Genomic DNA, 54,498 nt, shown 5'->3' on the forward strand with positions numbered 1-54,498 from the left:
ACCCCAACCACCCGGCACACGACTACACCCGCGCCGGCGGGCCAAGCGACAACCCCCCCCCCCCCCCCCCCCCCCCCCCCCCCCCCCCCCCCCCGCCGCTTTCAATCTTCGAGCAGATCTTCGATGGTGATCGGGATGTGCCGGACCCGGGTGCCGGTGGCGTTGTACACGGCGTTGGCGACGGCCGCGGCCATGCCGACCGTGCCGATCTCGCCGAGACCCCGCGCGCCGACCGCGTTGTGGAGCGTGTCCGGGTACTCGACGAAGTGGACGTCGACCGCCGGGATGTCCGCGTTCACCGGGAGCAGGTAGCTCGCGAAGTCACCGTTGGCGAGCCGGCCGTTCCCCTCGATCTCCAGGCCCTCGTGCAGCGCGGCCGAGACACCCCAGATCATGCCGCCCATGATCTGGCTGCGGGCCGCCTTGTCGTTGATGATCCGGCCCGCGTCGAACACGCCGAGCATCCGCGACACCCGCGCCTCGCGGGTCAGCCGGTGCACCCGCACCTCGCAGAACTGGGCGCCCCACGAGCTGAACGAGTGCTTGGTCAGCTCTTCGCCGGGCGCCGACGAGCCGGTCACCTCGAGCGTCTCCCGGCCCAGCGTCCGCAGCAGCTCGCCGAAGGTCATCGTGCGTCCGTCGGCGAAGACGCGTCCGTCGGCGTAGGTGACTTCGGCGCCTTCGAACGGCGCGCCGGGGTCCGACGCCAGGGCCACCAGCTCGTCGATCGCTTTGGTGGCCGCGATCATGATGGCCGTGCCGGCGCTCGCCGTCGCCGTCGAGCCGCCGGAGAGGCCACCCGGCGGGAGGGACGAGTCGCCGAGCCGGGGGGTGATCCGGTCGGCCGGGATGTCCAGCGACTCGGCGCCCACCAGGGACAGCACGGTGAGCAGGCCGGTGCCGGGGTCCGCGCCGCTCGTCGCGACCTCGGCGGTGTCGTCCGCCTTCAGCGTGATGCCGACCGTGGCCGGGAACCGCAGGGCGGGGAACATCGCCGTGGCCACGCCCATGCCGACGAGCCAGTCGCCGTCGGTGCGCGAGCCGGCCGGGCGGTGCGCCCAGCCGAACCGGCCCGCGCCGACGCGGAAGCACTCGTCGAGGTGCTTGCTCGACCACTGCAGGTCCTTGCCGGGCGGGGCGGTCGAGCTGTTCTTGATCCGCAGCTCGATCGGGTCCATGCCCAGCGCGACGGCCAGCTCGTCGATCGCGCTCTCCAGCGCGAACGAGCCGGGCGCCTCGCCCGGGGCCCGCATGAACGTCGTCGGCGGGATGTTGAGTGGCACCACCTTCTGGCTGATGGCCAGGTTCTGCGTGGCGTACCACTCGCGCGACGTGCCGTGCGACGTCGGTTCGACGAACGAGCGGGCGGTGTCGGTGCTGCACCACGAGTCGTGGCTCAGCGCGACCAGCGTGCCGTCCCGTTCGGCGCCGAGCCGCATCGTCTGGACGGTCGCCGCCCGGCCCGCGGTCGCGGTGAAGACCTGCTCCCGGGTCAGCGCGGCCTTCACCGGCCGGCCCAGGTCGCGGGCCGCCGCGGCGGCCAGGAACGCCGGCGCGGACGTCCGGCCCTTGCCGCCGAACGCGCCGCCCACGAACGGGTTCACGCAGTGCACGGCTTCCAGGTCCAGCCCCAGCGCGCTGGCCAGCTCCATCGCCTGCAGGTTCGAGGCCTGGTTGCCGCTGTAGACGGTCAGCTCGCCGTCGTCCCACACCGCGACCGCGGAGTGCGGCTCCATCGCGGCGTGGTTCTGGGTCGCGGTGGTGTAGGTCGCCTCGACGACCACCGGGCTCACGGCGAACGCGTCCTCGATGGACTCGACGCCGTCGGCCAGGATCTCCAGGGTCGGCGGCGCGCCGTCACGCGCGGGCGGCGCGTCCTCGGCCGTGGCGAGGCCTTCGGTCAGCGACGTCCGGGCCGGCAGTGCGCGGTAGCCGACGTTCACCAGCATCGCCGCGTCGCGGGCCTGCTCGAACGTCGCCGCGACGACAAAGCCGATCGGCTGGCCGTAGTAGGTGACTTCCTTGTCCTGCAAGGGAACCCACGTCTCGCCGAACAGCGGCGAGGTCGCCGTGCGCATCTCCAGCGGGTCGAACGGCGAGTAGACGCCGAGCACGCCGGGTGCTTCCCGCGCCGCGGAGAAGTCCATGGCTTCGATCTCGGCGTGGGCGATCGTGCTGAGCACGACGTAGCCGTAGACCATGCCGGGGAAGGAGTGGTCGGCGCCGTACTTGGCCTCGCCGGTGACCTTCAGCGGCGCGTCCAGCCGGGTGATCATCGGGAGCTCCCCTCGGTGAGTTCGAGCAGGGCGCGGACGAGAGTGCGCTTGAGCAAGGGCACCTTGAACGCGTTGTCCGGCAACGGGGTGGCGCCGTCGGCGGCCACCGAAGCGGCTTCTTCGAAGGCGGCCTCGGTCGCCGGGCGGCCCTTCAGGGCCTCTTCGACGGCGGGCAGGTGCCACGGCACCGTCCCGACTCCGCCGGCAGCGACCCGCGCGTCGGCGACGACGCCGTCCCGCACGTCCAGCGCGACAGCGGCCGAGCAGAGCGCGAACTCGTAGGACTGCCGGTCGCGGACCTTGACGTAGGTGGAGTTCACCGCCCAGTCCAGCCGCGGGACGACCACCTCGGTGATCAGCTCGCCGGGCCGCAGGTCGTTCTCCAGCGCCGGGGTGTCACCGGGGAGCTGGTAGAAGTCGCGAAGCGCGACTTCGCGGGTTCCCTCGGCGTCGGCCAGCTTCACGCGGGCGTCGAGCGCGACCAAGGCGACGGCGACGTCGCTGGCGTGCGTGGCCGCGCAGGAGTCGCTGGTGCCGAGGATCGCGTGCATCCGGTTGGCACCCTCGAGCGCGGGGCAGCCACTGCCGGGCTCGCGCTTGTTGCACGGCGAAGCGATGTCGCGGAAGTACGAGCAGCGGGTGCGCTGCAGCAGGTTCCCGCCGATGCTGGCCATGTTCCGGATCTGCTGCGACGCGCTCAGCAGCAACGCGCGCGAGATCGCCGGGTAGACGTCCGGGTGGGCGGCGATGGCGCTCATCCGCTCCAGCGCGCCGATCCGCAGCCCTTCGGTCGTGTCGATGCCGCGCAGCGGGACCTCGTTGATGTCGAGGACGCGTTGCGGCGTGAGGACGTCGAGCTTCATGAGGTCGACGAGCGTCGTCCCGCCGGCGAGGAACGTGCCGGGCGTTCCGAGCGCCGCTTCGACGGTGGTGGGGGCGGTCAGCTCAAAGGGACGCATCGGCCCGCCTCGCCTGCTCGACGGCCTTGACGATGTTCGGGTAGGCGGCGCACCGGCACAGGTTGCCGGACATGAACTCCCGCACGTCGGTGACGTCCTGCTCGACGGCGGCGACCGCCGACATGATCTGGCCGGCGGTGCAGAACCCGCACTGCAGCGCGTCCTGGTCGACGAAGGCCCGTTGCACCGGGTGCAGACTGTCCTCTGTGGACAGTCCTTCGACGGTGGTCACCGGCTGCTTCACGGTGGCGGCCAGGGTGAGGCACGAGAGCACGGGCCGGCCGCCGACGTGCACGGTGCAGGCGCCGCACTGCCCGCGGTCGCAGCCCTTCTTCGGGCCGGTGACCTCCAGGCGCTCGCGCAACGCGTCCAGGAGGGTGACCCCCGGATCGACGTCCAGGTGTTCGGTGGTTCCGTTGACTTCGAGTGATATGTCCACTGGTCTCTTTCCGCAGCTCGTCCGGTGCTGGACCCGACGGTGGTGGTGGCGGCGATCAGGTACCGGATATTCATCCGCTTGACCTGTTCGCGAGGCTAGCGGATTACAATCCGGTTCGCAAAGACGTGCCCGGCTGGAGTTGGTCCAGCTCCGGCGGTTCCTGCACTACATTCAGCCGAGACGGCCACAGCACCGGGAGGGACGATGACGACGGGTTCGGTCAGCCCCCGCCGCGCGGACACCCGGCGCAACCACGAACGCATCCTGGTCGCCGCCGCGGCGTCGCTGGCCCAGACGGGCGAGGTGTCGTTCAACGCGATCGCGAAGCAGGCCGAGGTCGGCGTCGGCACGGTGTACCGGCACTTCCCGACCCCGGAGTCGCTGATCCTCGCGGTGTACCAGCGGGAGGTCCGGCACATCGTCGACATCGTGCCGGTGCTGCTGGACAAGCACACCGCGGACGAGGCCTTCCGGGTGTGGGTGACCGAGCACCTGGCGCACTACATGATGACGAAGAAGGGGCTGGCCGACGCGCTGCGCACCGCCACGGCGTCCCGCGGCGAGCTCCCGGCGAGCGCCTACGACGCGATGGTCGGCGCGGTGGCGAGTTTGCTGGACGCCAACACCGAGGCCGGCACGGTGCGGCCGGGCCTCGAGCCGGTCCAGGTGCTGCGTGGCCTGGCGGGGCTGCTGCTCCTCGACCCGAACGGGAAGTGGGAGCGCGACGCGGAGAGCCTCGCCGACCTGCTCTGGCACGGAATGGCCCGTTAGGCGCCACGGCGTCCACAACAACAGCGGCAGGTAACACGCGACGGCCAGGACGTGCCGGGCCGGTTCGGCGAACCGCAGCCCCTCGATGTCGGGGAAGGCGCGAAAGGCGTACGCGACCGCGTCGGTGGTCGTGACCTCGGGGACCGGCCGGATGCCGACTGTCCGCGCCGCGGGGCCGGGAACTCCCTCCCGGGTATCGGACATCCTGTCCCGGGAGGGAGAACCGGACCTACTGGTCGAGCGAAGCGACGAACGCGCGGATGTCGTCGACGTAGACCTTCGGCTGCTCCAGCGCGGCGAAGTGCCCGCCCTGCTCGTACTCGCTCCATCGGCTGATGCTGGGGTAGTCCCGCTCGGCGAAGGGCCGGACCGGCAGCGCCGGGTCCTGCCCGAACACGGCGACCCCGACCGGGACGGTGACCGGGTCGGGGTCGACCCCGGGGGTGAAGATCTTGCCCAGGTGCGCGCCGGACTCGTAGTAGAACTGCGCCGACGACGTCGCCGTGCCGGTCAGCCAGTAGAGGCTGGCGTTGGTCAGCAGCCGGTCGCGGCCGACCTGCTCCTCGGGTGTCTTGACGGCGTTGTTCCAGTCGTGGAACTTCTCCACGATCCAGGCCAGCTGCCCGACCGGCGAGTCGCTGAGGCTGTAGCCGATGGTCAGCGGCCGGGTGCTCTGGACCTTCATGTAGCCCGACAGCTCGGCCTCGAACCGGCCCAGCCCGGCCAGCCGCGCACCGTCGGCTTCGGTGAGGGTTGCGAACTCGGCCGGGTCACCGGAGGGCACGGTGAGCAGCATCGACACGTGCGCGGCCTTGACCTGCTCGGGCGCGTGGTGGGCCAGCGCGAGGGAGATCAGCGAGCCCCAGTCGCCACCGGCGGTGACGTAGTCGCGGTAGCCGAGCTCCGCCATCAGGGTGGCCCAGGCGGCGGCGACGCGGTTGACGTCCCAGCCCGGCTCGGTGACCGGCCCGGAGAAGCCGTGCCCCGGGATCGACGGGATCACCAGGTGGAAGGCCTGCGCGGGGTCGAGCCCGTGGGCGGCCGGGTCGGACAGCGGGCCGATGACGTCGAGGAACTCGACGATCGAGCCGGGCCAGCCGTGGGTCAGCAGCAGCGGGGTCGCGCCGGGCTCGGGCGAGGTGACGTGCAGGAAGTGCACGTCGACACCGTCGAGCTCGGTGACGAACTGCGGGTACTGGTTGAGCTCCGCCTCGGCGGCGCGCCAGTCGTAGGTGGTCCCCCAGTAGGTCGCGAGCTCCCGGAGGTAGTCGGCGGGGACACCACGTTCCCAGCCGGGCACCGAAACGGCGGCCGGCCAGCGGGTCGAGGCGATCCGCGTCCGCAGGTCTTCGAGCTCGGAATCGGGGACGTCGATCCGATAGGGACGCATCAAGCTCACCTTTCCACGCCGGATATGGGTCCGACTACAGAGTGGGGAAGGCGGGCGGCTTCTGCGTCTTCAGCGTTGCTCAAAGAGTGCGAGGGCGGTTGAGCGTCTCGAGCATCCGCTTCCACCCCTCCCGGGTGGCCGGGTGCCGCCCATCCCGTGGCCCACCGGGTCCAGGTCCTCGGTCACCAGGTAGGACCCGCCGGGCATCGTGCGCACCATTCCGCTCTCCTGCCCGAAACCCCGGGGCGGGAGCTTGCGGCGGAGCTGCTTCAGGTCGCGCGCCATTGCAGCGTCGGACGGCTCCCCGGGGAGGGGTCCCTCAGCGCTTGCGGCCCAAAGCCTCCCGCTTCACAAAACCGATCACGCCGGTCGCCACGAACAGCACCGCGCCGACGATGATCAGCCAGAACAGTCCCTTGATCGCGATGCCCAGCACGACGAGCACGACCCAGATCACCAGCAGGCCCACCAGAATTCCCACGACAGCTCCCTTGTTCGACGGTCCGCCCGTGATACCCGCCGTCTCCGCGGTTCACTCCTGGGAGAAGGAGAATTCGCTTACGGTTGGGCATCGTCACCGGACGGGCCGGAGCAAAAGCCGCGGTTGGGACAGGGCCGCCGTGACCGGGTCGGCGTCCGGTGACCGCGGGGGCAGGCCCGGCCCCGGGGTGAGCACCGTGTCCGCGACCGGCACCTCCCCGCCGCAGCGCAGGCAGACACCCGACGGCGAGACCTCGCCGGCGCAGTCCGCGTGCACGAACACCCGCCGGGGGCCGGCCGGTGCGTAGTGCTCGTCGCCCCAGGCGGCCAGGGTGCGGACAACCGGCCAGAGACCCAGGCCCTTCGGCGTCAGCTCGTATTCACTGCGCTTGCCCGGGCCCGGCACGCGGGCGAGCACCCCTTCGCCGACCAGGAACTCGAGGCGTTCGGTCAGCACCGCGCGCGGGATGCCCAGGTGGTCGAGGAAGTCGCTGAACCGGCGGACGCCGAACACCGCGTCCCGGACGATCAGCAGGGTCCAGCGTTCGCCGACGATCTCCAGCGCGCGGACCATCGAGCAGGCCTGGTTGGTGTACTCACGCGGCAGTGCCATGGGCGCCAGTGTGCCACAGAAGAGTTCGCTCACCGAACCAACCGTGCTAGCCTCGCCGCGAAAGAGTTCGGTCACCGAATCAACGAGGAGCTCGCATGGAGCGCCGTCCCGGAGCCGTCCTCGTCGCCTCCGGCGGCGGGACCCTGCTGGCCCTGTTCGTCTTCACCGCGCCGCTGTCGATCGTCCCGGCGGTGACCGGCGGGCTCGGCGCCGGCGCGGTCGCGACGTCGTGGATCCTCAGCTCGATGAGCCTCGGGCTGGCGGTCGCGCTGCTGCCGGCCGGCGCGGTCGGCGACGACTTCGGCCGCCGACGCGTCTTCGTCGCCGGCGCCGTCGTGCTGGCCGCCGGGTCGCTGGTGTGCGCCGTCGCTCCCGAACCGGTCACGTTCGTCGCCGGCCGCGTCGTGGAAGGGCTCGGCGCCGCCGCGGTGCTCGCCTGCGGGCTCGCCGTGCTCGGGCCGGCCTTCCCCGACGCCACCGGGCGCGGCCGCGCGACCGGGGTGTGGGGCGCGTGCCTCGGCGCCGGGATCGCCCTCGGCCCGCTGGCCGGCGCCGGGCTCGACAGCTTTCGCACGCTCTACTTCGTCGCCACGGCTCTGGCCCTCGGGGTGGCCGTGCTGGGCCGGGTCCTGCTCGAAGAGTCGGTTTCGGGCCGGAAGCGGGCGGTCGACGTCACGGGTTCGCTGCTGCTGGGCGGTGGGCTCGCGGCACTGCTGGCCGCGCTGACCGAAGGACGGCAGAGCTGGACGAGCCCGCTGGAGGTGGCCCTGATCGTCGCCGCGGTCGTGCTGCTCGGCGCGTTCGCCGCCCACCAGGCGCGGACCGAAGACGGGATGCTCGACCTCACCCTGTTCCGGCGGCCGGCCCTGCTTTCGGCGACGATCGGCGCGTTCGTCGCGGGCGCCGGGGTCACGGCGCTGATGTCGTTCGTCTGCACCCTGCTCGAAAACGGCCTGGCGCTGACGCCGATGGCGGCGGCCCTGTCGGTCCTGGTCTGGTCGGCGACGAGCGTCGGCTCGGCCCTGCTGACCCGGCACCTCCCGGCCACGGTGCCCGGCGGCGCGCGGCTGAGCGCCGGCTTGGTGGTCGTCAGCTTAGGACTGGTGCCGATGGCCTTCCTCGGCCCGGACTCGGGCCGGGGCTGGTTGTACGCGGGCCTGGCGGTGGCCGGGCTCGGCACCGGCGTCGTGAACGCTTCCCTGGGGCGCGAAGCGGTGGCGAGCGTCCCGCCGCACCGGACGGGCATGGGCAGCGGGATCAACAACACGAGCCGGTACGTCGGCGCGGCGCTCGGGGTCACGGTCGTGACGCTGGTGGCGGTCCGCCCGCCGGTCACCCCGGCGAGCCTGCTCGCGGGCTGGGACGCCGCCGTGGTCGTGTGCCTCGTGGTGTCGCTGGCCGGCGCGGCCGCCGTCGCCGCGTTGACAGTCGTGGGCCGGCGGACGGGAAATGACCAAGGCGCCCGAGAGGCCAATGCCCAGGCGACGGGTCCGGTTCGATCCCGTTCGGCACGGCCGCGTGCCTCGTGACCCGGTGCGACGTCCGTGAGGTGCCGACTCGACGCGGTTCGGCAACGCGGCCACCGGCGGGCCCCGAGATCGTCGACGCGGCGCTCGACGACCTCGAGCGCACGGGCAAGCCGGGTGACCTCGTGGCGGGCGTGCCCTACGGCGACCGTCGCGGGCCGAGTCCACTGAGGATCGCGTCGACGCCGAACAGGAAGGCCTCGCCCGCTTCCGCGGCCCGGCCGGGGACGTCGTCGACGATCCCGGCGCGGACGAGCTCTTCCCGGTTCTGTTCTTCGGCGACAAAACCCAGCACGTAGTGGACGACGGTCCGCGCCGCCCAGCCGGCCCGGCGCGGCCCGAGCTGCTCGGCGAAGAGGCGGTGCAGCACCTGCGCCGGCACGAGGACGTCCGGGCGGTACGCCTGCACGAAGGACACCACTTCGGCGCCGTCGCGGACTTCGAGCAGCGCGCGGCGGAGGTCCTGGGCGACGGCGCGGGGATCGGAAGCCGACGCGGGGAGCTCCGCGAGGACGCGCTCCGCGACGACGGCGAGCAGCTCCTGCTTGCTCGCGACGTGGTAGTAGAGCGCACCGGGCTGCACGCCCAGCTCCTGGGCGACGCGGCGCATGGACAGGCTGCTCAGCCCGCGTTCGCGAAGCAGGTCGTACGCCCGGTCGACGATCTGGGCGCGCGTCACCTTCATGGCCCCATTGTGCCGGTCCCGGCTTGCCCGGCGAGGTCTGCCTCGCCTAGGATTTGACGGGTGTTCAAAACAGTCGATGACCTGGCCTCCCGGCAGCTGGCCGGCGGTGTCCTCGAGCGCGAGGACGCCCGGATGGTGCTGGAGACGCCGGACGAGGAGGTGCTCGGGCTGGTCGCCGCGGCCGGGCGGCTCCGGCGGGCCCACTTCGGCAACCGCGTCAAGGTCAACTACCTCGTCAACCTCAAGTCGGGCCTGTGCCCGGAGGACTGCGGTTACTGCTCGCAGCGGCTCGGGTCGTCCGCGCAGATCCTCAAGTACTCGTGGCTTTCGGCCGAGGAGACCGTCCGGCAGGCCACCGCGGGCATCCACGGCGGCGCGTCCCGGGTGTGCCTCGTCGCGAGCGGCCGCGGCCCGAGCGACCGCGACGTCGACCGTGTCGCCGGGGTGGTCGAGGCGGTCAAGTCCGCGCACGCCGGGGTCGAGGTGTGCGCGTGCCTCGGGATCCTGCGGGAGGGGCAGGCCGAGCGGCTGCGCGACGCCGGTGTCGACGCCTACAACCACAACCTGAACACGAGCGAGTCGCGGTACGCGGAGATCTGCACGACCCACGGGTACGACGACCGGGTGGCGACGGTCGAAAAGGCCAAAGCCGCGGGACTTTCCCCGTGCTCCGGCCTGATCGTCGGCATGGGCGAGACCGACGACGAGCTGATCGACGCGCTCTTCGCCTTGCGCGCCTTGGACAGCGACTCGATCCCGGTGAACTTCCTGATGCCGTTCGAGGGCACCCCGCTCGCCGGCACGTGGGAGCTGACGCCGTTGCGCGCGCTGCGGATCCTCGCGCTGGCGCGGTTCACCTGTCCCGACCGGGAAGTCCGGATGGCGGGCGGGCGTGAGATGCACCTGCGTTCGCTGCAGCCGCTCGCGCTGCACGTCGTGAACTCCTTGTTCCTGGGCGACTACCTCACCAGCGAGGGGCAGGCCGCGCGGGACGACCTGGCGATGATCGCCGACGCCGGGTTCGAGGTCCTCGGCGCCGGAGAACACGAACACCGCACGACGCCGTCGATCCGGACGCGCGGCGCCGGGACCACCGACCCGGCCAACGCATGACCGCGATGCACGACTGGCTCGCCGCCGCGGACACCGACCGGCGGCGGGCCGGCCTGGTCCGCCGCACCGACGTCCGGCGGCATCCGCGGTCCTGGCCCGGGCGGCTGGACCTGGCGTCGAACGACTACCTCGGCCTCGGCGCGGATCCCCGGGTGCGCGCGGCCGTGACACGGGCCATCGAAGAGTACGGCGCCGGAGCCGGCGCTTCGCGCGTCGTGACCGGGACGGCCGCCTGCCACGCGGAGCTCGAAACGGAACTGGCGCGGCTCACCGGACAGCCGGCGTGCCTGGCCTTCTCCAGCGGCTACGCGGCCAACGTCGGCCTGCTGACGGCGCTGGGCTCCCCGGACACGCTGCTGGTGTCCGACGCGCACGTGCACGCGTCGCTGATCGACGGCGCCCGGCTTTCCCGTTCCCCGGTGGAAATCTGCCCGCACGGCGACCTGGACGCGCTCGAGCGGCTGCTCCGCGAGCGCACGCAACCCCGCGCCGTGGTGGTTGTCGAGTCGATCTATTCGGTGCTGGGCGACGCGGCGGATCTCGGGCGGACCGCGGCACTGTGCGCGGAGTACGACGCGTTCCTCGTGGTGGACGAAGCCCACGGCATCGGCGTCGCCGGGCAGGGGAGCGGCGCGGTCCACGCGGCCGGGCTGGCGGGCGCCCCGCACGTCGTCGTGACGGCGACCCTGTCGAAGGCGCTCGCGACCCAGGGTGGCGCGGTGCTGGGCTCACCGTTGCTGCGGGAGCACCTGGTCAACACCGCGCGCACGTTCATCTTCGACACGGGCCTCGCGCCCGCCGCGGCGGCGGGTGCGGCCGAGGCCTGCCGGATCGTCACCGCCGAACCGGGGCGGGTCGCGCAGCTGCACGACGTCGCCGCGGTGATCGCGGAGGCCGCGGGAGTGCCGCGGGCGCCCGGCGCGGTGCAGTCGATCCCCGCGGACTCCGCGGAGCAGGCCGTGGCTGCGGCGGACCGCCTCGACGCGGAAGGGATCATCGTCGGCTGCTTCCGCCCGCCGAGCGTCCCCGACGGCGTCTCGCGGCTGCGGCTGGTCGCCCGGGCCGGGGTCGATCCCGAGCGGGCGAGGTACGCCGCCGGACTGGCGGCGCGGTGGTCACGAGCGGAGCGGAACATCCCCGTCCACTCGTGAGTTGAGCGTGGCATGAGTGAACTCGTGGACCGCACGATCGCCGCCCTCCGTTCCGAGCACGACACGCTCGCCGCCCTCGCCCGCGTCCTCACCGACGCCCAGCTGGCCACCACCAGCGGCGCTTCCGAATGGACCGTCGCCCAGGCGCTTTCGCACCTCGGCAGCGGCGCGGAGATCGGCCGCGCGCCGATCGCCCGGGCCGCCGGCGAGACCGTGCCGGCCGAAGAGAACCAGACGATCTGGGCCCGCTGGGACGCTTCCACGCCGCGAGAGCAGGCCGAGGGTTTCCTGGAGCACAACGCCCGCTGGCTCGAGACGGTCGAAGCGCTCACGCCCGAGCAGCGCACGTCGCTGACCGTCGACCTCGGGTTCCTGCCGGAGCCGGTCCCGCTGCTGACCGCCGTCGGCATGCGGCTCAGCGAGGTGGCCAACCACTCCTGGGACGTGCGGGTGGCCTTCGACCCCGACGCCGGGGTGAACGCCGGTTCGGCCGCGGTGCTGCTCGACCTCCTCACCGGGCCGGTCGGGTTCATGCTGAGCTTCCTGGCGAAGCCGGCCGAGCTCGCGGACCCGGTGTCGATGGCGGTGCCCGGCGGCGGCCTGGTGATCGGCGACGCCGTCACGGTGGTCGACCACCTCGAGGCGCCGTCGGCGACGTTCAACGGCCCGGCGGAGGCGTTCGTCCGGCTGGTCAGCGGCCGGCTCAAGGCGCCGTACGACCGCGGGGTCACCGTCGAAGGCACCGTCACGCTCGACGACCTGCGTCGCGTGTTCCCGGGTTTCTGACCCGCGGTCACCAGTCTCGCTCGGCCAGGACTTTCGGCAGCCCTTCGGTGAGCATGCGGCGCCGGACCCGGTGCAGCAGGCGGGCCATCAGGAAACCGCCGGCACCGCGGAACCCGGTGTGGTGGTAGGTCAGCCGGGTTCCGGCGGCGGTCTCGGCCAACCGGCACACCACCGTGCTCGGGGCGTCGGACTCCTGGTTGCGCCAGCTGAAGCTCAGCAGTTCCGGCGCGTCCGCTGCGAGGACCTCGCAGCGGACGATGCCGTCCCAGCCCGGGACCGGGCGGCCGACGAACCGGAATCTCGTGCCCACCTCCGCGGTGAAGCCTTCGGGACGGCCGCCGCGGCCGGTCGACGTCCAGCGGGGGACCAGGGCCGGGTCGGTGAGGGCCTGCCAGACCCGCGCCCGGGGGTGGGCGTACTCGCGGACGACCTCGAACTCGCTCATGCGATGCCTCCAGTGGCCGTAAAGTTACAGTCACTGTAAACAGTACTCGCGCTGTACGATGGCGTGGTGGAGTCGTTGCGAGACCGGCGGAAGCGCGAGCTGCGGGAGCTGCTGTCCGCGACGGCGACCCGGATGTTCGCGGAACAGGGGTTCGAGGCCGTCCGCGTCGCCGACGTCGCGCGCGCCTGCGGGGTCACCGAGAAAACCGTCTTCAACCACTTCGGCAGCAAGGAAGCCCTGCTGGCCGACCGGTGGGACGTCCAGATCGACGCGCTGGCCGAGGGGCTCGCGGATCCCGCGACCGCGCCGCTCGACGCGGCGCTGGCGGTGCTCGGCGCGGAGCTCGACTTCCTGGTCGCGTCGGCCCGGCAGCACGGACTGCCGGCGGTGCGCCGGTTCGGCCGGCTGATCCGTTCGACCCCGGCCCTGGTCGCGCACGGCCGTGAGGCTCACGACCGGCTGACCGACGCGGCGGCGACCGCGTTGGCCGGCCGGTCCGGCGCCCCGGTGACCGACCCCGCCGTCCGCATCACCGCGGCGGCGGTCGCCGGGTTGTGGAATGTCTACGCCCACAGTCTCCAGCGTCACCTCGACGAGGGCAGCGCGGCTCGCATCGCGCGGGCCGTCCGCGCCGATCTCGAGTCCGCGGCCGAGACGCTGCGCCGCGGCCTCTGACCCGTCAGCTCGGAGTGTCGAGCTCGCTGGCGCGCAGCACGGGCAGGGCGAGGTCGTCGACGACGTGCTCGAGGAACGCGGCGTCCGTCGGCAGCCGCCACAGCCAGCGCATGAACAGCGCGGAGGCGACCACCTCTTCGAACAGGTGGTGGTTCACCCGGTGGCTCAGCTCGCCGCGCTCGAGCGCCCGGTCGACGACCTCGGGCGGGAGCCGCGCGCCGCTGGCGGACCGCGTTTCGAGCTCGTCGATCAGCTCCGGGTCGGACGCGCGCGCCTGCACGAGGCCGACCGCGAGCCGGCCGTCGAAGCCGTTGAGGACGTCGGACAGCCGCTGGACATGCGCGAGCAGGTCGCCGCGGAACGTCCCGGTGTCGACCGACCACGGCGTCTGCTTGCCGTGGTAGCGGGCCATCGCGGCGAGCATGATCTCGCGCTTGTTGCGCCACCGCCGGTAGATGGTCGCCTTCGAAGCCCCGGCCCGGGCGGCCACGGCGTCCACCGTCATCGACACGTACCCCGACTCCGCGACGAGCTCGAGCGCCGCGTCGAGGAGCCGGGCGTCACGCAGGGGATCAAGGGGGTGGCGCTCGCTCATGACCCGAGCATAGACCACGTCTTATCGGCGTGTATTGGCAGCTCACAGCGTCAAACGGTACGAAACCGTTTCGTACTGTACGGTGGCAGGAAAGCGAACGACCGAGAGGAAGGGACACCATGCTCGTCACCTCCTACGCGGCTCGCTCCGCGGGCTCGCCCCTCGAACCGTACGAGCGCGAAAGCGGTGAACCCGGCCCGGCGGAGGCCGATGTCCGCGTCACGCACTGCGGGGTCTGCCACACCGACATCGGCCAGATCGACGACGAGTTCGGCATCACCCGGTTCCCGTGCGTCGCCGGCCACGAAGCCGTCGGCGTGGTCGAGGCGATCGGCTCCGCGGTCGACCCGGAGCTGCTGCCGATCGGCGCCCGGGTGGGTGTCGGCGCGATCGCCGGCGCGTGCTTCCGGTGCCCGCAGTGCGTGAGCGGCCGCCACAACCTCTGCGCCCGCCGCGACGACACGGTGCTGCGCGGCGACCGGGGCGCGTTCACCGAACTGCTGCGTGTCTCGGACTGGCGCATGGCCTACCCGATCCCCGACGCGATCCCGTCCGAGCAGGCCGCGCCGATGATGTGCGCCGGGGTGACCGTCTTCGCCCCGCTGATCCGGCACGGCGTCCGCTCGGTCGACCGCGTCGCCGTCGTCGGCATCGGCGGGCTCGGGCACCTGGCCCTCCAGTTCCTCGCGCGGTGGGGATGCGACGTCACCGCGATCTCGACGTCGCGCGCCAAGGAGGACGACGCACGCCGCTTCGGCGCTTCCTCGTTCATCGCGACGAACGAGGAAGGCGCGCTCGCGGCCGCGGCGGGATCGTTCGACTTCGTCCTGTCCACCGTCTCGGCGAACCTGCCCTGGGACGACTACCTCGACCTGCTCGTCCCGCAGGGCAGGCTCAGCATCGTCGGGGTGCCGTCCGACGCGATCTCCGTGCACCCGATGCACTTGCTGCCGGCCGAGAAGACGATCTCCGGCGGAGTGCCCGCGTCCCCGAGCGAAACCCGGCTGATGCTGGACTTCGCCGCCCGCCACGGGATCGGCCCGCAGGTCGAGACGTTCCCGGTGGCGGAGATCGACAAAGCGATCTCGGTCGTTCGCGCCGGCCGCGCCCGCTACCGGGCCGTGCTCGAAATGGCCTGAGGGGACGGGAGAGCACAGTCCAAACGCGACTATGGCTTGCACAGTAGGCACCAGTGCCTCCGCAGCCCGCTCCGGCCGGGCAGGCCGAACCCCAGCAGCAGAATGGCCTGGCCGCGGAAATCGACGCGCAGTCGCGGAAAGCGGCGGACGAGCGCCTGGAGCCGGCCGCACGACCCGCATCGAAAGGCGCTCGAGTGCGACGGCTGAAAACGGGGATGGCCAGCGGACAGCATTCCCGCCATGTCTTTGGTGACCTGGGAATTCGATGGCTCCTTGCACTGCACTTCAACCATCGAGACCGGCCAAGGCGAGCACCCGGCCACGTATTTCGAGCTCAGCGGGGCGCGCACGGTTCCAGGCTCGGCTTCTATGCCTGCTTCACCGGCTCCCGGGCCGACCGCCGTGACGGTGATCGTCTCCGCGCCCGACGAAGAGAAGCCGGCGGACTTCTTCTTCGACAGGGCGCACGCGCTGCCGTTCGTCGTCTAGCAGCGCTTCGTCGAGATCGTCGCTTCACGAGCGGGCCGGCACGGGATCTTGGGCCTGCCGTCTTGACAGGGCAACGGGATCGCAGCTGCCCGCAACAGCACGGAGTCCGGGAGACCTGACGGCGGACAGCTGGGGGGGCGCATGGGGGGCGTGGGCGGCCGGATACCGCAGGACCCACGAGAACGGCCCCTGACCGGATAGCACTTGGTCAGGGGCCGTTCTGTGCTGGTGTGCCACTGTGCCCCCGGTGAGATTCGAACTCACACTGGACGGGTTTTGAATCCGTTGCCTCTGCCAGTTGGGCTACGGGGGCGTGACGTGGTGACTCTACGGGATCATCGACCTCCGGCAGTGACCGGGGCAGGGGTGTCGTGCAGGCCACTACGTGGTGAACGCCATCTCGGCAACTGGATCGTTCCCGGTAGGCTTCAGGTTCGCGGTAAGCCGCGAAGACCAACGTCCCGCCGAGTCTTCAGGAGGACCCCGGTGACCGATCAGGCTACCGAGGCCAACGGTGCCGCCACCGTGCCGCAGCGTCGGGTGCTCGTCGCGGAAGATGAGGCGCTCATCCGGCTGGACCTCGTCGAAATGCTGCGTGAAGAGGGGTACGAAGTCGTCGGGGAGGCCGGGGATGGTGAGCAGGCCATTGCGCTGGCCACCGATCTCAAGCCCGATCTCGTGATCCTCGACGTCAAGATGCCCAAACTGGACGGTATCGAGGCCGCGTCCAAGATCACCGGGGACCGGATCGCCCCCGTTGTCATCCTCACCGCCTTCAGCCAGCGGGACCTCGTCGAACGGGCGCGGGACGCCGGCACCATGGCCTACCTCGTCAAGCCCTTCGCCAAGCGGGACCTCGTGCCGGCCATCGAGCTCGCCGTCAGCCGGTTCTCCGAGCTGCAGGCCCTCGAAGCCGAGGTTGCCGGGCTCACCGACCGGCTCGAGACGCGCAAGGTCATCGACCGCGCCAAGGGCCTGCTGATGAGCCGTCAGGGCCTCACCGAGCCGGACGCCTTCCGCTGGATCCAGCGCACCGCCATGGACCGCCGGACCACGATGAAGGCCGTCGCCGAAGCCGTTGTGGAGAGCATCGGCAGCTGACCCGACCGGACCAAGGGGTGTGACCGCGATGCGTGGTCACACCCCTTTTTCGTGACGCTCCGGGTGCCCGAAAGGGCGCACTTGGTACCTTTGCGAGCCTTCCTGGCGTGGTCCGCCGTGGTGATCCACTCCGGGTCCGTAGACTCTGCACGCCTGACGCACACCCCGATCCGTGCGTCAAGTCCCAGTCTGTGCACCGAGAGTCACCACCCGCTGGTCGTGGTTACGACGAGCGGGTGTAAATCATACGTTAATACTCGTGACGACCGTCACGATGTGGCTACAAGAGCACGCGTGACTCTGTGCAACGGCTTCCGGGGCGGCTACTTTCAGCGGCCAGTCAGGTCCCACGTGGGGACAGCCGTCCGACCGGGCGGCCAGGTGGCATTTGGAGGAACGAGTGCAGAAAGCACGACTTACGAGGGTCATCGTGCTGGCCGCAGCCGGGGCCATTGCCCTCAGCGCGTGTTCGGCACGGACCGACAGCGGCTCGGGCGACAGCAGCGCGAGCTCGCAGTCCCAGGCCGCGGCTCCGTCCGCCGCAGCCGACGCGGCCGACCCGGCCGGCGACGGCAAGGCGCAGTGCGCCCCGACCTCCATCGCGTACGCGGGCACCATCAACGGCGCCAACGCCGCGCTGGGCCAGAACATCCTGAACGGCGCGAAGCTTGCCGTCGACCAGCACAACAAGGCCAACGCGGGCTGCCAGGTCAAGCTGGAGCAGTTCGACACCGAAGGCACGCCGGACAAGGCGCCGGGCATCGTGACGCAGATCGTCAACACCCCGGGCATCATCGGTGTCGTCGGCCTGCCGTTCTCCGGTGAGTCGAAGGCCGCGGGCAACATCTTTAACGGTGCGGGCCTGGTCACGGTGACCCCGTCGGCCACCAACCCGACGCTGAGCCAGAACGGCTGGAAGACCTTCTTCCGCGGCCTGGGCAACGACAACACCCAGGGCCCGGCCGCCGCGAAGTTCATCACCGGCGAGCTCAAGGCCGCCAAGGTGTGCGTCATCAAGGACGACTCCGACTACGGCACCGGCCTGGCGGCTTCGACCATCCAGGCGCTCGGCGACAAGGGCACCTGCCAGGACAGCGTCAAGACGAAGCAGACCGACTTCTCGGCCGTGGTCAACAAGATCAAGAGCGAGAAGCCGGACGCGGTGTTCTACTCCGGGTACTACCAGGAAGCCGCTCCCTTCGCGCAGCAGCTGAACGACGCGGGTGTCGAGGCCAAGTTCATCGGCCCGGACGGCGTGAAGGACGACGAGTTCGTCAAGGGCGCCGGCGAGGCGGCCGCGAAGGCGTACTTCACCTGCCCCTGTGTCCCGGCGGACCAGTTCACGAAGTTCACCGACGCCTACAAGTCGGCCTTCAGCAAGGACCCGGGCACCTACTCGCCCGAGGCCTACGACCTGGCGACGATCCTGCTCAAGGGCATCGACTCGGGCAAGAAGGACCGCGCGGGGCTGCTCGACTTCGTGAAGACCTATGACGGCCAGGGCATCACGAAGCACTTCAAGTGGGACGACAAGGGCGAGCTCTCCAGCACGACCGTGTGGACCTACAAGGTCGAGGGCGGGAAGATCGTCCGCAACACCGAGATCAAGTAGCGCAACGCTTCCGTTCTGATTACCGGGGTGCACGTCCGGCGGCTCGATCCCGCCGGGCCTGCACCCCGGTCCCACATGGAGAACTAGTGTGTCATTGACTCATCACGTGAGCTCGCTCGTGCTGGCCCAGAGCGACAGCTGGATCACGTTCGACGTGAACGCGTTCCTCGACCAGTTCTGGAACAACACGTTCGACGGGCTGGCCTACGGCAGCATCTACGCGCTGGTGGCGCTGGGCTACACCCTCGTCTACGGCGTCCTGAAGCTCATCAACTTCGCGCACTCCGAAGTCTTCATCTACGGCGTCTACGCGACCTGGTTCACCTTCTACGGCCTCGGGTTCCGGCCCGGCAACACTCCGACGCTCACCGCGATCGAGCTGATCGGCTTCCTGGTGCTCGCGTTGATCGCGTCGATGGCGGTCTCGGGCGGCACGGCGGTGGTCCTGGAACGGGTCGCCTACCGGCCGCTGAGAAAACGCGGGGCGCCGAAGCTGGTCTTCCTGATCACCGCGATCGGCGCTTCCTTCGTGTTGCAGCAGCTCATCTTCATCTGGCGGGGCGGCAACCCCGAGCTGGGCATCCGGCTCATGCGCAACCAGGAAGTCTTCACGCTCTTCGGCGGCAGCATCACCAACGTCACGATCATCACGGTGATCGCGTCGATCGTGCTCATGCTGGGCGTCAACTACTTCGTCAACAAGACCAAGTTCGGCCGCGGCATCCGCGCAGTGGCGCAGGACCCGGACACCGCGACGCTGATGGGCGTCAACAAGGAACGCGTCATCATGCTGACGTTCCTTATCGGCGGCCTGCTCGCCGGCGCGGCGGCGCTGTTCTACATGATGAAGATCCCGCAGGGCGCGTGGTACCAGGGCGGGTTCCTGCTCGGCATCAAGGCGTTCACCGCGGCGGTGCTCGGCGGGATCGGCAACCTGCGCGGCGCGCTGCTCGGCGGCCTGCTGCTCGGCGTCGCCGAGAACTACGGCCAGTCGCTGTTCGGTGGTGGCTGGCGTGACATCGTCGCATTCGTCCTGCTGGTGCTCGTCCTGATGATCCGGCCCACCGGCATCCTCGGCGAGTCGCTCGGAAAGGCGCGGGTATGACGACGACCACGACTCCGCCGGCCGCCGCGACCGGCAAGAAGCGCACGTTCGGCGAGCGGTGGAACAACCTCAGCCGCGTCCAGCAGTGGGGTGTCCTGATCCCGCTGGTGGTGCTGATCTACCTGCTGCCGGTGCTGAACCCGCCGATCCTCACCACCCAGCCCGGGTACGACTTCCCGATCGCGATGTTCGAGGTGGCCCGCTACGCGCTGGTCGCCATCGGCCTCAACGTCGTGGTCGGCCAGGCCGGCCTGCTGGACCTCGGGTACGTCGGGTTCTTCGCCATCGGCGCCTACGTGATGGCGCTGTTCACCAGCCCCGACTCGTCGCTGTCGCACCTGCCGTTCCTCGTCGTGCTGCCGATCGCGATGGCCGTCACGATGATCTTCGGCGTGATCCTCGGGACACCCACGCTGCGGTTGCGCGGGGACTACCTGGCGATCGTGACGCTCGGGTTCGGCGAGATCGTCCGCCTGCTGGCGGACAACGTCGGCCCGCTGCGCGGCAACTCCGGCTTCAAGGAGGTCGGGCACCCGCCGGGCACGAACGCCGACGGCTCGGCGCTGTTCAACAACTCGAACGGCACGCCGTGGTACTGGCTGTGCGTCACGCTGATCATCGCCGTCCTGTTCCTGGTCGGGAACCTGGAGCGCAGCCGCGTCGGCCGCGCCTGGGTCGCCATCCGGGACGACGAGGACGCGGCGGAGATCATGGGCGTGCCGACGTTCAAGTTCAAGATCTGGGCGTTCATCAGCGGCGCGGCGATCGGCGGCCTCTCCGGCGCCCTCTACGCCGGTCAGCTCGGCTTCGTGAACAACCAGAAGTTCGACGTCGTCACGTCGATGCTGTTCCTGGCCGCGGTGATCCTCGGCGGCTCGGGCAACAAGGTCGGCGTCCTGCTCGGCGCGGCCGTGGTGGCCTACATCCCGCTGCGGTTCCAGGCGATCGCCGAGTACAAGTACCTGATCTTCGGCCTGGCGCTGATCATCCTGATGATCTTCCGCCCGCAGGGCCTGCTCGGCGCGCGCCAGCGGCTGCTCGCCTACGGCAGGCAGGCGTACCAGCGGCTGCTGGGCCGAGGTGAGCAGATCAGCAGTGACGGTGCGCTGCAGACCGAACCGACCCCGGGGAGCAAGTCATGACCGAGCCCCAGAACGGCGGTCCCGAGGTCGTCGCGGAGGGCGGCCTCGTCGCCGAGCTGCAGCAGATGACGGCCGAGGAGCGGGCCGAGCACGACGCCGAAGTCGCCGAAGTCGTCGCGCCGGACCGCGAGATCGAGGTCGAGGTCGGGCAGACGCTGCTCGAGGTCGACAACGTGACCATGCGCTTCGGCGGCCTGGTCGCGCTGGACGAGATCACCTTCGACATCCGGCGCGGCGAGATCCTCGGCCTGATCGGGCCGAACGGCGCGGGCAAGACGACGTGCTTCAACGCGATGACCGGCGTCTACCGGCCGACCTCCGGTGAGGTCCGGCTCGAAGGCAAGGCGCTGGGCAAGACGTCGCGGCACGGCATCACCCAGCTCGGCATCGCGCGGACGTTCCAGAACATCCGGCTCTTCGGCGAGATGACCGCGCTGGAGAACGTCGTCGTCGGCACCGACGCGCGGCACAAGACCAGCCTGCTCGGGGCGCTGCTGCGGCTGCCGCGGCACCACCACGAGGAGAAGGCCGCCGTCGAGAAGGCGATGGCCCTGCTGGAGTTCGTCGGCATCGCCGACCGCGCGGCCGACCGGGCGAAGAACCTGCCCTACGGCTACCAGCGGCGCCTGGAGATCGCGCGGGCGCTGGCCACCGAGCCGAAGCTGCTCTGCCTGGACGAGCCCGCGGCGGGCTTCAACCCGGCGGAGAAGGAGCAGCTCATGGAGCTGATCCGGACGATCCGCGACGACGGGTACACCGTGCTGCTGATCGAACACGACATGAAGCTCGTCATGGGCGTGACGGACCGGATCGTGGTGCTGGAGTTCGGCAAGAAGATCGCCGAAGGAGTGCCGGCGGAGATCCGCGAGAACCCCGCGGTGATCGCGGCCTACCTGGGGGTGCCTGACGATGACGTTGCTTGAGCTGTCGGACGTGTCCGTCCACTACGGACGGATCCAGGCGGTGTCCGGGCTGTCCATCTCGGTGAACGAGGGCGAGATCGTCACGCTGATCGGGGCCAACGGCGCCGGCAAGTCGACGACGATGCGGGCCATCTCGGGGATCCGCCCGATCTCGAGCGGGAAGATCTCCTTCGCCGGGGAGGACATCTCCAAGCTGCGCGGTGACCTCCGCGTGGTCCGCGGGATCTCGCAGGCGCCGGAAGGCCGGGGCATCTTCCCCGGCATGACGGTGATGGAGAACCTCGACATGGGCGCGTACGCCCGCAAGGACCGCAAGGACCTCAGCGGCGACCTGGAGCGGGTGTTCGAGCTGTTCCCGCGCCTGGCGGAGCGCAAGACCCAGCTGGGCGGCACGATGTCCGGCGGCGAGCAGCAGATGCTCGCCATCGGGCGCGCCCTGATGGCGAAGCCGAAGCTGCTGCTGCTGGACGAGCCGTCGATGGGGCTGGCCCCGCAGTTCATCCAGCAGATCTTCCGGATCATCACGGAGATCAACAAGCAGGGCACCACCGTGCTGCTGGTGGAGCAGAACGCGCAGCAGGCGCTGTCGCGGGCCCACCGGGCCTACGTGCTGGAGACCGGGCAGATCACGAAGTCCGGCACCGGCAAGGAGCTGCTGGCGGACAACAGCATCAAGGAGGCCTACCTGGGCGTCGGCTGACGTCCGGAGCTTCCCCTCACCGGCCCCGTGCGCGCTCGCGCACGGGGCCGGTTCTGTTCACAACCATCGGTTGTCACCGGCGCCGGAAAGGCTGTTGGACCCGCCGCTCCTTCCCACGGTTTGCTTGGGGCACACCAAGAACCGAGGGAGCACACGATGATCGAGGGAATCGCGGCCGGCGTGCCGTTCGTGGCGATGCCGCCGGCGGACCCGGACGCGCCGGCGGCGCTGGTCGCGGGCTGGCACCTGATGGACGCGCCGGCCGGTGAGCAGGCGATGGCCGCCGCCGTCCCGATGGCGGGGCTGCCGGCGTGGCGGGTGTACTTCGGCCTGCCGCTGACCGGCGCCCGGCTGCCCGAAGGCGGTCCCGAAGAAGTCTTCCGGCGGGCGGGCGAGGACGCCGTGCTGAACATGTTCGAGCCGGTCACCGAGCAGGCGGCGGGGGAGTTCCCGGCGGCGCTGGCCGAGCTGCGCGACCGGCTGCCGGGCGCGACCGGGCCGCTGGGCGTGTTCGGCGGCTCGGCCGGGGCGATCGTGGCCCTGGAGGTGCTGGCGCGCGGAGACGTCGAAATCGCGGCCGGCGCGGTCGCCAGCCCCGTGGTCCGGCTCGCGCCGATGATCGCCGCCAACGAGCGGCGCTACGGCGTGACCTACGCGTGGACCGAGCGGTCCCTCGCGGTGGCCGCGCGCTACGACTACGTGAACCGGGCCGGCGAGCTGAGCGCGCCGCTGCTGCTCGTCGCCGGCGCGGACGACGACGTCGCCGTGCGCGAGCCCGCCGCGGCCCTGAGCGAGAAGCTGGGGACCGAGCTGGTGACCGTCGCCGGGATGGCGCACGAGTTCCCACCGGGGACGGCGGCCGCGACCGCCGTCGACACGGCGTTCAGCGAGTGGTTCGCGCGGCGGCTGCGAGGCTGAGGTCCTCGTCCGGCAGCCAGGCGTGGCCCGGGTCGTAGGCGCACCAGTCCTCTTCACGGCTGGTGCGCCCGGCCAGGGCCAGCAGCCGCCGCAGCGCCGGGTTCGTGTTCCCGCGCCGCCACACCAGCGACCACGGGAACAGCGGTGACGGCGAGAACGGCAGCACCTTCAGGTTGAGGTCGGGCGCGAGCTCCATGTCCGCCCCGGCCAGGGTGACCCGGCGCTTGCCGTACCGCGTCTGCTCCAGGGTGTGCCGCAGGTCGTAGCTGACGCCGGAGTCGTCGATCGGGACGTCGAAGCGGGCGCACATCGCCGCGAGGTAGGACAGCCATTCGGCGGCGCCGCCGGACCCGGGCAGCCAGATCCCGTCGGCGCGCAGCTCTTCGAGCGGCAGCACGGCCAGCTGGGCCAGCGGGTGTTCCGGGGCGAGCAGCGCGACCAGCGGTTCGAGCCGGACGACCCGGTGCTCCAGCTCGTCGGGCAGCGGCCGCCCGAAGCCGGTCACCCGGCCGAAGGCGGCGTCGAGCTCGCCGGACAGCAGCGGCTCGACCGCGTGGGCGAACCCGGCGCCGGCGACCCGGTCGATCCGCAGCGCGGGCTCCCGCACGGCGAGCCGGCGGAGCAGGAACATCGGGGAGAGCCGGACGTCGACGAGGTCGAGGCGCAGCGGCCGGTCGCCGGCACCCAGCGCGGCCACGGCGGCGTCGGCCACCCGCAGCAGCTCACGCGCGTGCGGGAGGAAGCGCTCACCCTCGGCGGTGAGCTCGACCGAGCGGCGGGTGCGCCGGAACAGCGGTGTGGCCAGCGCTTCCTCGAGCTTCCGGATCCGCTTCGACAACGCCTGCTGGGTCAGGAACAGCGCCTGGGCGGCCCGCCCGAAGTGGAGCTGCTCCGCGGTGACGACGAACGCCCGCACCTGGGCGAGGTCGAGGTCCACCGGCTCACGCGCCCGGCGGGCGGTCCCGGACGACGCAGGTGAGCCGGGCGGTGCAGGTGCGGCGGCCCTCGTCGTCGGTCAGCACGATCTCGGCGGTGATCGTGCCGCGGCCGACGTGCAGCGGCGTCGCGACGCCGGTGACCGTGCCCGAGCGGACGGCCCGGTGGTGGGTGCAGGACAGCTCCAGCCCCATCGCCGCGCGGCCCGGGCCCGCGTTCAGCGCGGCCACCGTGGACCCCAGCGCCTCGGCGAGCACGGCGTTGGCGCCGCCGTGCAGCAGGCCGTACGGCTGGAGGTTGCCCTCGACCGGGATGGTGCCGACGACCCGCTCGGCCGTCGCTTCCAGCAGTTTCATCCCGACCTTGTCGTTCAGCTGCTGGTCCGCCGCCGCCGGGTCGATGCCCGACAGCCGCTCCACGTCGATGGGGGCGGCACTGTCCGTCACACAAAGCTCCTGTTCCTATGCGACACGTAAGAGTGTCGGACCCTCAGCCTAGACTCGGCCCCGTGAGCCCGAGTGAGAAGACGACCGTTGCCAACGCCACAGGAACCACCGCGACCGGAACCAGCGCGGAGCAGCCGAAGCTGCTGCTGATCGACGGTCATTCGATGGCCTACCGCGCGTTCTTCGCGCTGCCCGCCGAGAACTTCAAGACCAAGACCGGGCAGGTCACGAACGCGGTCTTCGGGTTCACGTCGATGCTCATCAACCTGCTGCGCGACGAGGCGCCCACGCACCTGGCGGTGGCGTTCGACCTCTCGCGCAAGACGTTCCGCTCGGAGACCTTCGCCGACTACAAGGCGAACCGCAGCACGACGCCGGACGAGTTCCGCGGCCAGGTCGACCTGGTGCGGGAGGTCCTCGACGTGCTCGGCATCCCGTCGCTGACGAAGGAGAACTTCGAAGCCGACGACATCATCGCCACGCTCACGACGCAGGCGACGGCCGACGGCTTCGACGTCCTCATCTGTACGGGTGACCGCGACGCGCTGCAGCTGGTCACCGAGCAGGTCACCGTGCTGTACCCGAAGCGCGGCGTGTCGGAGATGACCCGGTTCACCCCGGCCGCCGTCGAGGAGAAGTACGGCCTCACCCCGCAGCAGTACCCGGACTTCGCGGCGCTGCGCGGCGACCCGTCGGACAACCTGCCGAACATCCCGGGCGTCGGCGAGAAGACCGCGGCCAAGTGGATCAAGCAGTTCGGCTCGCTCGACGACCTGATCGACCGCGTCGACGAGGTCAAGGGCAAGGCGGGCGACGCGTTGCGCGCGCACCTGTCCTCGGTCCAGCTGAACCGCCAGCTCACCGAGCTGATCCGGAACGTCGAGCTGGAGGTCGGCCCGTCGGGGCTGGAGCTGCGCCCGTGGGACCGCGAAGCGGTGCACGCGCTGTTCGACGAGCTGGAGTTCCGCGTCCTGCGCGACCGGCTGTTCGCGACGCTGCAGAGCGCCGAACCCGAGGCCGACGAGGGCTTCGAGGTCTCGGGTGACGCACTGGCCCCCGGCGCGCTCGGGGCGTGGCTCGCCGCGCACGCGGCCGGTGGCGAGCCGGTCGCGCTGGCCTTCCGCACCGCCGGCGCCTCGGTCCGCTCCGACCTGCGGGCGGTGGCTTTCGCGGCGGCGGACGGTGAAGGCGCGTACGTCGACGTCACGGCGATGGACCAGGCGGACGACACGGCCCTGGCGGCGTGGCTCGCCGACCCGAAGATCCGCAAGACCGGCCACGACCTCAAGGTCCCGCTGCACGCGATCCGCGCCCGCGGCTGGGTACTGGCCGGGCTCGGCATGGACACCGCGCTGGCCGCCTACCTGGTGCGGCCGGGCCAGCGCACGTTCGAGCTGGACGACCTCGCGCTGCGCTACCTGCACCGCGAGCTGCGTTCGGAGACCGACGGCGGTGACGGGCAGCTGTCGCTGCTCGACGGCGGCGCGGAAGGCCTGGAGCAGAAGGAGATCCAGGAAGAGCTGGTCAAGGCACGGGCCATCTTCGAGCTGGGCGGCGCGCTCGAGAAGGAGCTGGAGCAGATCGGCGGCGCGCGGCTGCTCGCCGAGCTCGAGCTGCCGCTGCTGGAAGTGATCACCGAGCTGGAGATCGCCGGCGTGGCCGTCGACCTCGAACAGCTGACCACGCTCGAAGCGCACTACCTGTCGCGCGTGACGCAGGCGGCCGAAGCCGCGTACGAGGTGATCGGCAAGCAGATCAACCTCGGGTCGCCGAAGCAGCTGCAGGTCGTGCTGTTCGACGAGCTCGGCATGCCGAAGACCAAGCGCACCAAGACCGGCTACACGACCGACGCCGAGGCGCTGCAGGGCCTGTTCGAGAAGACCGAGCACCCCTTCCTGCAGCACATGCTGGAGCACCGGGACGCGACGAAGCTGCGCACCACGGTCGAAGGACTGATCAAGTCCGTCGCCGACGACGGCCGCATCCACACCACCCTGCTGCAGACGATCGCGGCCACCGGGCGGCTGTCCTCGACCGAGCCGAACCTGCAGAACATCCCGGTCCGCACCGAAGAGGGCCGCCGCATCCGCGACGCGTTCGTCGTCGGCCAGGGCTTCACCGAGCTGATGACCGCGGACTACAGCCAGATCGAAATGCGGATCATGGCGCACCTCTCGAAGGACGAGGGCCTCATCGAGGCGTTCAACTCCGGCGAGGACCTGCACACGTTCGTCGCGTCGCGGGCGTTCTCGCTGCCGCCGGAGGAGATCACGCCGGAGCTGCGCTACCGCGTCAAGGCGATGTCGTACGGCCTCGCGTACGGGCTGTCGGCGTACGGGCTTTCGGCGCAGCTGCGGATCTCGACCGAGGACGCCAAGGAGCAGATGGAGGCGTACTTCGCCCGCTTCGGCGGCGTGCGCGACTACCTCCACTCGGTGGTCGGCGAGGCGGCCAAGTGCGGCTACACCGAGACGATCTTCGGCCGCCGCCGGTACCTGCCGGACCTCAACAGCGACAACCGCCAGCGCCGCGAGATGGCCGAGCGGATGGCGCTGAACGCCCCGATCCAGGGCAGCGCGGCGGACATCATCAAGGTCGCGATGCTCACCGTCCACCAGGAGCTGGTCAAGGCGAAGCTGAAGAGCCGGATCCTGCTGCAGGTCCACGACGAGCTCGTGCTCGAGGTCGCCGACGGCGAGCGGGAGCAGCTGGAGGCGCTCGTGCGCCAGGGCATGGGCTCGGCCTACGACCTGGCCGTGCCGCTGGAGGTCTCGGTCGGCTACGGCCGGTCCTGGAACGAAGCCGCGCACTAACACTGCAGGGCCAGGTCTTTGCGCGGTCCGGCCGAAGGACGCCTGCCGAGACGGTCCCGGACGCCGGTCTGCCGCAGCTGGTCGTGAGTGGCAATTCGGGTTCTAACCCTAATCACCGCTCACGACCGCCGGTCGGCCTCCGGTAGCCGGGTCGCCCGGGCGTGGGGAACGGGTGCGCGGTTTCGGTCGGCCGGGGCCCGTTCACTCTGCGCCACGACCCGAATCACCGGGTCGTGGCGCGGGTGTACTCGGGCGGACGTCGTCGGGCGGCGCCGGCGGCGGCGAAGCTGTCCGGCATGGCCAGTGACTTTCAGCGACGCAAGATCTCCGGCATCTTCGGCGCGATGGACGCCGACGACGACGGCTACCTCACGGAGTCCGACTTCCGGGCCCTCACCACGAGATGGCTCGAGGTGCGCGGCACCGACGGCGGCTCCCCGGACGGGGAGAAGCTCGCCTCGATCATGATGGGCTGGTGGGCGACGCTGCTGGAGGCGTCCGACCGCGACCGCGACGGCAAGGTCTCGCTCGACGAGGTCCTCGACGTCGTCGACGGGCTGCCGCAGATGCCGGCCGCGGTCACCGGCACCGCGGCGGCGATGTTCGAGGCGGTGGACGAAAACGGCGACGGCACCATTTCGGCCGCCGAGTACCACCGCATGATCACCGCCTGGAACGGCCTCGACGCGCCGACCGACGAGATCTTCGCCCTCCTCGACACCGACGGTGACGGCCGCATCTCCCGGGCCGAGTTCTCGGGCCACTGGTACGAGTTCTGGGCCGGCGACGATCCGGCCGCGCCCGGCAGCTGGGTGTTCGGCCGGGTCTGAACCACTCACCGGGACACCAAACCCCTTGGCGTTACGACGAACGGAGGACTCCGTTCGGGTGAGCCATTACCGCTGGGTAGGGAGGTCGGCGCTCACCGGCGGGCGATCACGGCGTAGGGTCCGCCGAATGGGGTTCGAGCGTGAACGGCGACGCTGGCGGGTTCGGCTGCACGACGAACTCGGCCGGGTCTGCGGGGCGGGCACGGTGCTCGACGAGTACCACGTGCTCACGAGCGCGCACGTCGTCGAAGCCGCCGGGGGACCGCGGTCCGCGCTGAGCGTCGACTTCGTCGGACTGGCCGAAGCCCTGCCCGGCACCGCCACCGTCGTGGAGGGGTGCTGGGTGCCTTCCGACGGCGGCGGCCACGGTGATCTCGCCCTGCTGCGCCTGGAACGCCCCGAATCCCGCGTGTTCCGCGCCCCGCTGCACCGCATGCCGCTCGGCGAGCACCAGCTCGTCCGCGCGTTCGGCTTCCCGCCCGGGTCGGTCGGCCGCTGGACCCACGCGCGCCTCGGCGGCCCGGAACAGACCGGCGGCGAATGGGTCCGCCTCTTCCGCACCGCCGAAGCCGAGCCGATCGGCCCCGGGTTCGGCGGCACGGCCGTGCTCGACGAGGCGACCGGGCACGTCGTCGGCATGGTCGTCGGCAAGGACACCGGCACCTGGATGGTGCCCGTCGAGACGATGCTGGGGCACCTGCCGCAGCTGAGCATCTGGACCTCGGGCAGCCCGGCCGTCGACCCCAGCTTTTCCCGCCCGGTCGGCGAAGCGGTCGACGTCTCCTTCGTGCAGAGCGTCGCGGACTGGTTCGCCAAGGCCGAGCCCGGCACGGTCTGGGTCGTCGACACCGGGGAGGCCGGCTCGCCCGTCGCGGCTGCGCTGCGGTTCGGCATCGTGCTGGCCGACCGCGAGCGTTCCCTCGGCGTCCCCGGCCTGCCGCCGACGCTCGGCTCGATGCCGCCGGCGGGCAGCGTCGACCTCGCCGTCGACGCCACCGGCCGCACGGCCGACGCCGTCCGGCACCGCATCGAAGACCGGCTCACCACCGGGGTCGCCGGCCGCACGCTCGTCGTCGACGCGATCGACGACTCCGCCGAGCCCGACCGGCTCGTCGGCGAGGTGCTCGCCCCGCTCGCGGGCCGCGCGGCCGAGCTCGGGCTGCGGCTGCTGCTGGGGTTCCGGGAGGAGTCGTCGCCGGGGGTCGCGGCGGTGCAGGCGGGGACGTTCCAGGCCCGCCCGGCCGCGGACGACCTGTCGGGCCGGCTCGACGTGCTCACCCAGTCCGTCGAGGAGCTCGGCGAGATCGAGGCGTACCAGCTGCGCGTGGCGACGCGCTTCACCGGCGTCGCGATGCTGCCGGCCCGCGCCCAGCGGCTGCGTGCCGCGCTCAAGCAGCTGCGCTCGGCCGAGGTCGACGGCGACGCGGAGTGGGTGGAGCGCCACATCGACAGCCACGAGCACGCGGTGGCCCCGGCGGTCGAGGACGGCCGTCGCCAGCGAGCGGTGCTCGACGGCCTGGTCGCCCGCCGCGAGGAGCTGCGCGCCCGCCTCGCGGGCGACCACGAGCTGGCCCGCGAGCAGGGCCTGGACGGCGACCCGGAGCTGGAGCAGGCGTACGTCCCGGCGAAGCGCCTGCTGATCGACGGCCCCTGCGAGCTGACCGCGGCGGCAACGGCGGTGGACAGCTACGCGGCGGCGGTGCGGGCCCGCATCGAGGACCGCGCCTGACTTCCCGGCCGGACCCGAGCGCCCCAATGTGGCCTTCGGTGCGTCTGACGCACCCAATGTGGCCTTCGGTGCGTCTGACGCAACCAAGGCCGCCTTGGGGCGCTCGGCCGGGGGCGGTCTAGCGGCGTCCCAAACCGCGGATCAGCACCATCACCGCGTCGCGGACCTCCGCCCGGGTCCGCTGTGGCCCGAACACCTGCCAGTCCAGCGCCACCACCAGCATCGTGCCGAACAGCCCGGCCGCCGCGGTCGGGATCTGCACGCCTTCCGGCAGCCGCCCGGCCGACTCCAGCCGGGACAGCTGGTCCTTGACGATCGAGATGATTTCCTCGCGCAGCAGCGAAAGCGTGTCGTGCCACTGACCCGGTGTCCGCCACAGCTCGCTCACCAGGATCTGCGAGAACCCCGGGTACCGGGCGATGAACTCCAGCGTCGTGTCGACCTGCGCCTCGATCACCTCGAGCGGGTCCGCGTCGGTGACGGCGGCGCGCAGCTGCCCGGCGAGCATGTCGACGCCGTAGCGCAGCAGCGCGTCGACCAGCCCGTCCTTCGACCCGAAGTTGTAGTAGACCGTGCCCTTGGCGACGCCCGCCGCGGCGGCGATGTCGTCGACCGTCAGGCCCACCAGGCCCCGGCTCTTCGAGAGCTCCAGCGTGGCCTCGAAGAGCTTCTGCTTGGTCGCGCCGCTCACAGGCTGAGCTCGGGCTTGAGGGCCGACACCGTCCAAACGCGACGCTTGCGCGCGGCCAGCGTGGACACGAGGACCCCGCCTGCTAGGTAGGCCAGCAACACGCCGATGTCTCCCAGGATCTGCACGGTGGCGCCACTGTAGAACAGGTGGCGGAAGCCGTCGATGGCGTACCCCATCGGCAGCACCACGTGCAGCGGGTAGAGCGCGTCCGGGATCGTCTGCCACGGGAACGTGCCGCCCGCGCTGACCAGCTGCAGCACCAGCAGCACCAGCCCGAGGAACTTGCCGACCGCACCGAAGAACGCGTTGAGCGCGTGCACCACCGACGTGAACGTCAGCGACACGAGCACCGCGAACCCGATCGCGCCCAGCGGGTGGGCGATGTGGATGCCGACGAGCCACGTCACCGCGCCGAACAGGACGACCACCTGGGCGACGCCGAGCAGCGCCGAGGACAGCCAGCCGCCGACCGCGACGCGGAACGGGGACGCGCCCGCGGTCAGCGCGCGCGTCGAGAGCGGGCGCAGGATCAGGAACAGCACGAACGCGCCGATCCAGGTGGCCAGCGAGATGAAGAACGGCGCCAGGCCCGCGCCGTAGGTCCCCGCCGACGCCTCGCCGTTGGCGTTGACCGCCACCGGGTCCGCGATCGTGTTCGCCGTGGCCGAGCGGGTGGGGTCGTCCGGGTTCGGGATCTCCTTGAGCCCGGCCGAAAGCCCGTCGCGCAGCTTCACCGCGCCGTCCGCGAGCTGGTTGGTGCCGGTGACGGCGGTCTTCTCACCGTCGTTGAGCTTCGCGGCGCCGTCACGCAGCTGGTTCGCGCCGTCGGAGGCCTGGGCGATGCCGTTCGCCAGCTGCGGGGACGCCGCGGCGAGCTTGGCCGCGCCGTCGGACACCTGCCGCGCGCCGTCGGCCAGCTTCGCGAGGTCGCCGTTGGCCTGCTGGATCTTGCCGTTGGCCTGGTCGACGGGGGAGCGCAGCTGGTCGGCCTTCGCGACGATCGCCTGGATCTGCGCCTCCGGCACCCCGGCGTCGCGCAGGTCGGTGACGAGCTGGGTGCGGTAGCCGTCGAGCTTGCCCTGGATGTCGGACGACGCCGTCGCGGCCAGCGAAGCCGCGTCGGCCACCTTCTGGTCCCCGGTGGCCACCTGAGAAGCGCCGTCGGCGAGCTTTTGCGTCTGGGACGGCAGGTCCGCGGTGCTGCTCTTCAACGTCCCGAGGCCGGTGGCGAGCGTCGCCGAGCCGTCCGCGAGCTGCGAAGCGCCGCTGGCGAGCTGCTGCTGCCCGGACTTGAGCTGCGTGGCGCCGTCCGCGAGCTGCGCGGCGCCGGTCGAGGCCTCCTGGATCTTGCCGTAGATGGTGGAGAAGCCGACCAGGAACCGGTCCGCGGCCTCGCTGCCGACCTTCTCCGCGATCGTCTTGCGCACCTGCTCGGCGACCTGCTTCGCGATCGTGCCGGACAGGTAGTTGTTCGCATCGTTGGTGGTCAGCGTGATCGTCGCCTGCTGCGGCTGGAAGTTGCCGACCGACAGCAGCGCCGCGGAGAAGCCGCTCGGAATGCCGATGGCGAACGAGTACTTGTCGTCGCGGACGCCGTCGCGGGCCTCCTGCTCGGACACCTCGTGCCACTGGAACGTGCCGGACTTGACCAGCTCGTCGGTGACTTCGCGGCCGACGTTGCGCTGCTGGCCGCTCGCGTCCTGCGCGCCCGTGTCGCTGGTGAAGACGGCGGCGGGCAGCTTGTCCAGCCGGCCGTACGGGTCGTAGTTCGCGTACAGGTAGAAGGACGCGTAGAGCAGCGGCACCAGCACGAGCGCGACCAGCGCCAGCTTCGGCATCGTGCCGGTGGACAGGCGGCGCAGCTCGTTGCGGGCGATCCGGAAGGCGTTCATTCTTCGACTCCGTCAGTGCTCACGGGGAGCTCTTCGGTGGGTTCGGGTTGGGGTTCAGGAGAGTGGTGCTGCGGCTCCGGTTGCTCGGCCGAGCCGATGCGGGCGGGCTCGAACGGCAGGGCGGACAGCGGTGTCGTCGCGGTCAGCACGACCACGGCGAGACCTCGCTCGGCCAGCTCCCGCGCGAGCCCGGCCCAGCTGCCGACGTCACTGGTGTGCCGGTCGGGCGTGTCCAGCACGAGCACGCGGACGCCCTTGCGCTCCGCGGCCAGCTCGGTGAGCAGCCGGGTGCGCAGGGTGGGCGCGAGGTTCTCGAACCGCGTGCCCGCGTACGGCGCGGCGTCGTGCCCGGCCAGCCAGCGGGCGACGTCCTCCTTGCCCGCCGGGCGGTGGGCGAGCGCCAGCTCCTCGCCGACGACCACACGCAGGCTCAGTGCCTCGTCGGGCTCGCTGACCCCGGGCGCGTCGACGATCGCGACGAGCCCGGGCAGGGGAGCGTCGGCGCCTTCGGCGTGCACGGTGCCGGTGGAGGGCTTGAGCCGGCCCGCCAGCGCGAGGCCGAACGCGGTGACACCGACGCCGGGTTCGCCGTGCACGATCGCCAGGTCGCCCTCGCCGACGGTCAGCGAGGTGGGCGGTAACAAGGTGCCGTGGTGCCCTTCGAGGGACACCCGATCGGCTCGGACCTGCACGGGAGGCTCCAGCATCTTTTGAACTGACCGGTCAGTTCAAAAGCTAGTCCCCGCCGGCGCCCGCGGCAAGATCACCGGACGCACGTCACACCACCGGGTGACTCACCGCAGCGCGGACGCCGGGCGCACCTCCCACGTCGTCCACAGTGGACGATAGCCCTGCCGGTGCCAGAACACCGAGGACAGCGGGTTGGTCGGGTTGTAGTAGAGGTAGGTGCCGGTGGCGCCGGCCTCGTGGAACTCCCGGTGCACGCGGGCCATCAGCGCCCGGCCGAAGCCGCCGCCGCGCTCGCCCGGCGCGGTCACGACGTTGTTCACGTAGCCCCAGCGGCCCAGCGGCAGCAGCTCGGCCGCCTCGCCGCCCAGGGACACGTCGACCCACGCGCAGTGCGCCAGCGCGCGGACTTCGCCGGCCTCCTCGGCCAGCCAGACCTCGGGCTCGTCGGCGTCGAGGGCCTCCCGCAGGGCCGGGGCCAGCAGGTCCGCGGTGTTGGCCCGCCGGGGCACGGCGACCAGGCCGGTGTAGTCGAACGTCGCCGCGGCCAGCTCCAGGGCGGCGGCGAAGTCGCCCGGCCCGGCCCGGCGGACGGCGACGGCGGCGCCGGTCGTGTCTTCGACCGGCGGCGCGGTCCGGACGCCGAGGGCGCCGAGCGGGACCAGGCCGTGGTCGAGGTAGGCGCGGATCGCCTCGGCGTCCCGGCTCGGCCAGACGACGACGCACGCCGAGTCGTCGCCGGTCTCCTCGGTCTCCAGCCGGCCCTTCAACGCCCGCAGCAGGAGGTCGGCGCCTTCGGTGCCGGTGGCGCCGAAGTAGGGGAAGAGCTGCCAAGTGTCGGCCGCCGCCCACAGCATCGGGACGTCGCCGGGCGCCAGCCGCTCCCGCTGCAGCACCGCGGTGACCCGGGTGCCGTCCGCGGTCGCCGCGTCCAGCCGTTCGCCCTCGGCCGGGGGCGCGGCGGGCGGCAGCAGCGCGTCGACCGCGGCGAAGCGCGCCCGGTGGGCGGCGAACAGCGGGCCGGCGATGTCCATGGGTCCCCCTGGGGTCGCGGTCAGGACCAGGCGGGGCGCCGGATCCACATGGTCCACAGTGGACGATAACCCTGCCGGTGCCAGAACACCGGGGAGAGCGGGTTCGCCGGGTGGTAGAAGAGGAACGTACCTTCCAGGTCGCGCCGGGCCAGCTCACGATGGGCGGCGGTCATCAGCGTCCGGCCCACCCCGCCGCCGCGGGACCCGGGCGCCACCGACAGCGTGTCGACGTACCCCCAGCGCCCCGGCCGCAGCCGGCCGTGGATGCTGTCGCCCCACGCCGGGAAGGTCAGCGCGCAGGCGGCCATCCCGGCCGGCGCGCCGTCGTCTTCCCCGAGCCAGACCAGCCCGCTGAAGCGCAGGGAACGGGCGACCTCCGCGCGCAGCAGCGCCCGCGCGCCCGGCCGGTGCACCGCGGTGCCGACCAGCGACGTGTACTGCCATTCCGCGAGCCGCAGCCGGGTCAGGGCTTCGACGTCGGCGTCGCCGGCGAGCCGGACCGACACCCGCGACGGCCGGTCGTCGGCGGGCGGGCCAGGGGCGCGCACCGCCAGGCACGTCATCGGCGCGAAGCCGTGCGCCAGCAGGACCGCCGACCCTTCCGCGTCGCGGCTCGGCCAGGTGACCGAGCACCCCGAGTCCGGGTTGAACGGCGTCCCGCGCATCCGCTCGCGCCACGCGTCCAGCAGCGCCGCGAGGCCCGCCGCGCCGCTTTCGCCCGGCACCGGCGTCAGGTCCCAGAGCTCCAGCGGCCCCCAGAGTGCCGGCCACGACCCCGGCGCGTGCACGACGTGCGTGAGCAGGCCGCCGGCCCGCCGCCCGCCGGTGGTGACCACGAGCGGCTCGTTCGCCGCCGGGGGTGGCGCGATCGGCGGGAGCAGCGGGTCGAGCGCGGCGAACCGGGCGTTCTGCTGTTCCTCCAGGGGGTTCACGAGCGGCGCGTGCGGAAGATCGCGGTGCCCGGGAAGAGCCGGCCGCGCAGCGGGCTCCACTGGCCCCACACCCGCGTGTGCCCCTCGGGCCACTCCGGCTCGACCAGGTCGGTCACGGTGAACCCGGCCGCGGCCAGCGCGCGCACGTAGTCACCGAGCGTGTGGTGGTACTCGACGTAGGTGGCCGTGCCCTCGTCGTCGACCTCCACGTACGGCGTGCGGTCGAAGTACGGCTGGGTGACGGTCAGCCCCTGCGGGCCCGGGTCGTCCGGGAAGATCCACCGCATCGGGTGCGTCACCGAGAACACCCACGGCGCGCCCGGCCGCAGCACCCGGTGGACCTCGGCGAAGACCGCGTCCACCGAAGCCACGAACGGGATCGCGCCGAACGCCGAGCAGGCCGCGTCGAAGCTGCCGGACGCGAGCGGCAGGTGCTCGGCGTTCGCCTGCACGAGCGGCACGGCGACGCCGGTGCGCGTGTTGCCCTCCTGCGCGTGGCGCAGCATGCCGGCGGACAGGTCGGTCGCGACGGCGTCGGCGCCCTCCGCGGCCAGCCAGCGCGAGCACGCGGCCTGCCCGCAGCCGATCTCCAGCACGCGCTTGCCGCGGACGTCGCCGAGCAGCCGCGCGTCCGCCTCGCGCACCCCTTCCGGGCACCAGACGAAGTCGGCGTCGCCGAGGAAGCCGCCGTGCTCGGCCTGGTAGTCGTCGGCGTCGGCGTCCCACCAGGCGAGGTTCGCGGCCGCGGCCTCCGCCCCGCCGACCTCGCGGTAGGCGACGGCGGTGGTGCCCAGCCGCTGCTCGGCGGCGTCGTGGCGGCCCGGCGCGGCCGGGTCGTTCGGTGGCATGATGGTGTCTCCGGTCCCGGCCGCCGGTGCCCGCTCCACCTGCGTCCTCCTGGGTGCGTTTGCCTTCGCGAGGACCTTAGCGATCGCCGGGGGACCCTGATTGTGCCGCCTGGTGACCGCCGCGTAGGATAAGTGTTAGCGCAGTGGGTTCGCGCTGCCTTCCGCTCAGCTTCTGGTCGGGCTCGGGTCGCGCACCGTTTGCGGGTCATGCCGCGGTCGTTCACTGGTGGACGTTTGCTCGCAGGGTCGTCGCATGCTCCTCACACCCCATCGCGCCGACAACTGCCAACCCTCGATCCCATCCACCGGAGCAACCCGCCTAATGACCACCGACACCGCCACCGCCCCGACCGCCCCCATCGGGGCCCCGCAGGTCGCCATCAACGACATCGGGTCGGAGGAAGACTTCCTCGCGGCTATCGACAAGACCATCAAGTACTTCAACGATGGCGACATCGTCGAAGGCACGATCGTCAAGGTCGACCGCGACGAGGTCCTGCTCGACATCGGCTACAAGACCGAGGGTGTCATCCCCTCGCGTGAGCTCTCCATCAAGCACGATGTCGACCCGGCTGAGGTTGTCACCGTCGGCGATGAGGTCGAAGCCCTCGTTCTCCAGAAGGAGGACAAGGAAGGCCGTCTGATCCTGTCCAAGAAGCGCGCGCAGTACGAGCGCGCCTGGGGCACGATCGAGGAGCTCAAGGAGAAGGACGAGCCCGTCAAGGGCACCGTCATCGAGGTCGTCAAGGGCGGCCTCATCCTGGACATCGGCCTGCGCGGCTTCCTCCCCGCGTCCCTGGTCGAAATGCGCCGTGTGCGCGACCTGCAGCCGTACGTCGGCCGCGAGCTCGAGGCGAAGATCATCGAGCTGGACAAGAACCGCAACAACGTGGTCCTGTCCCGCCGCGCCTACCTCGAGCAGACCCAGTCCGAGGTGCGCAGCGAGTTCCTCAACGCGCTCGCCAAGGGCCAGGTCCGCAAGGGCGTCGTGTCGTCCATCGTCAACTTCGGTGCCTTCGTGGACCTGGGTGGCGTCGACGGCCTGGTGCACGTTTCCGAGCTGTCCTGGAAGCACATCGACCACCCGTCCGAGGTCGTCGAGGTCGGCCAGGAGGTCACGGTCGAGGTCCTGGACGTCGACATGGACCGCGAGCGCGTCTCGCTGTCGCTGAAGGCGACCCAGGAAGACCCGTGGCGCCAGTTCGCCCGCACCCACGCGATCGGCCAGATCGTGCCGGGCAAGGTCACCAAGCTGGTTCCGTTCGGCGCGTTCGTGCGTGTCGAAGAGGGCATCGAGGGTCTGGTCCACATCTCCGAGCTGGCCGAGCGCCACGTGGAGATCCCGGAGCAGGTCGTCCAGGTCAACGGCGACGTCATGGTCAAGGTCATCGACATCGACCTCGAGCGCCGTCGCATCTCGCTGTCGCTGAAGCAGGCGAACGAGGGTGTCACGCCGGACACCGAGTTCGACCCGGCCCAGTACGGCATGGCCGCCGAGTACGACACCGAGGGGAACTACATCTACCCCGAGGGCTTCGACCCGGACACCCAGGAGTGGCAGGAAGGCTTCGACAAGCAGCGTGAGGAGTGGGAGCGCCAGTACGCGGAGGCGCACACCCGTTACGAGGCCCACATGAAGCAGGTCCAGAAGGCCGTCGAGGCCGACGCGGAAGCCGCGGCGGACGCGGCGACCGGCATCGAAGGTGGCGCGGAAAGCTACACCTCGGGCTCGGCCCCGGCCGACACGAAGAGCAGCGGCGGCACCCTCGCCTCCGACGAGCAGCTCGCGGCTCTCCGCGAGAAGCTCTCCGGCGGTGCGTGAGCAGTAGCGCTCTGAGCTGAACCACGGCGAACCCCGGTCCAGGCGGACCGGGGTTCGCTGCGTTCCGGAGACGGCTCAGCCTGGCCCGTCTTGCGGCTGCCTTGGGCGCGGGCTCGACCCCGGTCCGGCCCGGTCGTTCCGAGGCTTGCTTCGGTGCGGTCCCTGCTCCGGCTCGGCCGCGGTTCTCGGGGTTCGCTGAGACCGTAGGGTTCGCAGGCGCCGGCCCCAGCAGCCCCCGGCCCAGCAGGCCCGGCCCCAGCGGCCCCCTGCCCCATGGGGTGCGTGCCGGGCCCGTCTCAGCGGTTGCGCAGGCCCAGGCCGGTCATCATCGCCGTGACCCCGCGGCGGTACATCTCCTCGTTCGCCTCGTCGGTCGGCGGGATGAACCAGTCCGGCAGCGGTGTCCGCGAAGCCAGCATCAGCTCCGAGCCGACCAGGCCGTGCATCGCCGTCCACAGCTGGTACGCCGCCGCCTTCGGGTCCGCTCCCGGCGGGCACACGCGGTGGACGCGGGTGATGAACAGGCCGAACGTCGTCCGCACCACCGCCGACCGCAGGGCCGGGTCCGGGTCGAAGCCGGGCACCGGTCTCTCGAACATCAGCGCGTAGCGGGCCGGGCTCTCCAGCGCGAAGCGCCGGTACTCGAGCGCCAGGTGCAGCAGGTCCCCGACGCCGTCCGCGCCCGACGGCGGCAGGCCCTCCAGCATCTCCCGCAGCGAGTCGAAAGTGCGCTCGTACAAGGCGTCGAGCAGGCCGGAGCGCCCGCCGAAGCGGGCGTAGACGGAGATCGTGGACGCGCCCGCCGCTTCGGCCACCCCGCGCACGGACAGTCCCGGGACGCCGCGGTCGAACAGGACCGACAACGCCGCGTCGAGGTACCGCTCGCGGTTGCCCTGTTCGGCGGGGCGCATCGACAGGTGCCTGGTGGCCACGGCGCACCCCCTTCGCGCACAACTCCGATCGGGTGACCCACCCGCAGCAGAAGATACGATATCCGCGTCCTCTTGGGAATGCGCCGGATGTCCGGATGTGCGGTGTTCCCGTCCGCTGGGCACAGGTCCGAGCACCGCGGCCGCGGGCAAGGTCGACGTCATGACCACGGACATCCCCGACACCGCGCTCGCCCGCGAAGCCGCCGAGCTCGTCAAGGACACCCTCGGCCCGCTCCTGTACAACCACTCCTCCCGCGTCTACCTCTTCGGCGCGCTGCAGGGCCGGCGGCGCGGCCTCGACTTCGACGCCGAACTGCGCTACGTCGCGGCGCTCTTCCACGACGTCGGGCTCGTCGCCGGCCACCGCACCGAGCGGCGCTTCGAGCTCGACGGCGCCGACGAGGCCCGGCGCTTCCTGCTCGGCCACGGCCTGGACGCCGAGCAGGCCCGCGTCGCCTGGACCGCGATCGCGCTGCACACCACGCCGGGCATCCCGGAGCACATGGAACCCGAGGTCGCGCTGGTGACGGCCGGGGTCGAGTACGACGTCCTGGGCATCGGATACCACGACCTGCCCGCCGAGGCGCGGGCCGCGGTGGTCGCCGCGCACCCGCGGCCGGACTTCAAGCGGCGCATCCTCGCCGCGTTCACCGAAGGCATCCGTGACCGGCCCGACACGACTTTCGGGAACGTCAAAGCCGATGTCCTGGCGCGGTTCGTGCCAGGCTTCGAACGGCAGGACTTCGTCACCACGATCTTGGACTCACCCTGGGAGGACTGACTCCGATGGCACACCCCGAGCCCGGCACGGTCGTCGTCACCGCGAGCGGCGACGGCACCTACACGCAGCAGGTCACGACGTCGAGCCACACACTGCTGGTCGACGAGCCGGTCGCGGTCGGGGGCGCCGACGCCGGCCCGAACCCGTACGAGCTGCTGCTCGCGTCGCTGGGTTCGTGCACGGCCATCACGCTGCGGATGTACGCCGACCGCAAGGGGTTCCCGCTGGCCAGGGCGACGATCCGGCTCCGCCACGACCGCATCCACGCCGAGGACTGCGCGAAGTGCGAAACCGAACGCGGCATGATCAGCCGGATCACGCGGGAGATCGAGCTGGAGGGTGAGCTGGACGACGACCAGCGCGCCAAGCTCATGCTGATCGCGGACAAGTGCCCGGTGCACCGCACACTCTCGTCGGAAATCGCGATCGAGACGCGCGAAACCGGCCGGTGAGCCGGGTGGTCAGGCGGCGCGGGCGGCGGCCACCGGCCGCACCGTCGTGACGCCGACCGCCGGGACCCAGATGCGCTCGAGCGCGGCCGCGCGAGCCTTGCGGCGAAGCCCGGCGAAGCTGTGCTTGGCCGGGACCAGCAGGGCGTTCAGCCAGGTCCGCCGGTAGTCGTCGAGGGCCTCGGCGACCGGGCGATGAAGAACGCAGTGCACCAGCCCCGGCGTGCCGAGCCGGTGCCTCCCGACGTGCTTGCTGTTCGCCATCGTTCCTCCGTGTAGGCGACCCTGTCGCGCGCACGGTACGCAGTTCGGCCGGAGAACGTGGGTAAGCAACGCGGCGTGTCCGGATATCGGTTGAGTCACGCGTCACGATCGTCTTGCGGATCACCCGTCCGTGTGTGCCGACGACGCCGTCAGGCGGGCGGGGTCGTGACCTGGCCCTTCGCGCACGTCGTGGTGAAGGGGATCCACGTGCGCTTCACCGCGTACAGCGTGCGGGACGGCTGGGCCTGGATCCGGTAGACGCCGGACAGGCAGCCGCCGACCGGCTCGGCCGGGCTCACCGCCGGCAGGTCGGGCGCCACCGCGGCGAGCCCGCCGGCTCCCAGCAGTGCGACGGCGGCCTGGCCGATCTTCGCGAGCTTCATGGTCCCTCCCCTGACCCGGCGAGCGAGGCAGCCCGCTGCCCATCGCATCGGAAAACGATTACCCGCGTTACGGGGGCGGCCCGGCGCGTCACACGAATGGGCGCACCCAGCGGTCTCCCCGGGGGCCTGACTAGGGTGATCGGCATGTTGCGCGTGGGGTTGACGGGTGGGATCGGGGCCGGCAAGTCGACCGTGGCGAACCGGCTCGAAGAACACGGCGCCGTGCTGGTGGACTCCGACCGGATCGCCCGTGAGGTGGTGGAGCCCGGCACCGAGGGGCTCGCCCGGCTCGTCGAGGAGTTCGGCGACGGCATCCTGGCCGCCGACGGCTCGCTCGACCGGCCCGTGCTCGCCGCGCGGGCGTTCGCCGACGACGAGTCACGGCACCGGCTCAACGCGATCGTGCACCCCCTGGTCGGCGCCCGCACCGGCGAGCTGATGGCCGCCGCCAAGCCGGACGCGGTCATCGTCCACGACATCCCGCTGCTGGTCGAAAACGGCCTCGCGACCGCGTACCACCTGGTCGTGGTCGTCGACGCGCCGGTCGAGGTGCGGGTCCGGCGGCTCGTGTCGGCGCGCGGGATGGCCGAGGAGGACGCGCGGGCGCGGATCCGCGCGCAGGCCAGCGCCGAGCAGCGCCGCGCCGTCGCCGACGTCTGGCTGGACAACGGCGGCGCCGAAGACGCCGTGCTCGCCGAGGTCGACGCGCTGTGGGCCGACCGGCTGGTGCCGTTCGAGGCGAACGTCCGGCTGCGCCGCCCGCGCCCGCCGATGTCGCCGAAGATCGCCGAGTACGACCTGACCTGGCCGGCGCAGGCCGAGCGGGTGCTCGCCCGGGTCCGCGCCGCGGCGGGGGAGCCGGCCCTGCGCGCCGACCACATCGGGTCGACCGCTGTCCCCGGCTTGCCGGCCAAGGACGTCCTCGACCTGCAGGTGACGGTGTCCACCTTGGCCGACGCCGAGGCGCTGAAGGAACTGCTGTCCGACGCGGGCTTCCCGCGGCTGGGGGGCGACTGGTACGACGACGCCCAGGACGGCGGCGAGCCGTGGCCGAAGCGGCTGCACGTCGGCGCCGACCCGCGGCGGCCGGTGAACCTGCACGTCCGGGCCACCGAGACGCCGGCCTGGCGGCTCGCGCTGCTGTTCCGCGACTTCCTGCGCGCGAACCCCGACGAGCGTGACGACTACCGCGACGTGAAGCTGCGGCTGGCCGACGCGCACGCCGAAGACGGCACGGTCGAGGCGTACGCCGACGAGAAGCAGGACTGGGTCAACGCCGCGTTCGGCCGCGGGGAGAAGTGGGCCACGGCCACCGGCTGGACGCCCTAGGAGCCCAGCAGGCCGCGTTCGAACGCCACGGCCACCGCGGCCGCGCGGTCCTTCACCCCGAGCTTCGCGTAGACGTGGACCAGGTGCGTCTTGACCGTCGCTTCGCTGATGAAAAGCTTCTTCGCGGTTTCCTTGTTCGTCGAACCGCGGGCGACCAGGGTGAGCACCTCGAGCTCACGCTGGGACAGCGGTTCCCGGACCGGCTCGCGCATCCGGCCCATCAGGCGGCTGGCGACCGCGGGGGAGAGCACCGCCTCCCCACGGGCGGCCGCCTCGACGGCGCGGAACAGGTCCTCGCGCGGCGCGTCCTTGAGCAGGTACCCGGTCGCGCCGGCCTCGATGGCCGGCAGGACGTCGGAGTCCGTGTCGTAGGTCGTGAGCACCAGGACCCGCGCCGGGTTGCCCAGCCGGGCCAGCTCGGTGATCGCCGCGACGCCGTCGGTGCCCGGCATCCGCAGGTCCATCAGCACGACGTCGGGGCGCAGCCGCTCGGCCAGCACCACGGCTTCCGCGCCGTTCGCCGCCTCGCCGACGACCTCGAAACCGCGGCCGGTGAAGATGCCGCGCAGCCCGTCGCGGACGATCGGGTGGTCGTCGGCGATGAGCACGGTGATCGTCACGCGAAGGCCTCCGGCAGGGGCGGGACGGCGGGGAGGGCGGCCGAGATCGCGGTGCCGCCGCTTTCGGACTCGATGTGGAGCGTACCGGCGAGCCGCTGGACCCGGCGGCGCATCCCGGCCAGCCCGAAGCCGGGGCCGGCGCCGGGAGTGAAGCCGACCCCGTCGTCGCGGACGTCGAGGGTCACCTCGCCGTCCATGTAGGACAGCGTGAGCCCGACCCGGCCGGCCGACGCGTGTTTGTCCACATTGGACAACGCTTCCTGGGTGATCCGCAGGATCGCCGCCTCGACCTCCGGGTGCAGCCGCCGCGGAACGCCGGTGGTGGTGAACTCGGCGGGCACGCCGGTCCGCTCGCTCCACTTCGCCGCGACGTCCGCGAGCGCGTCGGGCAGCGGGGCGGTGTCCAGCGGCGCGGGGTGCAACGCGCGCACCGAACGCCGGGCGGCGGTCAGGTTCTCGCGTGCCAGCGCGGCGGCGGAAGCGAGGTGCCGCCGCCATTCCGCCGGCTCGTTCTCGGCCAGCGCGGCGGCTTCGAGCTGGGTGATGATGCCGGTGAAACCCTGTGCGAGCGTGTCGTGGATCTCCTGGGCCAGCCGCTGCCGTTCGTCGAGGATCCCGGCTTCGCGGGCCTGGCCGAGCAGCTGCCGTTGCAGGCCCTCGTTTTCCGCCTGTGCCGCGGCCAGCTCGTCCAGCGTGCGGCGGCGGTCTTCGTTCTGCTGCGCGACCGCGGCCGAGAGCGTCGCGCCCCCGCCGATGGTCACCGTCTGCACCACGACCAGCATGATCACGATGCCGGGCTGCTCGCTCAGCGCGTGCGCCGGCCCGCCGTTGCCCAGGGTGTTGATCAGCAGCGACGTTGCCGCGAGCGCGAGGAAGGCGAGCCAGGTCGGCCGCAGCCGGGTCGCGGCCAGGAAGCCGAAGATCACGAAGATCAGGAACGTGACGTCCCGGGCTTCGAGCGCGCTGCCCAGCCCGAGCACACCGAGGAACGCGGGCAGGGCGAACGCCGGGTGCGCGCGCAGCCGCGGCGGCGCGAGGGTTTCCACCAGGACCAGCCAGCACGTCGTGGCCGCGACCAGCACGCCGGTCGTCGCCCACCAGCGGCCGTCGTGCCCGCCGATCGCCGCGCTGATCCCCGTCGAGACGGCCAGCAGTGCGTAGGGCAGGTACCGCTCGATGCGGTGCAGCCACGGTCCCCAGACTCCGGCCGGCTTCGCCGTGAACGGCGGCCAGAGCGACCGGCTCCAGTCGATCTTCAGGCTCACGCCCGCATGTCCTTGAGCGAGGGCCAGATCTCGGCCCAGCTCGCCGTCCGGCCGGTGAGCTCCCAGACCGGCATGTGCTGACTCGCGTTGCGGATGCCGAGGCGGTTGCCGACCTGGCCGACGATCCGAGCGGTCCCGAAGTGCTTTACGAGCTTCGAGGGGTCGTAGCCGACGAAGAGCACGGTGCCGGCGTTGTCGGTAGGTCGGCCGAAGTACCAGAAACCCCTGCTGGGGCTGTAGGCCTCGGGCAGGCCGCGCTCCGGCCCGTACCGGCCGAGCGCGCCCGCCTGCCAGTACCCGCCGGTCACGATCGCGGTGCCCGGCGGTGCGGTCCGGTACAGCGCGGCGACGTCGTCGGTGAGGTCCGGCCAGCCGATCTCCTCGGCGGCGTAGGCGGGGCGTGGCGCCGCCGGGTGGTCGGCGAGCCAGTGCGCGGGCCAGACCGGCAGCGTGAACGGCAGGCTGAACAACGCCGAGAGCACGAAGACCGGCCACGTCGGCACCCACCGCCACCACCTCGCCGGCTCGCGCGCTTCCAGGTGGACGGCGGCCGCGGCCCACAGGACACCGAACATCCCGGCCGCGTAGTAGAACCGCCCGTTCGCGACGAGGAACACCGCGACGACGCCGAGCGCCGTCCAGCCCAGGAACCGGTACGGCCGCAGCTGGTTGCTTCCCACCAGCACGGTGACGCCGTAGAGCACCCCGAGCGCGCCGATCACCCAGCCCGCGCCGGCGAGCAGGTTCGGGACGAAGCTCTCGCGGCCGCCCGCCGCGTCGACCTCGGCGCCGACGGCGTCACCCATGGCGAGCTGCGGCCAGCCGTTCGTGTGCTGCCACAGCACCGTGGGCACCAGGGACGCGGCAGCGATGAGCGCGCCCAGCCAGAGTTTGGGACGGCGTAGGAGATCCCGCGGCCCGAACACCAGGATCGCGAGCCCGGCCACCGCCCAGAACGCGGCGATCAGGAGCTTGTCGTTGAGCGCCACCGCCGTCACCACACCGAGCCGGACGAGCAGGCCGTCGTCCCGCGTGCGGACCCAGCGGACCACCAGCCACAGCACCAGCGTCCACAGCAGCGGGTCGATCGTCGACGTCGCCAGGTAGTGGCCGCTGCCGACGAACTGCCCGCAGATCGCGTACGCTGCCGCGGCGCGGGCCTGCGCCTTGCGCCGCCCGCCGAGCTCCCGCGCGATCAGCGCGGTGACGACGACCCCGGCGGCGGTGGCGGCGATCGCCGGCAGCCGGAACACCACGAGCGAGCCGGGCGCGAGGGTGTTCATCAGCCAGGCGAGCGCGGGCACCAGCGGCGGCTGGTCGGCGTACCCCCACGCCAGGTGCTTGCCGGCGGCGAGGAAGTAGAGCTCGTCACCGAAGTAGCCGTAGCGGCCGGCGGTGAGCAGCAGGACGGTGGCCGTGCCCAGCGCGAGCAGCGCGACCGGGAGCCGGGCGAAGGGCGCGAGCCCGGGTTTCACCTGGTCGGGGGCCGTGGTCACGGCGTCCATCGTGCTCCTGTTCCTCGTCCGGCCCGGTCCTTCCCGCACCCTACGTGGCCGGGCACGCGGCTCACGTGTGGGTGTTCACGACCTGCGGCCAGAGCACCGGCCACGGCTCGGTCCGGCCGGTCGCCAGCCACAGTGGCACCCCGTCGAAGTAGCTCGGTTCCGCGCCGCCGGTGTCCACCTTCCCGAGCGGCCGGATCTCGGCGAAGTGCCCGGCCAGCGGCCGCGGGTCCGTCCCGACGTACAGGACGTCCGTCGCGCTTTCGGACGGGATCGTCAGCGTCGCGTAACCGCGGTTGCCGCTCGCCGGTTCGGGCAGGCCGAGCTCACGGCCGTAGCGGTCGAGCGCGCCGGCTCCCCAGTACGACTCGGTCAGCACCGCGGTGTGCGCCTTCCCGGGCAGCGCGGCGAACGTCGCGGCCACCGACCGGGCGCCTTCGGGCCAGCCGATCTCCGCGAACGCGAAGACGGGCTTCGGCAGCCCCGGGTGCTCGCCCAGCCAGGCCTGCGGCCAGACCGGCACCGCGCCCGGCAGGGCGAGCAGCGCGGTCAGCACGTAACACGGCCAGGTCGCGAGCCACCGCCACCAGCGCGACGGCTCCCGGCGTTCGACCGCCACGGCCGCCATCGCTCAGCACACCGGGAACATCCCGGCGACGTAGTAGCTCCGGCCGTTCACGGCCAGGATCACGACGGTCAGCACCACCGCGGTCCAGCCGAGGAACCGGAACTCCTGATCGCGCAGGAGCCGCCAGAGGCCGTAACACAGCAGGACCACCCCGACCGGGAGGCCGGCCACGACCAGCGCCGACGGCAGGAACAGCAGGCGCCCGCCCCACGTGTCGCCGACCTCCTGCGAGATCGCCGCGCCCATGCCGAGCTGCGGCCAGCCGTGCGCCGCCTGCCAGACCAGCGTTGGCGCCAGCGCGACCACCGCGATCGCGGCGCCCACCCACAACGCGGGCCGCCGCAGCAGCTCCCGCGGGCCGCAGACGAGGATCGCGACCCCGGCGGCGAGCCAGAACCCGCCGATGAGGAACTTCGTGTTGAGCGCGACCGCCGTCACCACCCCGGCCCAGACGAGCAGGCCGTCGGCGCGGGTGCGCACCCAGCGGACCAGCAGCCACAGCAGCAGGGTCCAGAGGAAGGGGTCCACTGTGGACGTCGCGAGCAGGTGCCCGCTCGCCAGGAACTGCGTCGACACGGCGAAAGCGCCCGCGGCGAGGGTCTGCGCCTTCCGCCCGCCGCCCAGCTCGCGGGCGATCAGCGCGGTCAGCACAGCGCCGCCGACCATGGCGAGCATCGCCGGGATCCGCAGCACGAACGGGGAATGGCCGAGCGCGTCCATCGTGCGGGCCAGCAACGGCAGCAGCGGCGGCTGGTCGACGTACCCCAGGCGAGGTGCCGCCCGGCGGCGAGGAAGTAGAGCTCGTCGCCGAAGTAGCCGTAGCGGTTCGCGATGAGCAGCAGCGGGACCGCCGTCAGCGCGGCCACGACCGCCACCGGCGTCCGGGCGAAGGGTGCCACCGGCCGGACCCGGGCCGGGACGGGCGCGGTGGTCACGCCCGTCGGACCGCCCCGCCCGTGGTGTTTTCGCTCGACATGTCGCCGCCCCCCCTCGCTCCGTTTCCCGACGCAGCGAGAATCCCGCCGCGCCGGGGCCGGGCACATCGTCAGGACGGTCCGGACCCGGGTCCGCCGCCGGAGGACCCGGCATCCACCGATCGGCGGATGTGCCGGGTGAGCACGAGCGCGAGCACGAAGGTGAGCGCGATGCCGCCGGCGACGGCGAACACCGCCGCCCGGATCCCGCCACCGCCGTTCGCGACCAGGACCAGCACCGCGAGCCCGGCCGCGGCGCCGATGCCGGACCCGGTGGTGACGATCCCCGAGGCGATCCCCTGCTGCGGGTCGGGCACCCGGGTCGCCGCGGCGATGTACATGACGGTGAAGACCATCCCGTCGCCGGCGCTGACCACCGTCAGGCCCGGCACCAGCCAGGCGTAGGAGCCGTCGGGCGTGAGCGCGAACCCGAGCAGGCACGCGCCGAGCGCGCCGACGGCGAGGGCGCCGAGCAGGGTGCGCCGGACGCCGATCCGGGTCACCACCGGGCCGGCCACCACCGAGCCCGCGACCACGACCGCGGTCGGCAGCAGGAACCCGAGGCCGGTCTCCAGCGCGTCGTACCCCCGGACGTCCTGGAAGTAGAGGGACAGGAAGTACAGCAGCGAGCCGAAGGTGGCCGTGAACATGAACGCGACCACCGTGGCCGGCACGAGGCTGGGACTCCTCACCAGGTGGCGGGGCAGCAGCGGGTCCGCGCTGCGCCGTTCGATCACCGCGAAAGCGCCCAGCAGCAGAACTCCCACGATCGTGGCGGCGACGATCTCCGGGGAGGCCCAGCCCGCGTCCGGGCCCCGGACCAGCGCGAACGCCAGCAGGGTCACCGCGCCGGTGACGCTCACCGTGCCGGCCAGGTCGAACCGCCGGGTCGTCACCCGCGGCCCGTCGGCGCCGATGAGCGCGAACGCCGCCACGATCGCGGCGCCGGCCAGCGGGACGTTGACGAAGAACACCGCCCGCCACCCGAGCCCCTGCGTCAGCAGGCCGCCGAGCAGCACACCGACGACCAGGCCGGCCGCGCCGGCGCCACCCCACACGCTCAGCGCGCGGTTGCGGTCGCGGCCCTCGGCGAAGCTCGTGGTGATGATCGCCAGGGTGCTGGGGAAGACCAGCGCCCCGCCCAGGCCTTGGAGCGCGCGGGCGGCGAGCTGCAGCAGCGGCGCCGTGGCCAGCCCGCCGGCGACCGACGCGAGGGCGTAGAGCGCCAGCCCGGTGACCAGCATCCGGCGGCGGCCGAGCAGGTCCGCGGCCCGGCCGCCGAACAGCAGGAACCCGCTGGAGGCGATCGCGTACGTGCTGACCACCGCCTGGAGCGTCTGCGCGGAGTAGCCCAGGTCGCGGCCGATCTCGGGCAGCGCGACCACGACGATGTACTGGTCGAGGGAAACGATCAGCATCGCGAACGCCAGCAGAGCCAAGCGCGCGTTTCGGCGGCCCGCGAGGGGCTCGATCGATCTCAGTTCCGGTTCGGACAGCATGCGTACCTCCTGGTCGGGCCCCTGCAGTGGAGCTGAACTGTACGCTTCAGTTCAGCTGAACTCAACAGTTCAGTTCAGCTGAACTGGACGGCACAGTTCAGGGGTAGGCTGCGGGGATGACGGACACACGACGGCGCACCCCCACCGGCGAGCGCGCCGACCTCAAGCGGCGGGCGATCGTCGACGCCGCCCGCGAGGTGTTCCTCGCCAGCGGCTTCGAAGCCGGCATCGACGTCATCGCCCGGCGGGCCGACGTGTCGAAGGTGACGATCTACAACCACTTCGGCAGCAAGAGCGAGCTGTTCCACGCCGTCATCCACGACGCGCTCAAGGAAGCGCTCCAGCAGTCGACCCTGGCCTTGGAGAAGAGCCTCGCCGAGTCCGACGACATCCGCGAGATCCTCGTGCGGACGGCGCGGGGCTGGGTGGCGGGGATGGCGCAGCCGCAGGTGCTCGCGCTCCGCGCGCTCGTCGCCGGGGAGGCGCAGCGGTTCCCCGAGCTCGGCCGCGCGTGGAAGGCCAACGGCCCCGACCTGACGTCGGCGATCCTCGCCGGGGAGTTCCGCAAGCGTGTCGACGCCGGCGAGCTCGCGATCCCGGACGTCGACCTGGCCCTCGTCCAGCTCTACGCCCTCGTCCTCTACCCGCACTTCACCCACGCCGCGTACGGCGAACGGATCGACGCTCAGCGCACCGACGACCTCATCAACCGGGGCGTCGACATGTTCCTCGGGTACTACTCGGCCGGTTAGGGGTGCCGCCGCCAGGTGAGCGCGATGTCCTTCGTGGCGAGCCACGCGGTGAGGTCGTACCCGTGGGCGGCCAGCCCCTCCACGGCGGCGTAGGCCGTCTTCAGCGCGAACTCGGCGTCTTCGGCGCCGAGCAGGCCCGCGGCGTGGGCTTCGAGGAGCTCGTCGGTGTCGATCACCCGCAGCGACAGCTTGTCCCGGAGCACCAGGTCGACGTAGAGGTCGGTGGCGACCCAGCGCGGGCCGTCGCGGCGGACGCGGACGACGTCGAGGTAGAAGTCCTGGTCGCGCTCGTGGCCGGGGGAGAACCAGAAGTCGGTGATCCGCAGGCCGAGCCCAGGCAGCAGCCACGACTCGAGGTAGTGGAACTGCGCGCGGCCCGGGGTCGGGCGCGCGAGGTAGAGACCGAACGGCTCCTCGTGGTACTCGTCGACCTTCCGCAGGATGCCCTTCGGGTCGATGTTCGCGCGCTCGGCGGGGTCGAAGATCTCTACCTTCGGCGCGTGCAGTCCGGCCATGGCGCTCATCCTGCCGGGCCGGTCACGAATCGCGTACTTCCGCCACGCGCGCCACACGTTCGGGCTAAGGTTCGCCGACCGTCCGGGAGGCGAGGGGGCCGGGGATGTTCGGGATCATCAGGCCGTGCCGGCACCGGCTGGCGGGCGACCTGCACGCGGACTGGCTCGCGCACCTGTGCGGGCTCTGTCTCACGCTGCGTGACGAACACGGTCAGCTCGCCCGCGTCGTCACCAACTACGACGGCCTGATCATCTCGGCGCTGGTCGAGGCCCAGACGCCGGCGGCGGACCGGCGCCGCGCCGCGGGCCCGTGCCCGCTGCGCGGCATGCGCTCGACGTCGGTGGCGCGGGGCGAAGGCGCCCAGCTCGCCGCGGCGGTGTCCCTGGTGCTGGCGGCGGCAAAGGTCGGCGACCACGTCGAGGACCACGACGGCGCGTTCGCCCGCCGCCCGGTGGCGGCGGCCGCCCGCCGCGTCGCGGCCCGCTGGGCGGAGCAGGGCAGCCGCACCGGCAGCCGGGTCGGCTTCGACACGGCGGTGCTGACGGAGGCGGTGTCCCGGCAGGCTTCGCTGGAGCGCACTGTCGGGTTCGGGGATTCACCGCTGGTCGCGACGGAACCGGCGGAGCTGGCGACGTCGGCGGCCTTCGCGCGGACGGCCGAGCTGGCGGGACGGCCGGGAAATGTGGCCCCGCTGGCGGAGGCGGGCCGTCTGTTCGGCCGGGTCGCGCACCTGCTGGACGCGGTCGAGGACCAGGCCGCCGACGCGGCCGCGGGAGCGTGGAACCCGTTGCCGGCCACGGGAACGGGGTTGGCGGAGGCCCGGCGGTTGTGTGATGACGCGGTGCTGGGGGTGGAGCTGGCGTTGCGGGAGGCGGAGTTCGCGCGGCCGGCGCTGGTGCATGCGTTGCTGGTGCACGAGCTGCGCCAAGCGGTGCGGCGAGCCTTCGGACATGGCGGGGCGCACGGCTCGGGCCCGACGCACGGCGGCGAGCCTCGGCAGCCGATGCAAGGCGAGGATCCGCGCGCGACCGGTGCCTCCGGGCAGCAGCCGCCGCCAGGGTGGATCGGGCCCGGACCTCGGCCGCAGCAACATCCTCACCAGGCGCCGGGACCGCGGCCGCCGGGATTTCCGTCGCCGGGCGGGCCCGGGTACTCGGGCGGTCCCGGTGGGCCCGGGCCGTGGGGGCCGGGCAGCACCTCCCGGCCCGAGGGTCCCGGCGGGCCGGCTGGGCCTGGCGGGCCCCATGGACCCGGCGGCCCGGGTGGACCTGGCGGCCCGGGTGGACCTGGCGGGCCAGGAGGTCCCGGCGACTCCGGCGAACCCGAGCCCCTCCACGGCAAGGGTGGCGGCCTCTGGTACCCGAAGTTCGCCGTCCCGCCGAAGCCGCGCAACTTCCTCCTCGGCTGCACGATCGCGCCGTACATGTGCTGCACCTGCCAGTTCTGCTGCCGTGATCCCTATCCTGGGCCGTGGAGCGGGAAACCCCACTCGAGCTGCGACTGCGACTGCGATTGTTGCGACTGCTGCTCCTGCTGCGACTGCAACTGCTGAACGGGGCGTTCATGACCGAGCCGATGGACCGCCTGCACGCCCGTGGCCGGGCCACCTTCGGCGGGCTGGTCGAAGGCGGCGAAGCGCGTCTCGACGCCCTCTTCGCGACGATCCCGGCGCTCGGCGAGCTGGCCGTCGGCACGGTCTACGGCCACCTCCACGAACGTCCCGCGCTCGACCCCCGCACGCGCGAAGCCGCGACGCTCGCGGCGATCGTCGCGGCGGGGATGGTCGGGCCGCCGCTGAGCGTCCACCTCCGCACCGGCCTGGCTTCGGGCCTCGCCCCGGCCGAAGTCTGCGAAGTCGTCGTCCAGACCGCTGCCTTCGCCGGTTTCCCCCGCGCGGTTTCGGCAGCCGACCAGCTGAACCGGCTCTTCGAGAGCCACGACCTGCCCGTCCCGCCGCCGCCGTCGCCGCGTGAGGTCGTGCTGGCGCACCTCTCGTCTCCTGCGGGCGAAGTCGCCGACGTGCTCGCGGAGTTCCCGCGTTTCGAAACCCAGGCGACCGGACCCGACCGGGTGCTCGTCTCGTGCTTCGGCGACGGCCCCGTGCCCGGCGCCGTCCTGCACTGCGAGGTGGCCGGGGGCGAAGTGACGTCCGTGACGGTGTTCCGACCCCACTGACCAGGGCCGACGGAAATTGTCGGTGCCGCGTCGTACTCTGGTCGACGTGGCTTTCGCAACCGAACACCCCGTGCTCGCCCAGTCCGACTTCCGGCCCGTCTCGGAGATCCCGCGGACCGGCGGCCGGTTCGAGGTGATCAGTGACTACCAGCCCGCCGGCGACCAGCCGGCGGCCATCGACGAGCTCGAACGCCGGGTCAAGGCGGGCGAGAAGGACGTCGTGCTGCTGGGCGCCACCGGCACCGGCAAGTCGGCGACCACGGCGTGGCTGATCGAGCGCGTCCAGCGGCCGACGCTGGTGATGGCGCCGAACAAGACCCTGGCCGCGCAGCTGGCGAACGAGCTGCGCGAGCTGTTCCCGAACAACGCGGTCGAGTACTTCGTCAGCTACTACGACTACTACCAGCCCGAGGCGTACATCGCGCAGACGGACACCTACATCGAGAAGGACTCGTCGATCAACGACGACGTCGAGCGGCTGCGGCACTCGGCGACGATGAACCTGCTGTCGCGCCGGGATGTCATCGTGGTCGCGAGTGTCTCGTGCATCTACGGCCTGGGCACCCCGCAGTCCTACCTCGACCGGTCCTCGAAGCTGAAGGTCGGCATGCAGCTCGACCGGGACGTCTTCCTGCGGGCCCTGGTCGACGTGCAGTACACGCGCAACGACATCGCCTTCGCCCGCGGCACGTTCCGGGCGCGCGGCGACACGGTGGAGATCATCCCGGCGTACGAGGAGCTGGCGATCCGCGTCGAGTTCTTCGGTGACGAGGTGGAGAAGCTCTACTACCTGCACCCGCTGACCGGCGACATCGTCAAGGAGGTCGACGAGGTCCGGATCTTCCCGGCGACGCACTACGTCGCGGGCCCGGAGCGGATGGAAAAGGCGATCCAGGGCATCGAGCAGGAGCTGGAAGAACGCCTGGCGGAGCTGGAAAAGCAGGGCAAGCTCCTGGAGGCGCAGCGGCTGCGGATGCGCACGGCCTACGACATCGAGATGATGCGGCAGGTCGGGTTCTGCTCCGGCATCGAGAACTACTCGCGCCACATCGACGGCCGCGGCGCGGGCACGGCGCCGGCGACCCTGATCGACTACTTCCCGGAGGACTTCCTCCTGGTCATCGACGAGTCGCACCAGACGGTGCCGCAGATCGGCGGCATGTACGAAGGCGACATGTCGCGGAAGCGGAACCTGGTCGAGTACGGCTTCCGGCTGCCGAGCGCGGTCGACAACCGGCCGCTGACCTGGGAGGAGTTCTCCGACCGGATCGGGCAGACGGTCTACCTGTCGGCGACACCGGGGCCGTACGAGATGGGCCAGGCGGCCGGCGAGTTCGTCGAGCAGGTGATCCGGCCGACCGGCCTGGTCGATCCGAAGGTGGTCGTGAAGCCGACCGAAGGCCAGATCGACGACCTGGTCCACGAGATCCGGGAGCGGGCGGAGAAGGACGAGCGCGTCCTGGTCACCACGCTGACCAAGAAGATGGCCGAGGACCTCACGGACTACCTGCTGGAGCTGGGCATCCGGGTGCGGTACCTGCACTCGGAGGTCGACACGCTGCGCCGGGTCGAGCTGCTGCGGCAGCTGAGGGCGGGCGACTTCGACGTGCTGGTCGGCATCAACCTGCTGCGCGAGGGGCTCGACCTGCCGGAGGTGTCGCTGGTCGCGATCCTCGACGCGGACAAGGAAGGCTTCCTCCGGAGCGGGACGTCGCTGATCCAGACGATCGGCCGCGCGGCGCGCAACGTGTCGGGCGAGGTCCACATGTACGCGGACAAGATCACCGACTCCATGCAGCACGCGATCGAGGAGACCGACCGCCGCCGCGAGAAGCAGGTCGCCTACAACGTGGAGCGCGGGGTCGACCCGCAGCCGCTGCGGAAGAAGATCGCCGACATCCTCGACCGGGTCTACAGCGAGGCCGAGGACACCGAGCAGGTCTCGGTGGGCGGCTCGGGCCGCAACTCGTCGCGGGGCAAGAAGCCCGAGCAGGGCGACCGGGTCCGCAGCTCGGGAATGCTGGTGGACAAGGACGTCTCGGCGATGCCGCGCGCCCAGCTGGCCGACCTGATCCAGCAGATGACGGACCAGATGATGCAGGCGGCGCGCGACCTCCAGTTCGAGCTGGCGGCCCGCCTGCGTGACGAGATCTCGGACCTGAAGAAGGAGCTGCGCGGCATGGACGCCGCCGGGATCAAGTGATCACCGAAGACCTGGAAACGGAGCGCCTCGCGGCCGAGTTCGCCGCGGTGGCCGGCGACGCCTTTGCCGGCGCCGTCCGCGAGGCGCTCCGGAACCGGCGGCGCGGGACCGGTGACGGGTGAACATCGCCGCCGTCGTCGCGTACTGCCTTGCCAAGCCGGGCGCGGAGGAGACCTATCCCTTCGGGGACCACGTGCTCGTCGCGAAGGTCGGCGGTAAGGGTTTCGCCTTCATCGGGCAGGACGAGCCCGGCAGCGTCGCCGTCAAATGTGGGGCCACCCGGGAAGAAGCGGCCGAACTGCGGGAGCGGTACCCGGACGCCGTGTCCGTGATGGACTACCTCGGCCGCTACGGCTGGAACCGCGTCGAGCTCGGCGCCGGAGTGCCGGACGCCGAGCTCGAAGACCTGGTCGACGCCTCCTACGAAGACGTCGTTGGCCGGCTGCCCAAAGCGAAACGCCCTTAGGACGGCGCCGGCGCGTTCTCGTCCGGTTGCAGCATCCCGAAGATGTTGCCCTCGGTGTCCTTGACGT

57 protein-coding genes and 1 tRNA gene (1 of these 58 running past the window's edge) are annotated in these 54,498 nt (G+C 71.8%); 28 read left to right on the top strand and 30 right to left on the bottom strand.

Features of this window, described 5'->3' with window-relative positions:
* Positions 1-101 precede the first annotated feature (101 nt).
* From ACZ61C_RS23735 to ACZ61C_RS23745, 3 genes are read right to left on the bottom strand one after another with little or no spacing between them, the layout of a single operon-like run.
* A complete protein-coding gene (locus tag ACZ61C_RS23735) occupies positions 102-2,276 on the bottom strand; it encodes a xanthine dehydrogenase family protein molybdopterin-binding subunit (RefSeq protein ID WP_465309981.1) in 2,175 nt (724 codons plus the stop codon).
* Positions 2,273-3,235, bottom strand: a complete 963-nt coding sequence (locus ACZ61C_RS23740) for an FAD binding domain-containing protein (RefSeq protein ID WP_465309982.1) — start codon at positions 3,233-3,235, stop codon at positions 2,273-2,275. The genes ACZ61C_RS23735 and ACZ61C_RS23740 overlap by 4 nt, the downstream gene beginning before the upstream one ends.
* A complete protein-coding gene (locus ACZ61C_RS23745; protein WP_465309983.1) occupies positions 3,222-3,674 on the bottom strand; it encodes a (2Fe-2S)-binding protein in 453 nt (150 codons plus the stop codon). Before ACZ61C_RS23745 ends, ACZ61C_RS23740 begins: the two co-directional genes overlap by 14 nt.
* Positions 3,675-3,878: 204 nt before the next feature.
* Here ACZ61C_RS23745 and ACZ61C_RS23750 point away from each other — a divergent pair, with 204 nt between their 5' ends.
* Complete coding sequence (locus ACZ61C_RS23750) at positions 3,879-4,445, top strand: TetR/AcrR family transcriptional regulator (protein WP_465309984.1); 567 nt, start codon at positions 3,879-3,881, stop codon at positions 4,443-4,445.
* Between the two features lie 229 nt (positions 4,446-4,674).
* Here ACZ61C_RS23750 and ACZ61C_RS23755 read toward each other — a convergent pair whose 3' ends face one another.
* From ACZ61C_RS23755 to ACZ61C_RS23765, 3 genes are all read right to left on the bottom strand, one after another.
* Positions 4,675-5,835, bottom strand: coding sequence for an epoxide hydrolase family protein (locus ACZ61C_RS23755; RefSeq protein ID WP_465309985.1), 1,161 nt, complete (start codon positions 5,833-5,835; stop codon positions 4,675-4,677).
* A gap of 319 nt (positions 5,836-6,154) precedes the next feature.
* Entirely contained in the window at positions 6,155-6,316 is a 162-nt protein-coding gene (locus tag ACZ61C_RS23760) for a hypothetical protein (RefSeq protein ID WP_465309986.1), read from the bottom strand.
* A 93-nt stretch (positions 6,317-6,409) separates the two neighbouring features.
* Positions 6,410-6,928, bottom strand: a complete 519-nt coding sequence (locus tag ACZ61C_RS23765; RefSeq protein WP_465309987.1) for a winged helix-turn-helix transcriptional regulator — start codon at positions 6,926-6,928, stop codon at positions 6,410-6,412.
* 95 nt (positions 6,929-7,023) lie between these two features.
* On the opposite strand from ACZ61C_RS23765, the gene ACZ61C_RS23770 reads away from it, so the two are divergent.
* On the top strand, positions 7,024-8,457 hold the full coding sequence (locus tag ACZ61C_RS23770) for an MFS transporter (protein WP_465309988.1): 1,434 nt from the start codon (positions 7,024-7,026) through the stop codon (positions 8,455-8,457).
* Between the two features lie 136 nt (positions 8,458-8,593).
* On the opposite strand, the gene ACZ61C_RS23775 is transcribed toward ACZ61C_RS23770, so the two are convergent.
* Entirely contained in the window at positions 8,594-9,139 is a 546-nt protein-coding gene (locus ACZ61C_RS23775; protein ID WP_465309989.1) for a TetR family transcriptional regulator, read from the bottom strand.
* Positions 9,140-9,199: 60 nt separating this feature from the next.
* On the opposite strand from ACZ61C_RS23775, the gene bioB reads away from it, so the two are divergent.
* From bioB to ACZ61C_RS23790, 3 genes are read left to right on the top strand one after another with little or no spacing between them, the layout of a single operon-like run.
* Positions 9,200-10,252, top strand: coding sequence for a biotin synthase BioB (bioB, locus tag ACZ61C_RS23780; protein WP_465309990.1), 1,053 nt, complete (start codon positions 9,200-9,202; stop codon positions 10,250-10,252).
* Positions 10,249-11,403, top strand: a complete 1,155-nt coding sequence (locus ACZ61C_RS23785) for an 8-amino-7-oxononanoate synthase (RefSeq protein WP_465309991.1) — start codon at positions 10,249-10,251, stop codon at positions 11,401-11,403. The genes bioB and ACZ61C_RS23785 overlap by 4 nt, the downstream gene beginning before the upstream one ends.
* Positions 11,404-11,415: 12 nt before the next feature.
* The gene (locus ACZ61C_RS23790) at positions 11,416-12,189 is read left to right on the top strand and encodes a maleylpyruvate isomerase family mycothiol-dependent enzyme (protein WP_465309992.1); all 774 of its coding nucleotides are present in this window, start codon (positions 11,416-11,418) and stop codon (positions 12,187-12,189) included.
* A gap of 7 nt (positions 12,190-12,196) precedes the next feature.
* Here the strand turns inward: ACZ61C_RS23790 and ACZ61C_RS23795 are convergent, their stop codons facing one another.
* A complete protein-coding gene (locus tag ACZ61C_RS23795) occupies positions 12,197-12,634 on the bottom strand; it encodes an SRPBCC family protein (RefSeq protein WP_465309993.1) in 438 nt (145 codons plus the stop codon).
* A 66-nt stretch (positions 12,635-12,700) separates the two neighbouring features.
* Here ACZ61C_RS23795 and ACZ61C_RS23800 point away from each other — a divergent pair, with 66 nt between their 5' ends.
* The gene (locus ACZ61C_RS23800; RefSeq protein WP_465309994.1) at positions 12,701-13,309 is read left to right on the top strand and encodes a TetR/AcrR family transcriptional regulator; all 609 of its coding nucleotides are present in this window, start codon (positions 12,701-12,703) and stop codon (positions 13,307-13,309) included.
* Between the two features lie 4 nt (positions 13,310-13,313).
* Here the strand turns inward: ACZ61C_RS23800 and ACZ61C_RS23805 are convergent, their stop codons facing one another.
* Positions 13,314-13,904 (bottom strand): TetR/AcrR family transcriptional regulator, encoded by a 591-nt coding sequence (locus ACZ61C_RS23805; protein WP_465309995.1) that lies wholly within the window; start codon positions 13,902-13,904, stop codon positions 13,314-13,316.
* Positions 13,905-14,023: 119 nt separating this feature from the next.
* Here ACZ61C_RS23805 and ACZ61C_RS23810 point away from each other — a divergent pair, with 119 nt between their 5' ends.
* Together ACZ61C_RS23810 and ACZ61C_RS23815 are read left to right on the top strand one after the other, a co-directional pair.
* Positions 14,024-15,043 carry an NAD(P)-dependent alcohol dehydrogenase gene (locus ACZ61C_RS23810; protein WP_465309996.1) on the top strand — a complete coding sequence of 340 codons (1,020 nt, stop codon included), beginning with the start codon at positions 14,024-14,026 and terminating at the stop codon, positions 15,041-15,043.
* A gap of 240 nt (positions 15,044-15,283) precedes the next feature.
* Complete coding sequence (locus ACZ61C_RS23815) at positions 15,284-15,532, top strand: hypothetical protein (RefSeq protein WP_465309997.1); 249 nt, start codon at positions 15,284-15,286, stop codon at positions 15,530-15,532.
* Positions 15,533-15,771: 239 nt separating this feature from the next.
* Here ACZ61C_RS23815 and ACZ61C_RS23820 read toward each other — a convergent pair.
* Positions 15,772-15,845: transfer RNA gene (locus ACZ61C_RS23820), tRNA-Leu, on the bottom strand.
* A gap of 173 nt (positions 15,846-16,018) precedes the next feature.
* Between ACZ61C_RS23820 and ACZ61C_RS23825 the strand changes: the two genes are divergently transcribed.
* From ACZ61C_RS23825 to ACZ61C_RS23855, 7 genes are all read left to right on the top strand, one after another.
* Positions 16,019-16,633 carry an ANTAR domain-containing response regulator gene (locus ACZ61C_RS23825; RefSeq protein WP_020646628.1) on the top strand — a complete coding sequence of 205 codons (615 nt, stop codon included), beginning with the start codon at positions 16,019-16,021 and terminating at the stop codon, positions 16,631-16,633.
* 430 nt (positions 16,634-17,063) lie between these two features.
* Entirely contained in the window at positions 17,064-18,245 is a 1,182-nt protein-coding gene (locus ACZ61C_RS23830) for a branched-chain amino acid ABC transporter substrate-binding protein (protein ID WP_465309998.1), read from the top strand.
* A 106-nt stretch (positions 18,246-18,351) separates the two neighbouring features.
* Positions 18,352-19,350 carry a branched-chain amino acid ABC transporter permease gene (locus tag ACZ61C_RS23835; protein ID WP_465309999.1) on the top strand — a complete coding sequence of 333 codons (999 nt, stop codon included), beginning with the start codon at positions 18,352-18,354 and terminating at the stop codon, positions 19,348-19,350.
* Positions 19,347-20,492 carry a branched-chain amino acid ABC transporter permease gene (locus ACZ61C_RS23840; protein WP_465310000.1) on the top strand — a complete coding sequence of 382 codons (1,146 nt, stop codon included), beginning with the start codon at positions 19,347-19,349 and terminating at the stop codon, positions 20,490-20,492. The genes ACZ61C_RS23835 and ACZ61C_RS23840 overlap by 4 nt, the downstream gene beginning before the upstream one ends.
* Positions 20,489-21,415 (top strand): ABC transporter ATP-binding protein, encoded by a 927-nt coding sequence (locus ACZ61C_RS23845; RefSeq protein WP_465310001.1) that lies wholly within the window; start codon positions 20,489-20,491, stop codon positions 21,413-21,415. The genes ACZ61C_RS23840 and ACZ61C_RS23845 overlap by 4 nt, the downstream gene beginning before the upstream one ends.
* Positions 21,402-22,115 (top strand): ABC transporter ATP-binding protein, encoded by a 714-nt coding sequence (locus ACZ61C_RS23850; RefSeq protein WP_465310002.1) that lies wholly within the window; start codon positions 21,402-21,404, stop codon positions 22,113-22,115. Before ACZ61C_RS23845 ends, ACZ61C_RS23850 begins: the two co-directional genes overlap by 14 nt.
* A gap of 156 nt (positions 22,116-22,271) precedes the next feature.
* Positions 22,272-23,033 (top strand): alpha/beta hydrolase family protein, encoded by a 762-nt coding sequence (locus ACZ61C_RS23855; protein ID WP_465310003.1) that lies wholly within the window; start codon positions 22,272-22,274, stop codon positions 23,031-23,033.
* On the opposite strand, the gene ACZ61C_RS23860 is transcribed toward ACZ61C_RS23855, so the two are convergent.
* Positions 22,999-23,970, bottom strand: a complete 972-nt coding sequence (locus ACZ61C_RS23860) for a LysR family transcriptional regulator (RefSeq protein ID WP_465310004.1) — start codon at positions 23,968-23,970, stop codon at positions 22,999-23,001. The genes ACZ61C_RS23855 and ACZ61C_RS23860 overlap by 35 nt on opposite strands.
* A gap of 4 nt (positions 23,971-23,974) precedes the next feature.
* A complete protein-coding gene (locus ACZ61C_RS23865; RefSeq protein WP_410672442.1) occupies positions 23,975-24,415 on the bottom strand; it encodes a hotdog fold thioesterase in 441 nt (146 codons plus the stop codon).
* A gap of 62 nt (positions 24,416-24,477) precedes the next feature.
* Between ACZ61C_RS23865 and polA the strand changes: the two genes are divergently transcribed.
* The 3 genes from polA (at position 24,478) to ACZ61C_RS23880 (ending at position 29,787) form a co-directional block, all read left to right on the top strand.
* Positions 24,478-27,228, top strand: coding sequence for a DNA polymerase I (gene polA, locus ACZ61C_RS23870; protein WP_465310005.1), 2,751 nt, complete (start codon positions 24,478-24,480; stop codon positions 27,226-27,228).
* A 296-nt stretch (positions 27,229-27,524) separates the two neighbouring features.
* Positions 27,525-28,058: an EF-hand domain-containing protein gene (locus ACZ61C_RS23875; RefSeq protein ID WP_465310006.1), complete on the top strand. Its 534-nt coding sequence runs from the start codon at positions 27,525-27,527 to the stop codon at positions 28,056-28,058.
* A gap of 127 nt (positions 28,059-28,185) precedes the next feature.
* A complete protein-coding gene (locus ACZ61C_RS23880; protein ID WP_465310007.1) occupies positions 28,186-29,787 on the top strand; it encodes a S1 family peptidase in 1,602 nt (533 codons plus the stop codon).
* Positions 29,788-29,905: 118 nt separating this feature from the next.
* On the opposite strand, the gene ACZ61C_RS23885 is transcribed toward ACZ61C_RS23880, so the two are convergent.
* The 6 genes from ACZ61C_RS23885 to ACZ61C_RS23910 all read right to left on the bottom strand — a co-directional run bounded on the left by ACZ61C_RS23885 (position 29,906) and on the right by ACZ61C_RS23910 (position 35,871).
* Positions 29,906-30,478, bottom strand: coding sequence for a TetR/AcrR family transcriptional regulator (locus ACZ61C_RS23885; protein ID WP_465310008.1), 573 nt, complete (start codon positions 30,476-30,478; stop codon positions 29,906-29,908).
* Positions 30,475-32,370 carry a YhgE/Pip family protein gene (locus ACZ61C_RS23890; RefSeq protein ID WP_465310010.1) on the bottom strand — a complete coding sequence of 632 codons (1,896 nt, stop codon included), beginning with the start codon at positions 32,368-32,370 and terminating at the stop codon, positions 30,475-30,477. The genes ACZ61C_RS23885 and ACZ61C_RS23890 overlap by 4 nt, the downstream gene beginning before the upstream one ends.
* Positions 32,367-33,062 (bottom strand): ABC transporter ATP-binding protein, encoded by a 696-nt coding sequence (locus tag ACZ61C_RS23895; RefSeq protein ID WP_465310220.1) that lies wholly within the window; start codon positions 33,060-33,062, stop codon positions 32,367-32,369. The genes ACZ61C_RS23890 and ACZ61C_RS23895 overlap by 4 nt, the downstream gene beginning before the upstream one ends.
* Positions 33,063-33,164: 102 nt before the next feature.
* Complete coding sequence (locus tag ACZ61C_RS23900) at positions 33,165-34,091, bottom strand: GNAT family N-acetyltransferase (RefSeq protein ID WP_465310011.1); 927 nt, start codon at positions 34,089-34,091, stop codon at positions 33,165-33,167.
* Positions 34,092-34,111: 20 nt separating this feature from the next.
* Positions 34,112-35,023, bottom strand: coding sequence for a GNAT family N-acetyltransferase (locus ACZ61C_RS23905; RefSeq protein WP_465310012.1), 912 nt, complete (start codon positions 35,021-35,023; stop codon positions 34,112-34,114).
* Positions 35,020-35,871 carry a class I SAM-dependent methyltransferase gene (locus ACZ61C_RS23910; protein ID WP_465310221.1) on the bottom strand — a complete coding sequence of 284 codons (852 nt, stop codon included), beginning with the start codon at positions 35,869-35,871 and terminating at the stop codon, positions 35,020-35,022. The genes ACZ61C_RS23905 and ACZ61C_RS23910 overlap by 4 nt, the downstream gene beginning before the upstream one ends.
* A gap of 322 nt (positions 35,872-36,193) precedes the next feature.
* Here ACZ61C_RS23910 and rpsA point away from each other — a divergent pair, with 322 nt between their 5' ends.
* Positions 36,194-37,693, top strand: coding sequence for a 30S ribosomal protein S1 (gene rpsA / locus ACZ61C_RS23915; RefSeq protein ID WP_465310013.1), 1,500 nt, complete (start codon positions 36,194-36,196; stop codon positions 37,691-37,693).
* 296 nt (positions 37,694-37,989) lie between these two features.
* On the opposite strand, the gene ACZ61C_RS23920 is transcribed toward rpsA, so the two are convergent.
* Positions 37,990-38,604, bottom strand: coding sequence for a TetR/AcrR family transcriptional regulator (locus ACZ61C_RS23920; RefSeq protein ID WP_465310222.1), 615 nt, complete (start codon positions 38,602-38,604; stop codon positions 37,990-37,992).
* Between the two features lie 181 nt (positions 38,605-38,785).
* On the opposite strand from ACZ61C_RS23920, the gene ACZ61C_RS23925 reads away from it, so the two are divergent.
* Together ACZ61C_RS23925 and ACZ61C_RS23930 are read left to right on the top strand one after the other, a co-directional pair.
* Positions 38,786-39,406: an HD domain-containing protein gene (locus ACZ61C_RS23925; RefSeq protein WP_465310014.1), complete on the top strand. Its 621-nt coding sequence runs from the start codon at positions 38,786-38,788 to the stop codon at positions 39,404-39,406.
* Between the two features lie 5 nt (positions 39,407-39,411).
* Entirely contained in the window at positions 39,412-39,858 is a 447-nt protein-coding gene (locus ACZ61C_RS23930; protein WP_465310015.1) for an OsmC family protein, read from the top strand.
* 9 nt (positions 39,859-39,867) lie between these two features.
* Here ACZ61C_RS23930 and ACZ61C_RS23935 read toward each other — a convergent pair whose 3' ends face one another.
* Positions 39,868-40,119 carry a hypothetical protein gene (locus tag ACZ61C_RS23935; RefSeq protein ID WP_465310016.1) on the bottom strand — a complete coding sequence of 84 codons (252 nt, stop codon included), beginning with the start codon at positions 40,117-40,119 and terminating at the stop codon, positions 39,868-39,870.
* Positions 40,120-40,268: 149 nt separating this feature from the next.
* Positions 40,269-40,502, bottom strand: a complete 234-nt coding sequence (locus ACZ61C_RS23940) for a hypothetical protein (protein ID WP_465310017.1) — start codon at positions 40,500-40,502, stop codon at positions 40,269-40,271.
* Positions 40,503-40,646: 144 nt separating this feature from the next.
* On the opposite strand from ACZ61C_RS23940, the gene coaE reads away from it, so the two are divergent.
* A complete protein-coding gene (gene coaE, locus ACZ61C_RS23945; protein WP_465310018.1) occupies positions 40,647-41,831 on the top strand; it encodes a dephospho-CoA kinase in 1,185 nt (394 codons plus the stop codon).
* Here the strand turns inward: coaE and ACZ61C_RS23950 are convergent.
* The 7 genes from ACZ61C_RS23950 to ACZ61C_RS23980 form a co-directional block, all read right to left on the bottom strand.
* Positions 41,828-42,451 carry a response regulator gene (locus ACZ61C_RS23950; protein ID WP_465310019.1) on the bottom strand — a complete coding sequence of 208 codons (624 nt, stop codon included), beginning with the start codon at positions 42,449-42,451 and terminating at the stop codon, positions 41,828-41,830. The two genes, coaE and ACZ61C_RS23950, sit on opposite strands and share 4 nt — an antisense overlap.
* Positions 42,448-43,716, bottom strand: a complete 1,269-nt coding sequence (locus ACZ61C_RS23955) for a sensor histidine kinase (protein ID WP_465310020.1) — start codon at positions 43,714-43,716, stop codon at positions 42,448-42,450. Before ACZ61C_RS23955 ends, ACZ61C_RS23950 begins: the two co-directional genes overlap by 4 nt.
* Positions 43,713-45,221, bottom strand: coding sequence for an ArnT family glycosyltransferase (locus ACZ61C_RS23960; RefSeq protein WP_465310021.1), 1,509 nt, complete (start codon positions 45,219-45,221; stop codon positions 43,713-43,715). The genes ACZ61C_RS23955 and ACZ61C_RS23960 overlap by 4 nt, the downstream gene beginning before the upstream one ends.
* A gap of 61 nt (positions 45,222-45,282) precedes the next feature.
* Complete coding sequence (locus ACZ61C_RS23965; RefSeq protein ID WP_465310022.1) at positions 45,283-45,846, bottom strand: hypothetical protein; 564 nt, start codon at positions 45,844-45,846, stop codon at positions 45,283-45,285.
* Positions 45,847-45,849: 3 nt separating this feature from the next.
* The gene (locus tag ACZ61C_RS23970; protein ID WP_465310223.1) at positions 45,850-46,566 is read right to left on the bottom strand and encodes an ArnT family glycosyltransferase; all 717 of its coding nucleotides are present in this window, start codon (positions 46,564-46,566) and stop codon (positions 45,850-45,852) included.
* The gene (locus ACZ61C_RS23975; protein ID WP_465310023.1) at positions 46,491-46,781 is read right to left on the bottom strand and encodes a hypothetical protein; all 291 of its coding nucleotides are present in this window, start codon (positions 46,779-46,781) and stop codon (positions 46,491-46,493) included. Before ACZ61C_RS23975 ends, ACZ61C_RS23970 begins: the two co-directional genes overlap by 76 nt.
* A 110-nt stretch (positions 46,782-46,891) precedes the next feature.
* The gene (locus tag ACZ61C_RS23980; protein ID WP_465310024.1) at positions 46,892-48,319 is read right to left on the bottom strand and encodes an MFS transporter; all 1,428 of its coding nucleotides are present in this window, start codon (positions 48,317-48,319) and stop codon (positions 46,892-46,894) included.
* 116 nt (positions 48,320-48,435) lie between these two features.
* Between ACZ61C_RS23980 and ACZ61C_RS23985 the strand changes: the two genes are divergently transcribed.
* The gene (locus ACZ61C_RS23985; protein WP_465310025.1) at positions 48,436-49,071 is read left to right on the top strand and encodes a TetR/AcrR family transcriptional regulator; all 636 of its coding nucleotides are present in this window, start codon (positions 48,436-48,438) and stop codon (positions 49,069-49,071) included.
* On the opposite strand, the gene ACZ61C_RS23990 is transcribed toward ACZ61C_RS23985, so the two are convergent.
* A complete protein-coding gene (locus ACZ61C_RS23990) occupies positions 49,068-49,586 on the bottom strand; it encodes a ribonuclease FAU-1 family protein (protein ID WP_465310026.1) in 519 nt (172 codons plus the stop codon). The genes ACZ61C_RS23985 and ACZ61C_RS23990 overlap by 4 nt on opposite strands.
* 104 nt (positions 49,587-49,690) lie before the next feature.
* Here ACZ61C_RS23990 and ACZ61C_RS23995 point away from each other — a divergent pair, with 104 nt between their 5' ends.
* The 5 genes from ACZ61C_RS23995 to ACZ61C_RS24015 are packed head-to-tail and all read left to right on the top strand — an operon-like array spanning position 49,691 to position 54,431.
* Entirely contained in the window at positions 49,691-51,139 is a 1,449-nt protein-coding gene (locus ACZ61C_RS23995; RefSeq protein WP_465310027.1) for a DUF5685 family protein, read from the top strand.
* An 11-nt stretch (positions 51,140-51,150) separates the two neighbouring features.
* Positions 51,151-51,762 (top strand): carboxymuconolactone decarboxylase family protein, encoded by a 612-nt coding sequence (locus ACZ61C_RS24000; RefSeq protein ID WP_465310028.1) that lies wholly within the window; start codon positions 51,151-51,153, stop codon positions 51,760-51,762.
* Positions 51,763-51,808: 46 nt separating this feature from the next.
* Positions 51,809-53,965 (top strand): excinuclease ABC subunit UvrB, encoded by a 2,157-nt coding sequence (uvrB, locus tag ACZ61C_RS24005; RefSeq protein ID WP_465310029.1) that lies wholly within the window; start codon positions 51,809-51,811, stop codon positions 53,963-53,965.
* Positions 53,962-54,087: a hypothetical protein gene (locus ACZ61C_RS24010; protein ID WP_465310030.1), complete on the top strand. Its 126-nt coding sequence runs from the start codon at positions 53,962-53,964 to the stop codon at positions 54,085-54,087. Before uvrB ends, ACZ61C_RS24010 begins: the two co-directional genes overlap by 4 nt.
* Positions 54,084-54,431, top strand: coding sequence for an MmcQ/YjbR family DNA-binding protein (locus ACZ61C_RS24015; protein WP_465310031.1), 348 nt, complete (start codon positions 54,084-54,086; stop codon positions 54,429-54,431). Before ACZ61C_RS24010 ends, ACZ61C_RS24015 begins: the two co-directional genes overlap by 4 nt.
* On the opposite strand, the gene ACZ61C_RS24020 is transcribed toward ACZ61C_RS24015, so the two are convergent.
* Positions 54,428-54,498, bottom strand: partial view of a VOC family protein gene (locus tag ACZ61C_RS24020; protein ID WP_465310032.1) — the final stretch only. Its footprint extends 319 nt past the window's final position; only the last 71 of its 390 coding nucleotides appear in the window; its start codon lies beyond the right edge, outside the window; the stop codon is at positions 54,428-54,430. The genes ACZ61C_RS24015 and ACZ61C_RS24020 overlap by 4 nt on opposite strands.

It is taken from the genome of Amycolatopsis sp. NPDC104587 (assembly GCF_055583645.1).

What these genes read in the sequence shown, in the direction of transcription:
- ACZ61C_RS23960 (WP_465310021.1), bottom strand. Translation starts at nt 45,221, where the DNA reads ATGGACGCCGTGACCACGGCCCCCGACCAGGTGAAACCCGGGCTCGCG.
- ACZ61C_RS23900 (WP_465310011.1), bottom strand. Translation starts at nt 34,091, where the DNA reads ATGGACATCGCCGGCCCGCTGTTCGCCGCCCACCGGGCGCGCTTCGCC.
- ACZ61C_RS23785 (WP_465309991.1), top strand. Translation starts at nt 10,249, where the DNA reads ATGACCGCGATGCACGACTGGCTCGCCGCCGCGGACACCGACCGGCGG.
- ACZ61C_RS23935 (WP_465310016.1), bottom strand. Translation starts at nt 40,119, where the DNA reads ATGGCGAACAGCAAGCACGTCGGGAGGCACCGGCTCGGCACGCCGGGG.
- ACZ61C_RS23920 (WP_465310222.1), bottom strand. Translation starts at nt 38,604, where the DNA reads ATGCGCCCCGCCGAACAGGGCAACCGCGAGCGGTACCTCGACGCGGCG.
- ACZ61C_RS23750 (WP_465309984.1), top strand. Translation starts at nt 3,879, where the DNA reads ATGACGACGGGTTCGGTCAGCCCCCGCCGCGCGGACACCCGGCGCAAC.
- ACZ61C_RS23940 (WP_465310017.1), bottom strand. Translation starts at nt 40,502, where the DNA reads ATGAAGCTCGCGAAGATCGGCCAGGCCGCCGTCGCACTGCTGGGAGCC.
- ACZ61C_RS23890 (WP_465310010.1), bottom strand. Translation starts at nt 32,370, where the DNA reads ATGAACGCCTTCCGGATCGCCCGCAACGAGCTGCGCCGCCTGTCCACC.
- ACZ61C_RS23875 (WP_465310006.1), top strand. Translation starts at nt 27,525, where the DNA reads ATGGCCAGTGACTTTCAGCGACGCAAGATCTCCGGCATCTTCGGCGCG.
- ACZ61C_RS23795 (WP_465309993.1), bottom strand. Translation starts at nt 12,634, where the DNA reads ATGAGCGAGTTCGAGGTCGTCCGCGAGTACGCCCACCCCCGGGCGCGG.
- coaE (WP_465310018.1), top strand. Translation starts at nt 40,647, where the DNA reads ATGTTGCGCGTGGGGTTGACGGGTGGGATCGGGGCCGGCAAGTCGACC.
- ACZ61C_RS23770 (WP_465309988.1), top strand. Translation starts at nt 7,024, where the DNA reads ATGGAGCGCCGTCCCGGAGCCGTCCTCGTCGCCTCCGGCGGCGGGACC.
- ACZ61C_RS23735 (WP_465309981.1), bottom strand. Translation starts at nt 2,276, where the DNA reads ATGATCACCCGGCTGGACGCGCCGCTGAAGGTCACCGGCGAGGCCAAG.
- ACZ61C_RS23965 (WP_465310022.1), bottom strand. Translation starts at nt 45,846, where the DNA reads ATGGCGGCCGTGGCGGTCGAACGCCGGGAGCCGTCGCGCTGGTGGCGG.
- ACZ61C_RS23850 (WP_465310002.1), top strand. Translation starts at nt 21,402, where the DNA reads ATGACGTTGCTTGAGCTGTCGGACGTGTCCGTCCACTACGGACGGATC.
- ACZ61C_RS23980 (WP_465310024.1), bottom strand. Translation starts at nt 48,319, where the DNA reads ATGCTGTCCGAACCGGAACTGAGATCGATCGAGCCCCTCGCGGGCCGC.
- ACZ61C_RS23985 (WP_465310025.1), top strand. Translation starts at nt 48,436, where the DNA reads ATGACGGACACACGACGGCGCACCCCCACCGGCGAGCGCGCCGACCTC.
- ACZ61C_RS23910 (WP_465310221.1), bottom strand. Translation starts at nt 35,871, where the DNA reads ATGCCACCGAACGACCCGGCCGCGCCGGGCCGCCACGACGCCGCCGAG.
- ACZ61C_RS23790 (WP_465309992.1), top strand. Translation starts at nt 11,416, where the DNA reads ATGAGTGAACTCGTGGACCGCACGATCGCCGCCCTCCGTTCCGAGCAC.
- ACZ61C_RS23840 (WP_465310000.1), top strand. Translation starts at nt 19,347, where the DNA reads ATGACGACGACCACGACTCCGCCGGCCGCCGCGACCGGCAAGAAGCGC.
- ACZ61C_RS23930 (WP_465310015.1), top strand. Translation starts at nt 39,412, where the DNA reads ATGGCACACCCCGAGCCCGGCACGGTCGTCGTCACCGCGAGCGGCGAC.
- ACZ61C_RS23925 (WP_465310014.1), top strand. Translation starts at nt 38,786, where the DNA reads ATGACCACGGACATCCCCGACACCGCGCTCGCCCGCGAAGCCGCCGAG.
- ACZ61C_RS23970 (WP_465310223.1), bottom strand. Translation starts at nt 46,566, where the DNA reads ATGGACGCGCTCGGCCATTCCCCGTTCGTGCTGCGGATCCCGGCGATG.
- ACZ61C_RS23740 (WP_465309982.1), bottom strand. Translation starts at nt 3,235, where the DNA reads ATGCGTCCCTTTGAGCTGACCGCCCCCACCACCGTCGAAGCGGCGCTC.
- ACZ61C_RS23810 (WP_465309996.1), top strand. Translation starts at nt 14,024, where the DNA reads ATGCTCGTCACCTCCTACGCGGCTCGCTCCGCGGGCTCGCCCCTCGAA.
- ACZ61C_RS23880 (WP_465310007.1), top strand. Translation starts at nt 28,186, where the DNA reads ATGGGGTTCGAGCGTGAACGGCGACGCTGGCGGGTTCGGCTGCACGAC.
- ACZ61C_RS23995 (WP_465310027.1), top strand. Translation starts at nt 49,691, where the DNA reads ATGTTCGGGATCATCAGGCCGTGCCGGCACCGGCTGGCGGGCGACCTG.
- ACZ61C_RS24000 (WP_465310028.1), top strand. Translation starts at nt 51,151, where the DNA reads ATGACCGAGCCGATGGACCGCCTGCACGCCCGTGGCCGGGCCACCTTC.
- ACZ61C_RS23990 (WP_465310026.1), bottom strand. Translation starts at nt 49,586, where the DNA reads ATGGCCGGACTGCACGCGCCGAAGGTAGAGATCTTCGACCCCGCCGAG.
- ACZ61C_RS23845 (WP_465310001.1), top strand. Translation starts at nt 20,489, where the DNA reads ATGACCGAGCCCCAGAACGGCGGTCCCGAGGTCGTCGCGGAGGGCGGC.
- ACZ61C_RS23765 (WP_465309987.1), bottom strand. Translation starts at nt 6,928, where the DNA reads ATGGCACTGCCGCGTGAGTACACCAACCAGGCCTGCTCGATGGTCCGC.
- ACZ61C_RS23855 (WP_465310003.1), top strand. Translation starts at nt 22,272, where the DNA reads ATGATCGAGGGAATCGCGGCCGGCGTGCCGTTCGTGGCGATGCCGCCG.
- ACZ61C_RS23805 (WP_465309995.1), bottom strand. Translation starts at nt 13,904, where the DNA reads ATGAGCGAGCGCCACCCCCTTGATCCCCTGCGTGACGCCCGGCTCCTC.
- rpsA (WP_465310013.1), top strand. Translation starts at nt 36,194, where the DNA reads ATGACCACCGACACCGCCACCGCCCCGACCGCCCCCATCGGGGCCCCG.
- ACZ61C_RS23755 (WP_465309985.1), bottom strand. Translation starts at nt 5,835, where the DNA reads ATGCGTCCCTATCGGATCGACGTCCCCGATTCCGAGCTCGAAGACCTG.
- ACZ61C_RS23775 (WP_465309989.1), bottom strand. Translation starts at nt 9,139, where the DNA reads ATGAAGGTGACGCGCGCCCAGATCGTCGACCGGGCGTACGACCTGCTT.
- ACZ61C_RS23815 (WP_465309997.1), top strand. Translation starts at nt 15,284, where the DNA reads ATGTCTTTGGTGACCTGGGAATTCGATGGCTCCTTGCACTGCACTTCA.